The organism is Nitrospirota bacterium, assembly GCA_040757595.1.
GTDB lineage: Bacteria > Nitrospirota > Nitrospiria > Nitrospirales > Nitrospiraceae > JBFLWP01.
The window spans coordinates 56,668-114,017 of record JBFLWP010000011.1; the positions used below are offsets into that span (position 1 = coordinate 56,668).

Here is a 57,350-nt window from a genome sequence, read left to right on the forward strand (position 1 = left end):
GGCCGCCGCCGTGCGAGAGACGATCCGGGTCCTAGCCCCGGGCGGGCTCCTGATTCACACGAGCTGCTTTTTGAATCCCGTCCACCGGTATCCGGTGGACCTGTGGCGGTTCACGCCGGAAGCTCTGGCTGCGCTCCTGGGAGAGCATGGGGTGCTCGAATGCGGAGGGTGGGGCAACCGGTCGGCCCTCCTGCTCATGTTCATGGGGGTGGGGTGCCACCTGGTCCCGGAACACCCGGATCATCCGTTGCACCGGATCGCCGTGCACAACGATCCGGCATACCCGATCGTCACCTGGATCGTGGGGCGGAAGTGAGCGACGACGCCCCGTCCCGCCATCGCGTCATCACCGGCGGTCTCTGGGTCGGGGCCGGTTTCGTCGGGCAGCAGGGGATTGCGGTCCTCCGCACGCTCGTCTTGGCTCGCCTCCTGACCCCGGAGGAGTTCGGCCTGGTCGGGGTGGTGACGCTGGCGGTGTTCGCGGGGATGATGGCCTCGGAATTCGGGGTCGAAAGCGCCGTCATCCAGCGGGCGGACCTGTCGTCGCGCTTCGTGCAGACGGCTTGGACCCTGCTGGCGGCGCGCGGGATCGGGTTGTTTCTGCTCTTGCAAGCGGCGGCCCCGTGGGTGGCGGAGGCCTTCGGACGGCCCGATGCGGAAGGTCTGCTGCGGCTCGGAGCGGTCAGCGCGCTGCTCGTCAACTGGCCGGCCGTGCCGGCGGCCCTCCTGCTCCGGGAGATGCGGTTCCGGGAGCGGGCGGTGTGGGAGGCGACCCGCGATCTTGTCGGGACCATCGCGGCCGTCGCCCTGTCCCTCTGGCGCGGAGACGCCTGGGCCCTCCTGATCGGGCTCCTCCTGGGCCAGGCGGTGGGCCTGGTCCAGATGCGATTCCTCCATGGATTCCGGCCCAGCTGGACCTGGGATCGGGAGGCGGTGGCCTTCTACTGGACGTTCGGGCGGCACCTGTACGTGGGCGGGCTCCTCACCTACGTCGTGACCAAGGGCGACGACATCACGGTGGGGAAGCTGCGGGGGATCGAAGCGCTCGGCCAGTACCAGGTCGTGTTCGGCATCGCCGAGGTGCTCACGCGCGGGCTGGCCGATGTGGTGAGCAAGGTGGTCTTCCCCGCCTACGCCCGACTCCGGTCGGAGGGACGGCAGCTCGTGGGCGCGTTCGAGGAGGTCTGGGGCGCGATTCTGCTCCTGTTGCTGCCGATCGTCGCCCTGTCGGCCCTGTTTTACGAGTCGTTGGTCAAGATCCTGCTGGGAGCCCCGTGGCTCGCCGCGGCCCTGCCGTTCGCGCTGCTCGTCGCCGCAGAAGCGTTGCGGGCCCTGGCGTCGGTGCTCGGCGTGCTCATCCTGGCCGGGGGCAGAGTGCACTACCTGTCCAGGATCAAGGTCATCGAGACGGTCTGTTTCTGCCTCACGATCGTGCCCCTGACCGGACAGTGGGGGATGACCGGTGCGGCCCTGTGTCTGATCCTCGTCTACGGCGTGAGCTTGCTGGCCCACGGCTACGGAGCGCAACTGGTCGAGCCGGTGCTGGCTCGGGCGGGGCAGCGGTCCTGGGAGCCCTGTCTGGCCGCGGTCGTCTGGGGGGCGCTCATCTGGTGGCTGTCTGTTCGGATGGGAGTCGGAACGCCGACGGGTCTGGCCCTTTGGACCGGGGGCTGGGCAGGGTACCTCTGGCTGCGTCACAAGCCCTTGCTTATAATGTTGTGGAGCGCCGTCAAGAAACGTCCGCAGCCGGTCTGACGGCGGAGACGCATGCGCATCGCCTATCTGGCCCTGGTCGAGATTGATGTCGCCAACGCCTGCCTGGTGCACACCCGCGAGGTCGCCGAGCAGTTGGCGGCCCTGGGCCATGAGGTGACGTTGATCCTGCCCCAGCCCCTGCGGCCTCAAACCTGGGCCGGGGTTCGGCACGTGTGGATCAAGCGGTGGGGGTTCGATCGGCTGCGGCAACTGGCCTTTTCCCTGGCGAGCGCCTGGCGTCTCCTGCTGCTGCACCGGCGTCACCCGTTCGACCTTCTGTATCTGCGTGAGATGACCTACAGCCCGCTGCTCCCCGCGTTCGTTCGATGGCTCCGGGTGCCGCTGTTCGTCGAGGTCAATGGCTGGCTGTTGGACGATCTCCGCCTCACCGGCGCCTCGGCGCGCGAGTTGGGCGCGGTCGAGCGGAGCCAGCGCACCCTGTTCCGGGCGGCGACCGGGGTCCTGGTGAGTACGGCCGGCAACGCGGAGAAGATCCGGACCCTCTACGGAGTCCCGGCGCAGCGTGTGACCGTGCAGGAATTGGGGACGAACCCGGAGCATTTTTCGTCTGGCGAGAAGCGGGCCGCTCGGGAGAAGCTCGGCCTGCCCGCGGAGGTGCCGGTCCTCCTGTTCGCTGGCAGCTTCCATCCCCACCATGACCTCGGAACCGTCCTGGAGGCCTTCGCCGGCCTGGCCGCAGCCGACCCTCGGCCGGTGCTGGTGCTCGTCGGTTACGGTTCCACGTGGAAGTGGTTGCGGGATCGGTGCCGGTCGCCGGGACTGGCTGGCCGGGTCGTCATGCCGGGCCCCGTGCCCTACGAGCAGATTCCACGGTATTTTCAGGCCGCGGACATCGGTCTCCTGCCGCTCACGCGGGAGAACATCCGTCAACGCAACGGGTGCGTCACCCTCAAGCTCTGGGACTACATGGCTGCGGGATTGCCGGTCGTGGCGACGGACCTGCCCGGCACGGCCAGCTACGACCTCCTCAAGGAGAAAGTCCTCGTCGTTCCTCCAGAGGACCCGCAAGCCATGGAACAGGCCTTGCGGCGACTCGTCTCGCAGGAGGAGTTGCGGGACAGGCTGGGACGTGAAGGCCGGGACTATGTGCGGGCGCACCGGAGCTGGCGGCAGGCCGCAGAGGAGACCGTCGGTTTCATCAAGAAGCGGCTGGCGGAGGAATCGGCGGAGGACCGAAGGGAGGCGGCCCGGCCATGTGCGGGATAGCCGGCATCGTGGCTTCGGGACGACCGGCCGCCTCGTTGCGCGATCAGGTGGAGCGTATGGGTCGGGCCCTCTCCCATCGGGGGCCGGACGACCAGGGGTGGTATGCGGCGGACGGCGTGGCCTTGGGCCATACCAGGCTGGCCATCATTGACCTGCAGCCGACAGGCCGACAGCCGATGGTGAACGAGGATGCGACCCTGCACCTCGTCGTCAACGGGGAGATCTACAATTACCGTCAGCTCCGAGCCGACCTCCAAGCCCGCGGCCATCGGTTCCGCAGCAGCTCGGATTCCGAAGTCATCCTGCACCTGTACGAAGAAGAGGGGCTGGACTGCCTCACGAAGCTGGAAGGGATGTTTGCGTTCGCCCTCTGGGACGGGCCGCGCCGACGGCTCCTGCTGGCGCGGGACCGCTTCGGCATCAAGCCTCTGTACGTGGCCATGCGGGGCGAGACGGTTGCCTTCGCGTCCGAGCTCACGGCGCTGCTGCAGAGCGGGGCGGTGGCGCCGGAGATTGATCCTCACGCGCTGTACGCCTACATGGCTTTCTCCTATGTGCCCGGGCCCTCCACGGTCTTGAAGGGGGCCGAGAAGCTCCGGTCCGCGGAACTGCTGCTCTGGGAGCAGGGACGGAGCGAGCGGAGGGTCTACTGGACCCCGCGCCTCCTGGATCGGCCTCGGACCAGGACCGGCGCCCGGGAGATGCTCGCAGGTCTGCTGGACCGGGCTGTCCAGGATCACCTGGTGGCGGACGTGCCGGTCGCCTCGTTCCTCTCCGGGGGCGTGGACTCCTCCACCGTGGTGGCCTTGGCGCAGCGTCACGGCGAGATGCAGACCTTCTGCGTGTCGTTTCCGGGAACCGGCGTGGACGAAGCGCCGATCGCCAGGCGGGTCGCCAACCATCTGGGGACGAAGCATCAGGAGGTCTCGATCCGGCTGGACCCGCTCGACCTGCTGGCCGAGGCCGTGGAGAAGATGGATGAGCCCTTCGCCGACTCCTCGGCGCTCCCGACCTTTGCGGTCTGCCAAGCGGCGCGGCAGGTCTCCAAAGTCGTGCTGTCGGGGGACGGGGGAGACGAGGTCTTCGGCGGGTACACGGGCCGGTACCGCGTGGCGGCGTTGCAGGCGGCGCTGCCGGGGCCGGGCGTCCTGGCAGGCTGGCTGAGGCTGCTCCCTCCCTGGCGGTGGGGGCGCCGGCGCTCCCTGCCGGAGATGCTGGATCTGGCCGCCTTACCGGACGAGGAACGGTACGTGCGGGAGCGGGAGATCACCTCGGCTGCGGACCGTCTTGCGCTCGTCGGGGCCGGACAGGGGACGGAAGGGGAGGGCAGATTGAGGGACGTGCCACAGGCGGCCATCAGGCAGGCCCGCACCTGGCATCCGGTCCACCGGGCTCTCTGGTTGGATCTGGCCACTTCCTTGGCGGACGACATGTTGACGAAGGTGGACCGGATGAGCATGGCTCACGGATTGGAAGTGCGGGTACCGCTGCTGGACCATCGGGTCGTCGAGTTCGCCCTCTCGCTCCCCGCCTCGTGGCTGGTGAGCCCCTGGCCGGTGGAGGGCAAGAGGCTGTTGCGGGAGGTCGCGGGTCCGTTGCTGCCACCCGGCGTCCTGGGCCGGCCCAAACAGGGATTCGTCGTGCCGCTCAATCGCTGGCTGCGCGAAGGCCTGCTGGCGCGGTTCGATACCGATTGCCTGGGCGCCGGGGCGGAGCTGTCTCGCTGGATGGACCGGCGGGCGGTCGCGGCCCTACGGAACCGACCCCTGGCGGAAAAGCCGCGGCAAGACCTCTATGCGCTGCTGGTTCTGGAGTGGTGGTTGCGGAGACTCAAGAGCGTGACGCGTGAGGCGTGACGTGTGAGGCGTGGGAACAGAAGAGGTGGTGCGTTACGGGTCACGGGGCACGCGTCACGGGGTTTTGATGCGGATCGGAATTGACGCCTCCATCGTGCTGCACGGGGAGCGGGCCGGACAGCGGCATACGCGCAACCTGCTCGATGCCTTGCTTCGCCTGCATCCGCAGGACGACTGGGTGCTCCTGTACTTCGACCGCCGGGGGACGACTCCGGGGCGCCTATCCTTTCCGCCGACCCGCTCCTGCGCCGAGCGGGTCAGCCGGCTTCCCATGCGGCTGCTGTTGACCCCCTGGCGCACGCTGGGCTACCCTTCCGTCGAACATTGGCTGGGCCGGATCGACGTGCTCTATGCGCCGGATCTGTACTTTCCGCCGGCCAGGCGGGCGCCGGTCTTGTGCACGATCCGCGGCGTGGCCTATCTGGCCATTCCGCACCTGTGTGAACCGGAGAAGGTCCGCATACTGGTCCGATCGTTCACCTATGCCCGCCGTCGCGCGCAGCATTTCCTGGCTGTCTCCGAGAGCACGCGCCGAGACCTGCTGCGGTACACGGATTTGCCGCCGGAGCGCATCCACGTGGTTACTCACGGAGTCGACCCGGCGTTCCGTCCCATGGATCGGGCCGGCTGCCGGACGTTCGTCGAGCAACGGTTCGGACTCTCGCGGCCGTTTGCGCTCTACGTGGGGGTGATCGGCCGCCACAAGAACGTCATGGGCCTGCTCGAGGCCATGACGGCCGCCGCCGCGAAGGTTCCGGGTCTGGACCTGGCCTTGGCCGGTCCGTTTGAGCCGGAGATCGATCGGGCCCGGTCGTTCGTGGCCCGCTCTGGCCTGGAGGGCCGGGTGCACTTCCTCGGATCGGTGGGGCAGGAGGACGAGGCCTTGGTCCGGTTGTACAATGCGGCTCTCGCCCTCGTGCACCCGACGTTCTATGAGGGCTGGAGCGCCACCCCGTTGGAGGCCATGGCCTGCGGGACTCCCGTGGTGGCGTCGGACATTCCGTCGGTCAGAGAGGTGGTGGGGGGGGCAGGAGCGTTGGTGCCGCCGCACGATGTCGAGGCCTGGGCGGACCGACTGGTGCGCATCGCCGAGGACGAGACCTGGAGGGCCGGGCTGACCGAAAAGGGCCTGAGTCACGTCCGTCAGCATACGTGGGAACGGGCCGCGCGGCGGCTGCGGCAGGTGCTGGCCTTCGTGCAGGACACGGAAACATGACCGGGGCTCCGTTCGACCGTTACAGCGAGACATTTTTCGAAGAGTTGCACCGCGGGGTGGACTTCGACCTGACCGCCAAGGGGTACGAGGAGTATTATTACGATTGTCTGCCGGAGGACCGTGAGGCTCCAGTCTTGGACGTCGGGTGTGGTGCGGGACATTTCCTGAAATTCCTTGAGACGAAGGGGTACAGGCGGGCCGAAGGACTCGACCTCTCGCCCCAGCAGGTTGAGGAAGCGCGTCGGCACGTGGCCTGCCCGGTGCATGTGGGGGAGGCGGCCAAGTTTCTCGCCGAGCGTCCCGGCCATTACGCGGCCATCACGATCAACGATGTGCTCGAGCACGTCCCCAAGGACCGGGCGGTCCCGTTCCTGGCCACGCTCCGGAACGGGCTGCGTCCCGGCGGCGTCCTCGTCGTCAACGTGCCCAGCGCCGCGGGCTTGACGACCGCCTACGTCCGCTACAACGACTTCACGCACGAGTTGGTCTTCACGGAGCTGAGCCTGCAACAGGTCCTGCTGATGGCCGGCTTCCGATCGGTGCGGTTTGTCCCCGAGCGGTGGCCGCTCAAGTTCACGCCGCGCCACCTCGCCTATCGGCTCGTCCGCTGGGTCTGGTACCGGCTGCTCAAGCTGATCTATTTCGTCGAAATGCCCGGTGGGAGGCTCCCTTCCCACTGGCAGGTCCGTCTGGTCGCCGTGGCCGCCCCGTGAGGAGAGAAAAGCCGGTGCAATGATGGGGGAACGGCTCCACTTCCGGGACGTCTTCGACGCGGAGCCCTCCTCCGTGATCGGCGTCAAGGGACGGGTGACGGGACAGGAGTGCCAGGTCCCCTCGTTCGTCAGCGGGCAGCATTACGCAACCAACTTCGGCAAACAGTGGGCGCGCTTCCGGGACATTCAGCTCGATTCGGTCAACGGGACGACGGTTTCGAAACAGTACCTCGAAGAGTTGATCGGGTTTCCCGTCGAGCGGCTGGCCGGGAAGACCGTGCTGGAGATCGGGGCCGGGGCCGGTCGGTTTACCGAATATTTCGTCAGACATGCCAGACTCGTCGTGGCCATTGACCTCTCGGAGGCCATCTTTGTGAACGTCGCGCTCGGGGCCGAGAACCTGATCCCGGCCCAGGCGAACCTGCTGACGATGCCCCCGCTCAAAATCAAGTTTGACCTGGTCTATTGCCGGGGCGTGCTCCAGCATACGCCGGACCCTCCCCAATCGATCGCGCTGCTGCACCGGTGGGTGGCGCCTGACGGCCTGGTGGCGTTCGACATCTATGCCCCGGGCACCCTGGGCCGGTTCGATGCCAAATACCTGCTCCGTCCCGTCATCCAGCGGGTCTTCACATATGAATCGTTCCTTCGATTTCTGGAACGGTACGCGGAACCCATCCTGCGGCTTCGCTGGAAGCTCAAGCCGTTTCTGCCGGGGAAGACCAAGCAGTTGCTGGATTTCGTCCTCCCGGTTTACGACTATCGCGGCTTTCATCCCTTGTCGGACGATCAGGTGATCGAGTGGGGGAAGCTGGACACGCTGGACGCCTTTTTCGCCCGCTACGACAATCCGATGACGTTCGAGCAGGTGCTCGAAGTCCTGAGGCGGCTGGGCTGCCGGGTGCTGTCGGCCGATCGGAAGATGAACTTCTTTCGGACCGCGGCGCCATCCGCCGGGTAGACCGCGGCGTGCGAATCGGCATTGACGTCTACCAGACGTGCTATCAATACGGGGGGATTGCCCGCTATGTCCGGGCCCTGGTCACGGCGATGGCCGCGGTGTCGCCGGCCGATGAGTTCGTGCTGACGAGCAATTCCTTTCGCGCTCTCGAGGTCCGGTGGCGGCTGGCCGTGCCGAATGCGCGACACGTGAACATCCGGGTCCCGCGCCGGCTGATGCAGGCTTGCTGGGACCGTCTCGGATGGCCGCCGATCGAAGCCTTCACCGGCCCGCTCGATGTCTTTCACGGCACCCATTTCGTCCTCCCCCCGGCCCGCGCGGCCCATGCCGTGCTCACCGTTCACGACCTGAATTTCCTCCGGAATCCGCAGTACTTTCTGGACCGACCGCTGAACGTGTGGGGGCACCAGAGGGAATTGCCGGTCGCCCTGTCTCGGGCCGAGGCGGTCATCGCCGTGTCCGACCATACGAGGAAGGATCTGATCGAGTTGATGGGAGTCCCGAGTGAGCGGATCCGGGTCATTCCTGAAGGGGTGGAACCGCACTTCTTCGTCTCGGTTGGCGATCCGAGGCTCGAAGCGACGAAGACCCGTCTGGGGCTGGACCGGCCCTATCTCGTGTTCCTGGTCGGGACCCCGGAGCCAAGGAAGAACCTGCTCCGCACCGTCGAGGCCGCCCGCCGGGCCGCCGCGGATCTCCCCTTGGTGATCATCGGCCCGCAAGAGCCGATCCGAACCCTGTTGGAAGGGAATACCAGAGGCGTGATCCTCGTCGGCTCCCTGGCGGATGAGGACCTGCCGCTCGTCCTGCACGGGGCGGAGATCGCCCTCTATCCCAGCCTCGCGGAGGGGTTCGGCCTGCCGGCCGTGGAAGCCATGGCGGCCGGGGTCCCGTTGATCACGTCTGACCGGAGCTCCTTGCCGGAGGTCGTGGGCAAGGCGGCGGTGCTGGTCGACCCCGAGTCGGTGGAGGAGATGGCTCACGCGATCCGGAGCCTGCTGGGCGACACGGAGCGTCGGGCACAGCTCGTCGAGCAGGGGCTGGCCAGGGCGAGGGAGCTTTCCTGGGAGCGGGCGGCGCACCAAGTCCTGTGCTTGTACCGGGAACTGGCCTCGCCCGGTTCGTGTTAGGGATCGTCCATGTGTGGAATCGGCGGCTATGTGGGAAAGGGATCGAGGACGGTGCTGGAGAACATGGTTCGGCTTCTTGCACACCGTGGACCTGACGCCAGCGGGCTGTGGCACGGCGAACACGTGGGGCTGGCGCACACTCGCCTCTCCATTCTGGATCTGTCCTCGGCCGGCAACCAACCGATGGGCGGCGAGCCCCTGGGCCTCCGGGTGGTCTTCAACGGGGAGATCTACAACTTTCGCGAGCTGCGCGAGGAGCTGGAAGCCGAAGGCGCCACGTTCCGAACGAGGACCGATACGGAGGTGTTGCTCCACGGATTCCGCCGTTGGGGTGAAGGACTGGTCGAGCGGTTGCGGGGCATGTTCGCCTTCGCGCTCTGGGACGAACGGGAGCGGGCCTGCCTGTTGGTTCGGGATCGGATCGGGATCAAGCCGCTGTTCTACGCCCAGTTCTCCTCCGCGCTCGTCTTCGCGTCCGAGATCAAGGCTCTCTTTGCACATCCGGATTTGCGGATCGAACTGGATCCCCTCCGGGTGGATGAGTACCTGGCGCTCGGCTATGTGCCGAACCCCCGGACGATCTTCCGGGGGGTGGCCGCTCTCCCGCCGGGGAGTTGGCTCCGTTGGCGGGACGGGGCGGTCGAGACCAGGCGGTACTGGAGCCCCAACCGCACGGATCCGTTGTTGGAGGGTTCTGAAGCGGAACTGGCCGATGAGCTCGATGTCCGACTGAATGACGCGGTCCGGTCCCATCTGGTGGCCGATGTTCCGGTGGGGGCGTTCCTGTCGGGAGGCGTGGATTCGAGTCTGGTCGCCGCCATCGCACAGCGGCACAATGACGAGCCCATCCGGACATTCACGATCGGGTTTGTCGGCGGCGGGGACGAACGGGCCTACGCGCGGGAAGTGGCCGACTGGATCGGCTCTCGGCATCAAGAGCGGCTGGCGAAACCGTCGTTGGAAGAGCAGTTGCCGAAGCTGGTGTGGCATCTGGATCAGCCCCTGTTCGACAACTCGGTCCTGCCCACGTTTCTGGTCTCGCAGACGGCCTGTGAATCGGGAAAGGTGGTCCTGTCCGGTGACGGAGGGGACGAACCGTTCCTGGGCTACGACTGGACCAAGTGGGCGCTGCGCGTTCCCTCCTTCAGCCTGCCAGAGATGCTTCGAGGCTGGGAGTGGGCTTACAGGGCAGGGCCGGTGGGAATGGGGCAGCGGCTCTATTACGACGTGAGTCACGGAGTCCGGGACCGGTATCTGCGTCGAATGACCACTGCGGGCTCCTTCAGGACCTGGTTGTATCGTCCCGAGTTTCTGGCTCGTCTGGGCGGGCGGGTGGAGGAGCCGCTGGCGGCCCGGTTTGACCGGGCTTCGGCCATGGAGCCGGCGGAAACCCTCGTGCAAGCCGACCTGACCGGCTTCCTCCCCGACGACATTCTGTGCAAGGTGGATCGCATGAGCATGGCCTGCGGGCTGGAAGTGCGGGTGCCGCTGCTCGACCATCGCCTCCTGGAGTGGGTCCTGCGCCTGCCGCTCTCGCTCCGGTTCCGTCACGGGCGCGGCAAGTACCTGCTGAGACGTGTCGCGGCCCGCTATTTGCCGGAATCCATTTTGAAACCGCGGAAGCAGGGGTTCACCGTGCCCATCGGACGGTGGCTCCATGGGATGATGGGAGACCTCGCGCGGGACCTGTTCACGGCGAAGGCGTTTGCCGCTCGTGGCCTCATCAGGGCTGATCGGGCCTTGCGCTTGCTCGACATGCACCGGTCGGGAAGGTATGATCTGGGCCACCGGATTTGGAGCCTCGTGGTCCTGGAGATCTGGTGCCGGATCTGGCTGGACGGACAGAACCACAGACAGAGCGTCCGCTCCATGCTCGCGGAGACCGGCTTACGGACATGAGCGACGCGGCCCCTTCCAGGTTCCGCCGGTGGCTGGCGCCTCCGCATCCGACCTGGCAGTCTTCTTCCAGCCGTCGCCGTGTCGAGGACTTCCTGCGGGAAGAGTCCAACCGGGTTCCGAAGGGGCGAAGGGTCAACGTGGGCTCCGCCTCGAAGCGGTTCGCGGTCCGGACGGTCAACCTGGATCTGCTCACGGGGGAGCAGGTGGATGTGCAGGGGGACGTCTTGAGCCTGCCGTTTCAGGATCAGACGGTTGACACGGTCGTCTGCACCGGCGTGCTCGAGCACGTCGCCGACCCCCATCGGGCCGTGGCCGAGTTCTACCGGGTCATGAAACCGGGAGGACGGATCTTCGTGGAGGCCCCGTTCATGCAGACCGTCCACGCCTCGCCGGGCGACTATTCCCGCTGGACGCGCGACGGACTCGGCCGGCTCATGACCGGATTCGAGGTGCAGTCCTGTCACGTGGTGGCCGGGCCGGCTTCGGCGCTCGCCTGGCTCGTGCAGGAGACGCTGGCCATGCTGTTCAGCCTGCGGAACGAGTTGCTGTACAAGCTGGGGCTTCGACTGTTCGGCTGGCTGGCCGTGCCGCTGTCCTGGCTTGACCTGATGCTCGAGCGTCACCCGATGGCCTGGCACGCCGCCTCCGGCTTCGCCGTCGTCGCGGCGAAGCCCGGACCGAAGCCGGGTCGGGAGGAAGCGGTTGCAAGACCTTGAGGCGCGACTGCGGTCAGCCTCCTGGCGTCCGGCACGGGACGCCAATCGGTCGTTCGTCCGCCATGCCCATCCCCATCCCTCTCCGGCCCTGGTCTGGCGGGAGGCCACGGCCGGGGGATCGCTCGACCTGTCCGTCGTCATTCCGACGCTCGATGCGGAACGAGGCGGCTATTTTCTCCAACTCTTGCGCCAGATCTCGGCCCAACGGTCCCGGGCGTACGAGTTGATCGTCGTCCACGGCGACCACCGACAGGGGCGCGCCATCAACGTGGGAGCGGCGCTGGCGCGGGGACGCTGTCTCCTGACCCTGGACGACGACACGTCCCTGCCGTTCCCGGACACCTTCGACAAGCTGCTCTCGGTCATGGACGGTCATCCAGACATCGGAATCGCCGGAGGGAACAACGTCGTGCCGCTGGACGCCGCTCCGTTCGTCCAGCGGGCGATGAGGGAGATTCCGCGACGCTCCTGGGCGCCGGTGTCAGTCATCACCGATTCGGATCTGGCGGAACATCCCTGCATGGTCATGCGCACCGCCGAGTTTCGGCTCGTGGGCGGGGAGAACGAATTGATCCCCCGAGGTCTGGACCCCTACTTGCGCCAGACGTTCCGTGAGGCGGGGAAGCGGGTGGTCGTCGTGCCGGGGGTGACCTATCACCATCTGCCGCCGGAGTCCTGGTGGCGTCTCATGAAGCAATATTTCCGCAACGGCCGGCAAGCCGCGTTCGTCAACCGCTGGTATCCCCAATGGGTGATCGAGACGCCCGGCGAGCACGGGTCGTTCGCCGGGCAGGTCCCGTTTCCGAAGCGGATCCTCCGCTATCTCACGGATCTGAGTCGCGCGGGCGTGGCCGGACGATGGATCTGGTTTTCGTGCCAGGTCTGGTACGCAGCCGGGTTTGCAGCCGGCTGGCTCTTGGACGGATCGAACCGGGAGGCGGTCGGTGGACGGTGATCCCGCCATCCGCTCAGCGGATTCCATGCCTGGCCAATGGGGGAGGGCGATTCCTCTGGTCGGCTTCCTCGCCGCCGTGGCGATCGGCGTTGCGCTGCGCTGGCAGCACGTCCTGAATTATGGGTTTCTGCTCAGCGGGGACGACGGCGTCGTGGCCCTCATGGGTCTCCACATGCTGAAGGGACGGGAGTGCCCACTCGTGTTTTATGGCCAACATTACATGGGCACGCTGGACGCGATGGTCGCCGCGCTCTTTTTCCTGGTGCTCGGGGTGTCCGCCCAGGCCTACAAGCTCACGGTCCTGCTCTATGCGACGGGGACCCTGCTCCTGGTGGGCTGGGCCGTCGCCCGGCTCTGGGGCTGGAGCCGAGCCTGCCTGGCCGTAGGGCTCATGGCCCTGTCTCCGGCGGCGATCCGCTGGCAGATGGATCAGCCGAACTACGGGGTCTTGTTTCTCTTCGGAGCCGGGGTCCTGGCCCTCGCGGTCCGGCTGATCGAAGCGCGGGAGCGGCAACTGGAGCCCTGGCCGACCTTGCTCCTGTCCGGATGGGCGTTCCTGGCCGGCCTGGCCTTCTGGGCCAATTCTCTCGTGCTGAGTGTCGTGTTGCCTTTGCCGGTCCTGCTCTGGCTGCGCGGCGATGCTCCGCCAGGCCGAACGGCCGTCCTGGCTACTTCCTGCTTCGTGCTCGGCACGTTTCCCCTCGTGTGGCACAACGTCGAGTTTCCCTTTGCGACCCTCAGGCAGTTTGCGGGGTTCTTTCTGGACGTCTCCTCTCGGAGCGAGGTGGAGGGGCTCTCCGCGATCGAGGTCCTCCTGCGCGGACTCTGGCACAAGGTTGACCCAATGACGGTGGGAAAGAACCTGATCGTTGCGGTCGGTGGATTCAGCCTCAGGGAATATGAGACCCTAGCCTTGCTAAGTTATCCGGCCGGGTTGGCGTTGCTGATGCTGGTTGGGGCTCCAATCGTGGTATGGGTTCGAGAGGCCAGGAGTCTGGGCTGGCGGAGATGGCTCGCGACCGGCGACGGCTTTCTGTTGAGCTGGCTGTGGCTCGCGACCGGTCTCATCCTGCTGTTGGGAAGTACGAGGACTCGATACATGGCTTTGCTGGTCCTCGTCCTGCCGCTCCTGATCGCCGGGAAGTGGAAGGGGATGCCTTGGAGCCGTCCCCTGCGGGTCACGGTCCTGGCCGGGTTGATCCTCTATCTTGTGGTTGCGTCAGTCGTCCTGACCTTCGTCAAGCCGATCACTGCCGTCAATCCGGTTCCCGGACTGGCGCGCTTTCTGGAGTCGCAGGGGCTCACGCGCGGCTATGCGGGGTACGAACTGGCCTACCCCCTGGCGGTGCAGACCAACGAGGCGGTGCTGGTGTCCCCGCTCGCCGGTCCCCTGGTGGATGACCGGTACGTTCCATACTTGCGGGCGGTGGAGTCTGCCCCGTCGCCGTTTTACATCTATCCGGAAGGGAACCGGCTCGCGCAACGGCTCGCCGACTACCTGCACGGCCAGGGGATCAGCTTTAAGACGACGGTCGTGGAGAGGCATCTGGTGTTCTGGGACCTTGCCCGACAGGTCCGTCCCGGCGAATTTCTTCCGGAGCCCTATCTGGGCGCTTATCAACGGGCGCACGGGTGAGGCGGATGAACAGTGAACGGGGATGGGTGATCGCAATGTTCAGGAGGCAACGGACGCAATGACGCGCGAGACGGCGACGGGACAGAGCGAGGCCCCGACCCTTTCCGTGGTCATCCCGGTCTTCAATGAGCGGGCCACCATTGCGGAGATCCTCCGTCGGGTTCAACTCGTGAAAATAGACAAGGAACTCGTCGTGGTGGACGACGGATCCACCGACGGCACCAGGGAATTCCTGCAGGAGCTGGTCAAGGCGAAGACGCTCGATCCGCCGGCGGTGACGCTGGGCGACGGGAGCCGGTTGCCCGTCGGCAACGTGACGGTGCTGTTCCAGCCGACGAACCGGGGGAAAGGGGCAGCCGTGCGCCGCGGCTTCCAGGAGGCGCGGGGGGCCGTCGTGCTCGTGCAGGACGCGGATCTGGAATATGACCCGCAGAACTATGCCGTTCTGCTGGAGCCGATCGAGAAGGGCGTCGCGGACGTCGTGTACGGGTCGCGCTTCCTGGGCGGACCGCATCGGGTGCTGTTCTACTGGCACTACCTGGCCAACACGATCCTGACGACCCTTTCGAACATGATGACGAACGTGAACCTCTCGGACGTCTGGACCTGCTACAAGGTCTTCCGGCGGGAGGTGGTGGCCAAGCTGGACCTCAAGGAGAACCGGTTCGGCTTCGAGCAGGAGGTCACGGCGAAGGTGGCCAAGATGGGCTGCCGGATCTACGAAGTGCCGATCTCCTACTATGGCCGGACCTACGCCGAAGGGAAGAAGATCACCTGGAAGGACGGGGTCCGGGGCCTCTGGTGTATCCTGCGATACACGGTGTTTGACTAGACCGGGAGAGTGTTGAGTATTGAGTTTTTAGTTTGGAGTTGAACCCCAGCACTCAAAACTATTCAGGATATGTGCGGCATCTGCGGCATCGTCGGCGACGGGACCGACGCCGAATTGGACCGGATGATGGGCCGGATCGTCCACCGGGGGCCGGATGAGAGCGGCCGGCACCGGGAGCCGGGGATCAGGATCGGCGTGCAGCGCCTGCGCGTGATCGATCCGAAGGGCGGGCACCAGCCGATCGCGAACGAGACGGGAACGGTCTGGGTCGTCCTGAACGGGGAGATCTACAACTACCGGGAGCTGCGGGAGGAGCTGACCCAGAAGGGCCACCGGTTCACGACCAACTGCGACACGGAGGTGCTGGTTCACCTCTACGAGCAGGAGGGGGAAGAGGGAGTCCAGCGTCTGCGCGGCATGTTCGCCTATGCCCTCTGGGATCGCGAGCGACAGACGCTCCTGCTCGTACGCGACCGGCTGGGCATCAAACCGCTCTACTATGCGGCGAGACCGGGCGGGACCGCCGGTCTGCCGGGGCTGGCCTTCGCGTCCGAGTTGCCGGCCCTGCTGGAGGCGCAACCCTCCGTCTCCGTGGACCACGAGGCGATCGCCCAGTACCTCATGCTGCTCTACGTGCCGGGGCCGGGCACCGTCTATCGAAACATCCGGCAACTGCAGCCAGGGGAAATGCTCAAGGTTGCCGACGGGCGAATCGAGGCCAGGCGGTATTTTCTTCCGGAATTCTCATGGCGCGAGGCGCGAGGCGCGGGGTTGCAGGGAGACGCGGGGGCGCGGGGACGCGGGGACGGCTCCATCGCCGCGTCGCTCCCTCGCCTGACGGACTCCTTTCTGGATCTGCTGCGGGAAACGGTGCGGGCGCATCTGGTCAGCGACGTCCCGCTGGGCCTCTTCCTCTCCGGAGGGCTGGATTCCGGTTCGATCCTGGCGATGATGCGATCGGTCACGAACGGGCCGATCCGGAGTTTCTCGATCGGCTATGGGGCGGAGGCGGACCGGTCCTACAACGAGCTCGCTGCGGCCCGCCTGATGGCGGACCACTTCGGGACCGAGCATACGGAGGAGCGGCTGTCACCCGATGCCGTGACGCTCCTGCCGAAGATCGTGGCGGCGATGGGAGAGCCTTTCGCCGACGCGTCGGCGATTCCCACCTATCTGGTCTCGGAAGTGGCCCGCCGTTCCGTCACGGTTGCCCTCTCGGGCATCGGCGGGGACGAAGCGTTCGGCGGGTATCCCCGTTATCTGGGCGTGCGAGCGGCGACTCGCTATGCGCGGGTGCCTCAAACCGTGAGGGCCTGGATCAGCAAGAGGCTGGCGCCCGGATTGCCAGAGGGAGAGGCCAGCCGTGATCAGATCGGCCGCCTCAAGCGATTTCTCCGGGACGGCCATCTCCCGGTGAGCGAGCAGTATTGCCGATGGATCACGTTCCTCCCGGCGGAATGGGGAGGCGACGCCTTTGCGACGGATTTGGCCGCGGTGGCGAGGATCGCCGGATGGAACGAGGACTACCGGCTCCGCTTCGAGCATTGGCCGTCCGCAGAGCCAGCGGACAAGGCGATGGGGTTGGACATACAGACCTACCTCCCGGATGACCTGCTCAGGATGGGGGACCGGCTCAGCATGGCCCACTCGCTTGAGCTGCGGGTTCCCTTTTGCGATCACCTGCTGCTCTCGTTCGCTTTCAGCCTCCCGCCCGAACTCCGGTTCGTCGGCTGGAAACTGAAAGGCTTCATGCGCAGGGCCCTGAGTCGGACCCTGCCGAAACCGATCGTGCAGGGAGCCAAGTATGGGTTTCAGGTGCCGTTGGCCCGATGGCTCCGGGAGGACCTCCGGGAAATGGTCCACGACCTGCTGTCCGATGAGGGGGTGAGACGGCGGGGCTACGTCCGGCCCGACTACGTCCGTTGGCTGATCCGGGAGCACGAGGCCGGCCGCCGGAACTTTGCCGACCAGCTCTTTGCTTTGCTGGTGCTGGAACTGTGGCACCGAGGGCGTGAAGGGTGACGGGTGACAGCAAGCGTGGTCCGTGGTCGGCGGTCCGTGAGAGGGCTCACCGACCCCTGACCACAGACCCCTGGCCGTCACGGGTTCTATGAACATCCTGATGCTGGCAGAAGTCTCCGCCGCGACGGTGATCGGAGGAGCCGAGCGGGTGCTGCGGGAACAGATGCTGGGCTTGCAGGGACGCGGCCACTGGGTGGGCTCGGTGGTCCGTATGCCGGGAGGAGACTCGCGTCCGCAGATGGCGGTAGGGGCGGCGGTCGAGCACCGGTACACCGTCTCCCGCCGGAACGAGCCGGCGTTCGTCCTCTCCTCGGTGGTCCGGTCCGTCCGGGCTTTCGACCGGGCCAGGCGGGACCTCGCGCCTGACGTCGCCGTCATCCATCAGTCGGTGGCAGGGCTGGGGGCGTTGTTGCGACGCAGAGCTTCGATCGGCTCGTGGGTCTACGTCTGCCACTCCCTCGCGCACGAGGAATATGTCTCCCGCACGTCGAAGGAACTGCCGGCGATCGGGCCGGTGCGGCGGGCCTTGAACCGGGCTGCCTGTCTCTGGATCGAACGGGCCGTGATACGGCGGTGTGCAAGGATCGTCGTCCTGAGCGAGTTCATGAAGCGCCGCGTCACGGCCGTTCACGGGGTGCCGGAATCGCGCATCCGGGTCGTGCCTGGCGGGGCCGATCCGGAGCGGTTCCGTCCCCCCGACGATCCAACCGCCGTGCGGCGACGGCTCAAGCTGCCGGACGACAAGGTCATCCTGTTCGTCGTTCGCAACCTGGTGCCGCGGATGGGTCTGGACAACCTCCTCCAGGCGATGGCGAAGCTGGGCGACGAAGCCGGGGACCTGCTGCTGCTCATCGGGGGAGAGGGGGGCCTGCGCCGGACATTGGAGCGGCTGATCGGCGAACTCCGGCTGGCCAGGCACGTACGGCTGCTGGGATTCGTCGAGGAGGAGGAGTTGCCCCTCTACTATCAGGCGGCCGATCTCGTGCTCATGCCCACCCAGGAACTTGAGGGGTTCGGTCTTGTCACCGTCGAAGCCCTGGCCTGTGGCACGCCGGTCGTCGGGACGCCGGTGGGGGCCATTCCCGAGGTCCTCGCCCGTCTGGACCAGCGGCTGATCGCGGAGGGGAACGACGGGCCCTCCCTTGCCCAGGCGATCAGGCGGACCCTCTGCCGGTTCCGGGACGAGCCGGGCGAGCAGGAGCGGCTGTCCCGCGCCGCACGCCAACTCGTTCTGAACCACTATACATGGGAACGGCATAACGAGCAGTTGGAGACGGTGCTGACCGAGGCGATCAAGGATCGAGAGGGATGACAGACAAGGTGGTCCACGTCATCACCAGGCTGGATCGGGGCGGCTCCGCCCAGAATGCCCTCTTGACCGTCTTGGGCCACGACCGGTCGCGTTTCGTGCCGATGGTCGTCGCCGGGATGCCCGGCCGGTGGGACGATCAGGGAGGAGACGAGGCGACGGAGGAGAACCGCCGCCGCCTGGAACGAGCCGGCGTCCGCTGTCTCGTGTTGCCTACGCTGACCAGAGAGATCAATCCGCGCAAAGATTTCACTGCCTTGCTGCGACTCGTCGCCCTGTTCCGTGCGGAGCGGCCCGCCATCGTCCATACCCATACCTCAAAGGCCGGAGTTCTGGGGCGGCTGGCCGCCAGGCTGGCGAGAGTGCCGGCGGTCGTCCATACCCCGCACGGTCATGTCTTTTACGGCCATTTCGGTCCGGTGCCCTCCTGGGCCTTTTTGCAGATCGAGCGGGTGCTGGCTAGAACCACGACCTGGTTGATTGCGCTGACGGAAGCCGAACGGGAAGAGCATCTTGCGCTGAAGGTCGGCCGACCGGACCGGTTTGCGGTCATTCCCAGCGGGATCGATTTGGAGCGGTTTCGCCAGGTAGCCGGCGTAGCCGGACGGCGTCCGCCCGGTTTCGATTGTCCGCCCGACGCGATCGTCGTGGGATCCGTGGGGTGGCTCACGCCGGTCAAGGGGCATCGCGTCCTGATTGAAGCCTTGGCGCGGTTGAAGCCGGCTCATCCCACGTTGTGTCTGGTGATTGTGGGCAGCGGGATCCTGCGAGCGGAGCTGTCGGCTCTGGCGGCTCGGCTCGGCCTCAGGGAGTCGGTCCGCTTCCTGGGGGAGCGGGGCGACGTGCCGGACTGTCTGGCCGGCATGGATATTTTCGTGCTCCCGTCGCTGAACGAGGGGATGGGACGGGCCTTGATCGAAGCCATGGCGGCCAGGCGACCGGTCGTGGCCTCGCGGGTCGGGGGAGTGCCGGCTGTCGTGGAGAGCCGGCGCACGGGCTTGCTCGTGCCGCCGAACGATCCGGAGGCTCTGGCAGCAGCGATCGGGGAACTGCTCCGTCGTCCGGACTGGGCGAAGGAGCTGGCGACGGCCGGCTGCGAGTCAGTCGGCGAACGGTTCGGGACCGGCGCGATGGTGCGCGCGGTCGAGGCGGTCTATGAAAAGGCCTTGGAAGACGTGAGACGTGAGACGTAAGGCATGAGGAAGGACATGCTCGGCGTTGCCCGGTGCCTGCTTGCTGCAGCGGTTGGATGGGCTTGTCCCGTCGTCGCTGTGGCGGAGTTGGCTGAGTCAACGGCCCCACATCACCCATCACCCATCACCGATCACGGGTACCATCCGCTCGTCGCCGCGTTTCACGTCCACAGTACGGCGAGCACCGGAGACCTGACGCTGGACCAGTTGGCCGAGCAGGCAGAGCGGTTGGGGCTCGACGCCATTGTCCTGACCGACAACTTCGTGCTGCGCTACGAATACGGCCTCTTCCCATTCCGGGGCAACGTCCGCCGGACCTTCACCCTGCCGTCCGTGCTCGAGTACGGGGTGGATCGGTTCCTGGCCGACGTCGCCGCCGCCCAGGCCCGCCACCCCCGGGTGTTGTTGGTGCCGGGGGTCGAAGTGGTCCCCCATTACTTCTGGACCGGCTCGCTGCTGGACCGGAACCTGACCATGCACAACTCCCAGAAAAACATCCTGGCCGTGGGGCTCGCCAGTCGGGAAGACTATGACGCCCTGCCGGTCAACGGGAATCCCGGATCCTACCGCTACGATTGGCGGACGGTCGTGAGTCTTTCGCCCGGCCTCCTGTTCATCCCCGCCGCCTGGTTCTGGTTCCGGCGCACCTCCCGCACGACGAGGATCGGCGTCACCGCCTATCGCGTAGAGAGACGGTATCGGGCCCCTGCGCTGGGGCTGGCCGTCGTTGCCGGGCTGTTGCTGCTGAATGCCTGGCCGCTCGGTCGGCCGGTGTTCAGCGCCTACGACGATCGGCTCGATTACCGTCCCTACCAGGCCTTCATCGACGAGGTGGCCAGACGGGGCGGCGCCACGATCTGGTCCATGCCGGAGGCGCGCGATTTCAACGTCCACTCCTATGGTCCTCTGGGGGAGGTGACGGTCAAGACCGATCCCTATCCCGAAGCCCTGGTACGCACGACCGGCTATACGGGATTCGGCGGCGTGTACCAGGATACCAGGACGGTCATGCAGCCGGGCGGGCTCTGGGATCTGGCCCTCACCCAGTATCTCAGCGGACAGCGGACCGTGCCCCCCTTCGCCGTCGGGGAGATCGCCTTTCACGGGATCAACCGGGACACGAGGGAGCTGGACCAAGTCGTGACCGTCTTCTGGGTTCGGGACCGGAGCGCCGCCGCGCTGGTGGAGGCGCTGAAAACCGGACGGCTCTACGCTGTCGGCCAATATCAGAAGGGACGCGGACTGCGACTTGATCAGTTCCGGGTGGAATGCGAAGGCGGGGCCAGGTGGGCGGAGTCGGGAGAATACCTCGATCCGGGGACGGCCGGGGATCTGGGGGTCCGTCTCTCCGTGTCGGCGACCGATCAGGGGGCCCATCCGATCGCGGTGACGCTGGTCCGGTCCGGTGAGGAGATCGGACGGTTCACCGGCACCACGCCGGTGTCCTGGCTGCTCGGAGACCCGGCCGTGCCGGTCGGGCGGAACGCCTATTACCGGATTCTCGTTGAAGGGGAGGAAATGGAGTTGCTCAGCAATCCCGTCTTTGTCGGGCCAATTCACAGTGATCGGTCATGAGTGATGGGTGATGGGTGGTGGGAAACTGCCGTCGGAGTTGGTGAGCGAGTTCCTGGTTACTCATCACCCATCACCTATCACCCGGCACGGGGGTTCTGATGCGCGTCGCCATCCACCAACCGCAGTTCCTCCCCTGGCTCGGCTACCTCGACAAGATTGATCGGGCCGATCTGTTTGTGATACTGGACAACGTGCAGTTCAAGAGAAACGAGTGGCAGAACCGCAACCGGATCAGGACGGCTCAGGGATGGCAGTGGCTGACCGTGCCGGTGCTGCATCACTTTGGCCAGCGGATCAACGAGGTCCTGGTCAATGGCCAGACGGACTGGAAGGCCAAGCATCTCCGAGCCATCGAGATGCACTATGCCGCCGCGCCCCACCGGGCCCGGTTCCTGGAGGGGCTCCGGCGGATCTACCGGGAGCCGTGGGACCGTCTGGCCGGGTTGAACCTTGCCGTGCTGCGGTGGCTGTTGGACGCCTTCGGCATCAAGACCCCGCTGCGCCTGGCCTCGGAGATGGGCGCGCTGCGTGAGGAGGCCACCGATCGCCTGGTCGACATCTGCCGGATCACCGGAGCGACCAGCTATCTGGCCGGGGCCGGCGCCCCGGGATACATGGACGTCGACCGGTTCACGGCATCCGGCGTGGCGCTGGAGTTCCAGACGTTCCGTCATCCGGTCTATCCGCAGTGCTACGAGCCCTTCGTGCCGGGCATGGCGGCGATCGACCTGCTGTTCATGTGTGGAGACGCCGCGCTCCAACGGCTGCGAGACGCGCGTGAAGCGTGAAAGGGGGAGGCGTCAGTCATCAGTCACCAGTTTTCAGTTCGCCGAAAACTGAGAACTGAAAGCTGAGAGCGAAGGTGAAAGCCGGGGAGGTGGGGATGAGCGGACATGACGGGAACCGGCTGCGCGTGCTCGCCCTGGGCGCGCATCCTGACGATGTCGAGGCCGGCTGCGGGGGGACGCTGATCAAATACGCGGTCCAGGGTCATCGGGTCTTCATGATGGTGATGACGAAAGGCGAGCTGGGCGGAGACCCGGCGGTGCGCGCGTACGAGCAGGAGGGCGCGGCCAAGATCATGGGGGTCGAAAAGATCTTCTGGGGCGGGTATGCCGATACCGTGGTCCCGATGGATCGGGAGCTGATTCAAAACATCGAGCGGGTGGTGCTGGAGGTGGAGCCGGACGTGATCTTCGTGAACTTCCACGATGACACGCACCAGGATCACCGGCACCTGGCGACCGGCACGATCTCGGCGACGCGCTACACCAGGAACGTGCTCTTCTACGAAGGGCCGACCACCCAGAACTTTTCCCCGACGGTCTTTGCCGACATTGACTCGGTCCTGGACAGGAAGATCCAGGCGCTCCAGGCCCACCGGTCCCAGGTGGACAAGACGAACATCGAGGGGCTGAGCATCGTGGACGTCATCCGCTCCTCCGCGCACTTCCGGGGCATCCAGGGGCGGGTGAGGAACGCCGAGGGGTTCGTTCCGCTCCGCCTGTTCATCGGCGCCGAGCCATAAAAATGGGCCCGCAGCCGATCATTCCCCACTCCCGTCCGACGCTCGGCGACGAGGCCGTGCAGGCCGTGAGCTCCGTGGTTGCCTCTGGACAGGTGGCGCAGGGGCCGCGCGTGGCGGAGTTCGAGCGGGCCGTGGCCAAGCTGGTCGGAGTGCGGGGCGGGGTGGCGGTCAGCTCGGGCACCGCGGCGCTGGAGCTGGCCCTGCTGGTCCTGGGCATCGGGCCGGGCGACGAGGTGCTGCTCCCAAGCTATGTCTGTGCCGCGCCTTGGCTGGCAACCGTGAGGGTCGGGGCCTCGCCCAAGCTGGTGGACATCGAGCCGACAACCTATGCGATCGATCCGGACGGAGCGAAGCGGGCCCTGTCGGCGCGCGCCAAAGCGATCATCGTGCCGCACCTCTTCGGCTTGCCGGCGGACCTGACCGGGTTGGAGGCCTTGGGAGTTCCGCTGGTCGAGGACTGCGCGCAGACCTTGGCCGCGACCGAGCGGGGGAGACAGGTGGGTACGGTGGGAACCGTGACGGTCTGCTCGTTCTACGCGACCAAGCTCCTCTGTACGGGGGAGGGAGGCATGGTGCTGGCGAACGATGAGCGGCTGCTGGAGCGGGCGAGGGCCCTGCGGGAATATGACGAGAGGCAGACGCTGGACCGGCGTGCCTTCAACCATAAGATGACCGACCTGCAAGCGGCTTTGGGAATCAGCCAGCTCGGCCGGTTCGGGGCGTTCCTCCGGCGGCGGGCGGCCATCGCCGACGCCTACCAGGAGGCCTTCCGTCCTTTCGATCTTCGTTTGCCCGTGGTGCCGGAGGGGCGTACCCACGTCTACTACCGGTACGTGGTGAGGCCGAAGGGAGGGAGCAGGGTGACGGAGGAGCTGCTGGCGCGGATGGAGCGGCGGGGAATCCACTGCCGCCGCCCGGTCTTTCGTCCGATCCACCGGTACCTGGGGCTTGAGGGGTATCCGGCCAGCGAGGAAGCGGATCGGGCCGCCCTGTCCGTGCCGATTTATCCTTCCCTGACCGAGGAGGAAGTGGCGCGGACGATCCAAACCCTCCGCGAGGAGCTGGCATGACCGAAGCCGACCGGTCCGTCCGCTGGCCCCCCGTGGCCGGCTGGGGCGGGTTGCTGGGCGTCATCCTCCTGCTCGTGCCGGTCGTCCGTGAGCTCTTCATCAGCGAGGGCATCCGCTGGCTGTACATCCTCCTGCTTTCCTTTCTCACGACCCTGGCCCTCACCCCGGTGATGATCCGGCTGGGGGTTCGCTTCGGTCTGGTGGACGTTCCCTCGGAGCGGAAGATCCATCCTTCGCCGGTCCCGCGGATCGGCGGCGTCGCAGTCTATCTCGGATTTGCCGGCGCGGTGTTTGTCAACGCGATTCTGCCGACCAATATGCAGGCCATCCTCGTCGCCGGGTCGCTGCTGCTTGTCATCGGGGTGGTGGACGACGCCAGGGAGTTGCCGGCCTGGCTCAAGCTGGCCGTGCAGCTTGTTGCTACAGGCCTGGTCATCTACACGGACATCTATCTGAATCTGTTCCCTCCCACACGGCTGGGCTCGCTGCTCAACGTGTTGTTCACGGTCCTCTGGCTGGTGGGCATCACGAACGCGTTCAACTTCTTCGACGGCATGGACGGCTTGGCCACCGGCCTGGCCATACTGATGGCCTTCTTCATGGGCCTCGTCGCCCATGAGACGGAGCAGCCGGGTCTGGCCTGGCTGGCCGCGGCCATCGTCGGGGCTGGGCTCGGCTTCTTCCCGTATAATTACCGCGCGAGGGGACCGGCGCTGGTGTTCCTGGGGGACGGGGGGGCCACGTTCCTGGGTTTCACCCTGGCCTGTCTGGCGGTCAAGGGCAATTGGGCGGACAATAATCCGATCGTGTCGTTCAGCAACCCCTTGCTTATCTTCGGCGTGCTGATTTACGACATGATCCACATCACGGTGGAGCGGATGGTGACCGGCAAGGTGCGTACGGTCAAAGAGTGGATCGACTATGTGGGAAAGGATCACCTGCACCACCGGATTGAGCGGATCTTGGGCAACCGGCGTGCCACCGTGGCGATGATCTTCGCTTTGGCCATCTGCCTGGGCCTGGCTGCCATCGTCCTCCGCCACGCCGATACGCGGGATGCCATCCTGCTGCTGGCCCAGGCGACCTTGCTTCTTCTGGTGATCACGATTCTGGAACAGCGCGGCCGGCGTTAAACGGCGTGATGCGGGGCGCGTGACGCGCCACTCGCTCATCTCATGAGGTGCGGGTGCGCCACCGCTGGCGTTACGCTTCACGTTTCACGAACGACGAGGGACGTTTTTTATGGTGCCGACGGTTGAATGGAAGGACGGGGCGGTCCGGCTGCTGGACCAGAGCCAGCTCCCCGGCACGGTCGAGTTCCTGGACTGCCGGGATTATCAGGCCGTGGCCCGGGCGATCAGGGAATTGAAGGTGCGGGGGGCTCCGGCCATCGGCGTAACCGCGTCCATGGGCGTGGCGCTCGGCGCACAGTCTGTCAAAACGGATAGTTACGATCAATTTTCTCGTGAAGTCCTTGAGATTTGCGCTCACCTGGCGGCCACGCGGCCGACCGCCGTCAACCTGTTCTGGGCGATCGAGCGGATGAAGCGGGTACTGGCCGATTCCAAGGGGCGGCTGGTCTCGGAGATCAAGCACCGGTTGGTCGAGGAGTCCCAGCACATCCTGGAGGAAGACATCGCCATGTGCAAGGCTATGGGGCGTCACGGGGCGTCCCTGGTCAAGGACGGCCAGACGATCCTGACCCATTGCAACGCCGGCGCACTGGCCACGGCCGGCTACGGGACGGCCCTCGGGGTCGTGCGGGCCGCGTGGGAGCAGGGAAAGAGGATCAAGGTCCTGGCCGACGAGACCCGTCCGGTCCTGCAGGGGGCCAGGCTGACGGCCTGGGAGTTGATGCAGGACGGGATTCCGGTCACGCTGATCACCGACAACATGGCCGGGGCCTTGATGCGGCAGGGGCTCGTGCACCTGTGCGTCGTGGGCGCCGACCGGATCGCGGCCAACGGCGACGTGGCCAACAAGATCGGCACCTATTCGGTCGCGGTGCTGGCCAAGGCTCACGGGATTCCGTTCTACGTCGCGGCGCCCCATTCGACGATTGACCTGGCGACCCCGTCCGGACAGCAGATCCCGATCGAGCAGCGCAACCCGGACGAGGTAACCACCCTGTTCGGCAGCCGGCCGGTCGCGCCGGCCGGGGTCGCCGTCCTGAACCCGGCCTTCGACGTGACTCCTGCGGACCACGTCACGGCCATCGTCACCGAGCGTGGCATCTTCAAACCGAGCGAGCTGGCCGAGGGATTCCGGGCGTAGTGCCCCTGGCCGTCTCCTTGAACTGCCGGGCGGCATCCTCTAGAATGCCGCCTCGGTCCAGCCGGATCGGTCAACCTCGAAAGGAGCGCGCGGAGCAACGATGGCGGAACGAACCCTTGCGATCATCAAGCCGGATGCGGTCAAGAAGAACGTGATCGGCGACATCATCAACCGATACGAACGGGCCAGCCTCAAGCCGGTCGCCGTGCGCATGATGCGGCTCTCCAAGCCGGAGGCGGAGGGCTTTTACGCCGTGCACCGGCAGCGGCCCTTCTTCGGCAGCCTGACCAGCTTCATGTCTTCCGGTCCGGTCGTCGTCCTGGTTCTGGAGGGGGAGGAGGCGATCAAGCGGCATCGGGATCTCATGGGGGCCACCGATCCTGCCAAGGCGGAGCCGGGCACGATCCGGGCGGCGCACGGCACAAACATCGAGTACAACGCGGTGCACGGGTCGGATTCCCCCGAGACCGCCCGGTTCGAGATCGGCTACTTCTTTTCCGAAATGGAGTTGGGAGCGTCCTGATCCAAAGGATGGGCGCCGACGGTCGGCGCGCAGTCGTCGTGGCCGAGGGGGCTGACCGTCACCGGCTGAGCGCGATGATGCTGTTCTTCTCGATTCGCTCCGCCGCCCATCGTCGCCCACGCGATGGGAAGCGAGGCCGAGCCTGTCGCACGGCCGGCCTGTTCCTGGCGGTCCTCCTCTTCCTGACCGGCTGCACGACCGCCAGACCCTCCGCTCCGCCCAAGATCCCTCAGGTCCAGGACCCGGCTCGCGCGGTCCAGAGCAGGCTGCTGCAGGAGGCGCAGGCCCACCATGAGCAGGGCCGTTACGACGCGGCGACCCGGTCGTTGCAGCGGCTCATCAAATCCTATCCCGGCTCTCCTCTGATCCCCCAGGCCCATTGGTGGCTCGCCCGCTCGTACGAGCAGGCGGGCGCGCTCGCGGACGCCTTGTCCGAATATCGCCTCGTGAGTCAGACGACTCAGGAGGCCGAGCTGGTCCGTCACGCGAAGGAGCGGATCGCCGAGCTGGAGCTGGTGCTCCCAGGCCAGCCAGCCGGCCAGCTCCTGCCGGGACCGGCGAACGGTCAGGTCGCGGTCCTGGTCCCCTCGGGGCTCGTGCCCTCGGAACCGCAGCTCGACGACTGGGTCAAGGGGCTCGCTGAAGCGGGCGTCACGGCTCTGGTTGTAGAGACGGAAGATCTCGGACGGGGAAACGGAGGAGTGACCTTCCGTACCGACTGGGCGCCGGTGGCCCACGATGTGGTCGGCCAGGTGGTGCCGGCGGCCCATCGGCACGGGCTTGCCGTCTGGGCCTCGATGGCCTTGCGCCGGATAGGCCGGGTGGGGGATCGGGCCGCCCGATCCGATTGGGCCGACCGGATCTACGATCCGGCGAGCGGTAGGCTCCTCCCTTCCGAGCTGCTCGACCTCTTCCATCCGGCGTATCAGGAATATCTCACGGCGCTGTTGGCGGATCTCACCGCCGCCGGGATCGACGGAGTGCTGTTCACGGCCTGGGCGCCGGGAGCGGCCGAAGGGCTGAGCCAGTTTGCGCGCAAAGGTTTCGAGCGGGATTTCGGAATCGCGCTGGATGAAGGATCGCTCCGTCTCCTGATGTCGGGCGGTCCCGGCGGAAGGCGGCAGGAAGTCCTGCCCGACTACTGGCGGTGGACCGGCTGGAAGGCCCGGGCCACGCTCCAGGTGGTGGAGCGTCTGATGCGGGCCGTCCGCACCCGCACGCCGGCCGTCCGGTTTGCCGTTCAGGTTCATCCGGAAACGGTGACGGATCCAGTCGCGGCGCTCGTGGACTACGGCGAAGATCTTCTGGAGGCCAAACGGCTACGGTTTGATGCGTATCTGGTCGGGCCGGCCAGTCCCGGTTCCGGCGCGGCTGAGCCGCCGCCGGGAGACCTGGTGCAACGGACGGTGGCCCTGATCGGGGAGGCGCAACGGATCTGGGTCGTCGGGACGCTTCCCGAGTCCGAACCGGATCGAGTGGGCGACCGGATCAGGCAGCTCGCGGGCAGCGCCCCGTCAGCCAATGGAACCGGACGTTTGTACGTGCTGTCCGCCCGGACCGTTCCTTGACAAACCCCCCCTGCTGCACTACGATCCCGAAACATTTTTTGGAGCAGTCAGCCGTCGGCAAAGCCCTTTGATCGTGGCTCTTGCTCCTGGCTGAAAGCTAATTGCTGAAGGCTGAAAGCTTGCTGAAGAGAGGAGATCATGGAGCCGACCAATCTGCGGTATCATGAAGAACATGAATGGATTCGCGTGGAGGGCGGGCAGGCGACGCTGGGGATCAGCAACTTCGCCCAGGACGCCCTCGGAGACATCGTCTTCATTGATTTGCCGAAGCCCGGTGCGACCGTGACGGCCGGGCAGCAGATCGGCGAAGTGGAGTCCACCAAGACGACCTCCAGCATCTATACGCCGGTCAGCGGCACGGTGGTCAAGATCAACCAGGACCTGAAGGACCATCCGGAAGTCGTCAACAGCGATCCGTACGGCAAGGGCTGGATGGCGGTGATCGAGCTGATCGATCCCTCGCAGGTGGACAAGCTCATGACGTCCGCCCAGTACGAAGCCTTTCTCGCCTCGCAGAAGAAAGCGTGACCGATCGGAAGCACATCGCCATCGTCGGGGCGGGGCCGGGCGGCTACGTCGCCGCGATCCGGGCCGCGCAGCTCGGGGCCCGGGTGACCGTGGTGGAGAACCAGGCGCTGGGCGGAGTCTGTCTCAACTGGGGCTGCATTCCCAGCAAGGCGCTGCTGGCGGTGGTCGAGCTGGGAGACAAGGCCAAGAAGGCGGCGGAGATGGGGCTCAACCTCGGCGGGCAGGTCGGCTATGACCTCGCCCGGATGGTGGCCCGGAAGAACCGGGTGGTGGAAGGGCTGGTCAAGGGCATCGCGACGCTCTTCAAGACTTGGGGGGTCGAGCATCGGGAAGGGACCGGCGAGCTGCTCGACGAGCGGACGGTGCGCGTGACGGGACGCGACGGGGCCGAGAGCCACATCCAGGCGGACGCGGTGATCGTCGCGACCGGCTCCTCCTGGCCGAACCTGCCGCTCTTTCCCATCGACGGGCAACGGATCATCACGAGCAAGGAGGCGCTCGATCAGACGACGATTCCCGAGAGCCTGCTCATCATCGGAGCCGGCGTCGAAGGCTGCGAGTTCGCCGCGCTGTACAGCGGGCTGGGCGCGAAGGTCACGATGGTGGAGCTCCTGCCCCGGATCCTTCCCTTGGAGGACGAGGAGATCGCGGCCCTCATGGACCGCGAGCTCAAGAAGCGGGGCGTCGTCGTGCAGACCGGCACGACCGTGGAGAAGGTGGAGCGTCGGGACGCGGGGATCGCGGCGGTCCTGAAGGACGGAACGGCCGTGCAGGCGGAGAAGCTCCTCGTGTCGGTGGGCCGAGGATTCAACTCCAAGGGGATCGGGCTCGAAAGGGTGGGCGTCCAGCTCGGAACGCGCGGCGAGATTCTCGTCAACGACCGGTTGGAGACCAACGTGCCGGGCATCTATGCCATCGGCGACGTGGTCGGGAAGGCCATGCTTGCCCACGTGGCGTCCGCGCAGGGGAAGGTGGCGGTCGCGAACATCCTGGGGCGGCGGCGCGAGATCGCCTACCAGGTGGTGCCGGCCGGCATCTTCACGCTGCCGGAGATCGGCCGCGTCGGACTGACCGAGCAGCAGGCCCGCGAGCGGGCCGGGAAGCTCGGCCTCAAGCCGGAGACGGACTTGAAGATCGGCCGGTTCCGCTACCAGGGGCTGGGCAAGGCGCAGGGGACCGGGGACACCACCGGCCTGTTCAAGATCGTCACGGACGGCCGAACGGGCGAGATTCTCGGCGTGCACATCGTGGGCGGCCACGCCGCTGACTTGGTCCACGAGGCCGCGCTGGCCATGCAGCTCGGCGCCAAGGCGGAGGCGGTGGCGGAGATGATCCATGCCCATCCCACGCTGGCCGAGGGAATGATGGAAGCGGCCGAGGACGTGAACGGCCTGGCCATCCACCTGGCGCGCAAGCGCCTGTAAGCCGTCGGCCGTCGGCTCTCGGTCCCGATCGCTGAGAGCAGGCTGTGGTCCGGTCCCTCCTGATCAAGCTCGGAATCCTAGCGGTGGCCGCGGTGCTCGTGGTCTGGATCGGCTGGCCGCAGCAGCAGGACGATCCGGTCCCGCCGCCGGTGCCTCCCTCGGCTGCCCAGCCGGGCGGGGAGGTTCAGGCTTTGGCTCGGCAAGAGGCGTCACCGCGGCCTTCCGCGCTGCTTGACCTCAACCGGGCGACGGCGGAGGACTTGCAGCGGCTGCCCGGGATCGGGGCGGTCCTGGCCCGTCGTGTCGTGGAGTGGCGCACGGCCCACGGGCCGTTTCGTGCCGTCGAGGAGTTGAACAGCGTGAAGGGCATCGGGTCCAAAAAGCTGGAGCGGATCAGGCCGCTCGTAACGGTCGGCCCACAGGCACCGGGTCTCAAAGGTTCCCGTCGGGCGAGCCGGGAGGGAGCGTGAGCGAGCTTGCGAAACAGATGGAGCTGATCCTCCGCGGTTCGGTGGAGGTGATCCAGCCGAGCGAGCTGGAGGCCAAGCTGGCCCGGTCGCTCAAGGAGAAGCGTCCGCTACGCATCAAGGCCGGGTTCGATCCGACGGCGCCGGACCTCCACCTGGGGCACACGGTGCTCATCCACAAGCTCAAGCACTTCCAGGACCTCGGGCACGAGGTCCTCTTCCTGATCGGCGATTTCACCGGCATGATCGGCGATCCGACCGGCGTGTCCGAAACGCGCGTGGCACTGACCAAGGAGAAGGTCCTCGAGAACGCCAAGACCTACGAGCGGCAGATCTTCAAGATCCTCGATCGCCAGAAGACGAAGGTCGTGTTCAACAGCCAGTGGATGGGGGCCATGAAAGCCGAGGACTTGATCCAGCTCGCCGCCCATTACAAGGTGGCGCGGATGCTGGAGCGGGAGGACTTCCACAAGCGCTATCACGAGCAAAAGCCGATCAGCATTCATGAGTTCCTGTATCCCCTCGTCCAGGGCTACGATTCGGTCGTCCTCAAGGCCGACGTGGAATTGGGCGGCACCGACCAGAAGTTCAACCTCCTGGTCGGCCGGGATTTGCAGCGGGACTTCGGGCAGGAACCTCAGGTGGTGCTCACGATGCCCTTGCTCGAAGGGACGGACGGGGTCCGGAAGATGAGCAAGAGCTTCGGGAACTACATCGCGCTGGAGGATCGGCCGGCGGACATGTTCGGCAAGCTCATGTCCATCAGCGACCGGCTCATGCTCCGATACTACGAGTTGTTGACGACCGACGATCTCGCCAAGGTCAAGAGCGCCCATCCCATGGAGGCCAAGCAGAGGCTCGCCGAGCAGATCGTGACCCGCTACCACGGGGCGGAGGCGGCCAAGCAGGCCAGGAGCGAGTTCGTTCACAAGTTCAGCGAGAAGGAATTCCCGGACGAGCCGGACGTCAGGGTGACGTTACGTGTAGACGATATGCGAGAGAAGGACCTCAGAGAAGGCAGCAGCATTCGACTCATAGAGCTCATAGCGAAAACCAAACAGGTCTCAAGTAAGAGTGAAGCTCGACGACTAATCGTCCAAGGCGGGGTCGAGGTTGATGGCAAGAAAGAAATCGATCCGGACAAGCTCGTCACTTTTATGCTGGGGCAACAGCGTCGTCTCAAGATCGGCCGTCGGAAATTCGCCACGGTGGAGTATCAGGCGTAAGGACGAGAACGTCGGCGTTCTCTGCCCTTGACTTGGTGGGGTTGCCGGCGTAGGATTCGCTTCGACTCTTCCCCCACATCAGATATCGAGAGCGGGTGTAGCGCAGTGGTAGCGCAGCGGCTTCCCAAGCCGTCGGTCGCGGGTTCAAATCCCGTCACCCGCTCCATACCAAACTTCGTTTGAGCCGCCCGCTTCGATCAAATGCGGGCGGAGAGGCACTTTGCCTCCAGTGGATTTGGCTCGCTCGGCGTGAGCGTCCCCGTAAAAGTTCACAGGACCCGGAGGCGCGGTTCGCTTCCAGGTCCTTTTTCTTTTGTCGGGGCTTGCAGGGAGAACCGAAAGGGGAGAGGGGTTAAACGGCCTTCTTCACCAAACCGGAGCGGAGGCAGCGGGTGCAGACCCGGATGTGCTTGTGGGCTCCGTTCACCAGCGCCCGGACCCGTTGCAGGTTCGGGCTGAAGACCCGCTTGGTCTTGTTGTTGGCGTGACTGACGTTATGGCCGCTCTGGTGCCGCTTGCCGCAGAGGTCGCATGAGAATGCCACGGTCGAAACTCCTTGTTGGTCCTGCCTGAACCGGTCCTCGTTGTCTCCAAACGGGGCCCATGCTACCATACGCCCGCCTTGCCTGACAAGCCTCCTCCCATCGGCCAGACGAGCATGGAGCGGCTTCGGTCCATCGTGCAGCTTCTCTCCCGTCCCATCGAGTTCGCCAGCCGCGACGCCTATGCCCACCTCGCTCAGGTGAAGAATCTGGGTCCCTTCGTGTCCCGCCAGGTCGTCCAGGCTCTGGCGGCGCGTGTCTATCCGCCGGCGGTGGAGACGGATCTGCTCGCCCTGCGCCAGCTCTTTGCCGACTATGACCGGATCGCCGACGCCGACGAGCGGAAACGGCGCCTGGCCGGAGCCCGCGCCATTCTCAACCGGCTCGTGGCGGCGGGGCCGGGACGCGAGACTGTCGGTCGAGGCAGCGCCGCGCCCGCTCGCCCCGTCGCCGCGCCGGATTTGTGGAACCTCCCGATCCGCTACGCCAGGGGCGTGGGCCCCAAGCGGGCCCTCCTGCTCGAACGGCTGGGAGTGCGGACGGTCGAGGATGCCCTCTGGTTCCTGCCCTGGCGGTACGAGGACCGGTCGGTCGTCACGCCCATGGACAAGCTTGCGCCGGGGACCAGGGCGACGGTCTGCGGGATCGTGCGCAGCAGCACCGTGAAGCGGACTGCCCGGCGCGGCATGACGGTCCTCGAGGCGGTTGTCGAGGACGCGGCCGGGGGGCTGACGGTCGTGTTCTTCAACCAGCCCTATTTGGACAAGGCGCTGAAGCCCGGCGTGCGGGTCATGTTGAGCGGGCCCGTGTCCGCCGGCCGGAGGGGATGGACGGACCTCCGGATGGAGGTGCCCCAGTATGAAGTGCTGGACGAAGAGGACGAGACGCCGCTGCACGTCGGGCGGATCGTTCCGATCTATCACGAAACCAGGGGGCTGACGTCACGACAGCTCCGGACGGTGCTCAAGGGCCTGCTGGACCAGTACTTGGGCGGAGTCGGAGAGTTGCTGCCCGATCACGTTCGGGCGAAGCTCGGGCTGCCTCCGATCGGCACGGCTTTGCCCGACGCGCACTTTCCTCCGACCGGCTCCGATCCGGTTGCGCTCGACCGGGGGACGACGCCGGCGCACCGCCGGCTGGCCTTCGAGGAGTTCTTCGTGCTGGAGCTGGCCCTGGCCGTCCGGCACCGGTCGGTCAAGGAAGAGGTCAAGGGGATCCGGTTCGACATCCAAACGCCCCTGGTCCGGCGGTTGCGGGATCTGCTGCCGTTCCGGTTGACCGGGGCGCAGGAGCGGGTGCTGGGCGAGATCCAGCGCGACATGGCCTCGCCGCGGCCGATGAACCGCTTGATCCAGGGCGACGTCGGCTGCGGGAAGACGATCGTCGCGCTCGCTGCGATGGTCACGGCCTGCGGGTCCGGCTATCAAGCGGCGTTGATGGTGCCGACCGAGATCCTGGCGGAGCAACATTTCCTGAATCTGCGGACCCTGCTCCAAGCCCTGGGGCTGGAGATCGCGCTGCTGAAGAGCGGAGGCGCTCCCAAGGCTCGGGCGGCGACGTTGCGGCGGATCGAGACCGGAGAGGCGTCCGTCGTGATCGGCACCCATGCGCTGATCCAGAAGGGCGTGCGGTTCGCCAAGCTCGGGCTCGCGGTGGTGGACGAGCAACACAAGTTCGGGGTGCTGCAGCGAAAGACGTTGCTGGAGAAGGGCTACCATCCGGACGTGCTGGTGATGACCGCCACCCCGATCCCTCGCACCCTGGCCATGACGATCTACGGCGACCTGGACGTCTCGGTCATTGACGCGCTCCCGCCCGGGCGGAAACCCGTGCGGACCTGGCTGTTCGCAGACGGGCAGAAGCGCCGGGCCTATCAGCTCCTGCAGGACGAGGTTCGGGCCGGACGGCAGGGCTATGTCGTGTATCCGCTCGTGGAGGAGTCGGAGAAGGTGGACCTGCAGGCGGCGATGCAGGCGGCCGAGCGGCTGCAGGCCAGGGAGTTCCGTTCGGCCCGGGTGGGGCTGTTGCACGGCCGGATGAAGGCGGAGGAGAAGGATCGGACGATGGCGGCCTTCAAGGCCGGAGAGATCCAGGTTCTGGTCGCCACGACCGTGGTGGAGGTGGGAGTGGACGTGGCCAACGCCACCGTCATGCTGATCGAGCATGCGGAACGGTTCGGGCTCGCCCAACTACACCAGTTGCGCGGGCGGGTGGGCCGGGGCCCGCTCCAGTCGTACTGTCTGCTGGTGAAGTCCGGCCGAGGGAGAGACGTGCCCGCTCAGGCCGGGAAGAGCGTGGGGCGGCGGGCTTCCGCCGACCCCGCCGCGTCTCCGGCGCGCCGCCGCCTCGAGGCGCTGGTGCAGTCGAGCGACGGCTTCGTGATCGCGGAGGAGGACTTGCGCATCAGGGGGCCGGGAGAATTCTTCGGGGTCCGGCAGTGGGGCGCCCCGGAGTTCCGGGCCGCCAACCTGATCCGGGACGGGGTGCTGCTCGAGCAGGCGAGGCGGGAAGCCTTCGCGCTGCTGGCCGCCGATCCGGGCTTGAGCCAGCCGTCCCATCGGGCGTTGCGGGAGACGATGCTCCGCCGGTGGAAGGACAAGCTGGCCCTGGGCTCGGTGAGTTGATGCGCGGGTCCTGTCGCCGACCACCCCGGCTGTCCTCGCGCCACCCATCCCCCCGTGGGATCGAGTTGCCATGCGGTGTCCCGTGGGCTGAGTTGTGCCTAGCCACTTCTATGCGTCCACAAGCTACTCGCCCCTTCCGCTGCGGGCAGCCGGGGTCCCTGGTCGGTGCCACCCGCTTGTTTTATCCGAGTCGCAGGGCTTAGAGAGGAAAGGAGTGGGAACATGGGAGTGCTGCAGCGGATCAGACACGACCTGAAGACGGGCTGGGCCACCTTGCGCTATGGCACGGCCCGGGCTGCCAGCCGCGCGCTGGAGGAGGCGGAACTGTTGCGGCTGCGGCTTGAGGTCCGGAAGCTGGACGATCGGATGAAGGAGCTTTGCCGGGAGATCGGGGAACGGGCGGTCGAGCTGCATGAACGGGGCGAGCCGACTGGGCAGGTCCTGGCGGACTTCGAGATCGTCCGGGCCGCGGAGCGGGTCCATGCGTTGAAAGGCGAGCGGGCCAAGTTGCTCGCGGAGATGCAGGAGACGAGACTCTCCGGCTGACCGGTGCCGATGCGGGAATCTCCAAAATCCATGGTGCTGGCCGGCGTGGACATCGGCACCCTGACGTGCCGGTTGCTGATTGCCCGGGTGGGGGCCGAGGGCCGGCTGTCCGAGCTCCATGCGCAGCGGCAGGTGCTTCGGCTGGGCGAAGGGCTGGCGCGCGGGGGCCGGCTGAAGCCCGCAGCCATGGCGCGCGTGATCGCGACGCTGGCCAGGTGGCGTAGGATCATCGAGACCTACCAGGTGGACGGGGAGGCGGTCGTGGCGACCAGCGCGGTGCGGGAAGCGACCAACCGGGAGGAATTCCTGGCGAAGGCCAAGCAGGAAGCCGGGTTTTCGGTGGAGGTGATCAGTGGGGAGGAAGAGGCCCGGCGGACCATGCTCGGCATCCGGTCCGGGCTCCCCAAAGGCGTCTCGGCGATCCTGGGCCTCGACATCGGCGGTGGCAGCACGGAGTTCATCCTGGACCGGCCGAACCGGCCTCCGGTGATCCGATCCATCGAGATCGGGGTGGTCCGCCTCACCGAACAGGCTCTGCTGCACGATCCGCCGACGGCGGAGGAGATCGCCAGGGCGAGCGAGGCGGTCGTCGTTGCGGCGGATTCCGTGCGGCCGGTTCTGGGAGATTTGCACGGCACGACCTTCGTCGGGGCCGCCGGCACCATCACGACGCTGGCCGCCATGGCTCTGGGACTGTCGGCCTACGAAGGGGCCAGGATTCACAACTACCGGCTGGAGCTGGAGACGGTGCGTCGGCTGGAGCGCGAGTTGCTCAGCCGATCCAAGGCGCAGCGCCGCGGAACGCCGGGGTTGGAGGCAGGCCGGGAGGACGTGATCGCAGCCGGGACTCTCATCCTGCGCGGGGTGATGGAGCGGTTGGGCTATGAGGCCTGCCTGGTCAGCGACCTGGGGTTGCGCGAGGGGATCGTGCTGGATCTGGCAGTACGACTCCGGGAGCGTGATCAGTGATGAGTGATCGGTGATGGGGAGAGCGCAGTCTCGCCTGTCACCCATCACCCTTCACGCTTCACCGGCTGTCACCGTCCCTGCGAGTACCAGCGGAATCCTTTGGACACCTGGTAGGTGGGGCGGAGAGCCGCACCCGGCTTTTCCAGGAGCAGGACCTTGAAGTCCCAGAGGCCGAACCAGGCTGGATCAATGATCTCGTGATAGTGGCAGCCGAGCAGCTTCGGCAGCAGGTCTCCCAACGTCTGCTTCAGCTCTCCCTCCGTGTAGGCGCGGATCGCGAACGGCTTGCCTTGCGCCGCACAGAAGCGCTGGATCGTGTAGGCGGCGCCGGTGCAGAGGACCTTCGTGTCCGGCCGGATCACGAGGAACTGGGGCAGCGCCGAGTACCGGTCTTGAAAGCCCAGCCAGCGGGCGGCGTGACGCAGGTGCTGGTACTGGACTTCATACTCCGTGTGTCCCGGCAGCTTGACCGGAGCGGGCCACCCCTTCTCGATCCCGAATTCGACCAGGATCGCCCGGCCGCCCGGCTTCAGGACCCGCCACAGCTCGCTCAGAAACCGAATGGGACCCAGGTTGAAGATGAAGGTCTCCGGCAGGTCGTCGCCCAGCGGGAGCCGTATCCGACGGATCCAATCGAGGGCTTCCTGGTGCAGCGCCGTCTCCCCCTTGCCCGCTTCGACCTCGCGGCGGGTCAGTTGCACGGGCGTCATGTCCGCCAGATTTTCGTTGTCAACGATCAGGTCCACGCTGGCCGTGCGCAGGGGCAGCCACTCCGCGTGGGCCTGGGTGCCGCAGGCGTGCCAGCCGGCCTCCCGCGCCAGGCCCAATTGGGAGCGCAGGAACGGGCCGGTGAGGTCCAGGAACAGATAACGCATGCCCAGCTTTTCCGCCGGGAAGAGCTCCGCGGCCATCTCGCGGGCCAGGTACCCGAGACCACCCCCCACCTCCACGACGAGGCGCGGTTTCGGGTTCCACCAGCCGAGTCGGCGCAGGTGCTTCGCCAGCAGCCGACCGTAGGTCAACCCCTGCAGGGCCTCGCAGGGCTCCCGAAACAGATGGGAGACGGTGGTTTCGATCTGGTCGAAGTGCCCTTCCTGGGTCTCGATGTCGTGCAGGTGAAACTCTGACAGGTGCTCCGCCCCCTCGAAGCCCTGGCGGCCGGACCAGCCCTCGCGGATCTGTTGCAGGAGCAGGTCCCACTTGGCCTGGCTCCGGTGCGCGTTCGGCGGTTCCGATCCGTAATAACAGAGGGAGTAGCGGGGCAGCGGCCAGCGCTCCAGGTGCCAGCGCCCGGTCTCTCCGTCCGGTCCGCAGACCCACTTGCCGAACTTGTCCAGGAGCCAGCCCACCGTCGCCTTGCCGTCCATGGCCGTGAGCAACTCCATGCCCATGCGGTTCAGGCGCACCAGCGGCAGGTGATCGTCCAGCGGCGCGAGCCACCATTCGTCCGGCTCGTGCTGGTAGACCACCATGTCCGGCGTCCTCCAGACCCGCAGGCCCAGCACGTCGCCGGCGAGGTCCAGAGGTTCCTGCGGGGCGGAGGCCGGGTGACTCGGTGCGCGCTCGGTCATCAGACGAAGGGTACACGAAGGAGTTCGGCCGAGGCAAGCAGGCGGGGACCGGTCAAGTCTGCGCGGGAATCGTCATCGGCTCTACGACGATCAGGACGCCGCGCATGATCGGATGGAGCGAACAGTGATAGGGGTACCGGCCGGGAGGGAGACCGGGAAGCGTGAAGCTCCCGTTCGGTGCGACCGATCCGGAGTCGAAGGCGCAGCCGGTTGGCGCTCCGTCCGGATCGTCGATCGAGCAGCCGTCGTGGGTGACCGTATGGTGGGACGCGGTCGGGTTGTCCCAGCGGACCGCCGCGCCGGTGGTGACGGTGGCCGAGGCGGGCATGTAGTAGGGTGATCCGCTGTCGATGATGATCTGGAAGGTCGGGGCCGCCGCAGTCCCCGGTCCCGCCGCCGACCACAGGAGGCCGGCCGCCAGCGCCGGGAGCACCGTAGGAATTCTGCGTTGAAAGCCCTTGGGGGACATCCGGGCCATGGATCGCACCATTCGCTAAGAGCCGCGAACCACCCGAAGGGTTCGCCGTATTGATGTTCATTATACCAAACACCGGGCGGCTTGCGGACTTCCCATCCGGTTCCTGGCAAAGCCCTTTGGGCTCTTGCTATACTCGGCGTCCTGGGCCGGCTGTAGACACTTGGAGGGCAAGATCATGGTCTCTCGGATCCTGCTGGCGAGCTGGTTTCTGAGTTGGCTGTTGCCTGGCTCGTCGGCTCTTGCCTTTCGGATCACGGCGCCGGTCGCGGACTCGACGCTCGCGTCGGGGCAGGAGATTCCCGTTCGCGTCGAGTTGGGCATGGAGATCGGGATCAGCCGGGTGCGGTACTACTGGTACCGGCAGGGCGAGGAGCCGCTCGTGGCCCAACTGGCCCGACCGGCCCTGGAGGCGACGGCCTCCGTGTCGCCTCCTTACGGCGGGACGCTCCGAGTGCCGGCCGAGGCTTTCGGCGTGCTGCGGCTCCTAGCGGTGGGGGAGGTCACCCGCGGCCGGCTGGCGGGCAAGGAAGAGTTCGACGAGGTTCTGGTCCGGGTTGCGCCGCAGGCGGCCCTGACGGGGGTCGAGTTCGAGGTGGAGAAGCCCTGGCGGCTGGAGACCTTGGGAAAGATCCTGGAGGTGCCGGTCGTGGGACAGTTCGCTGATGGGGTGACCCGTCGCATCGGCGGAGCGTCGTCCGGCAGCGTCTACCGGAGCTCGGACGAAGCCGTCGTCGCCGTCGATTCGGACGGCCTGATCCGGGTCGCGGGCAACGGGCGGGCGATCGTGACGGTCGCCAACGGGGGCAAGGAAGGGACGATCTCGGTCGTGGTCAAAGCCGACGGGGAGGACAATCGGGCGCCGATTGCGAGGGCCGGGCCGGATCTGACCGTCAAAGGGGGGACCACCGTCGTGTTGAACGCCCTTCGAAGCTCGGATCCGGATGGCGACCCGCTGCAGTACGAGTGGACGCAGATTCGGGGCAACAAGGTGTCGCTCCTGGACCCGGGCAGTGCCAAGGCCACCTTCGTTGCCCCCGTCGTGTCGGCGCGTCGGCTCTTGCAGTTCCGGCTGCGCGTCACCGATATGAAAGGACCGGACACGGTGAAGGGGGCCGACGGCCTGCCCGCCTACGTCAACGTCTGGGTCGAACCGTAGCCCCCGCCCTCTCCGTTTCCTCCGGCGAGACCGTCAGGGGCCGCAGAGGCGGCCCCTGACGGAGCACGTCGCGGCGATCACGCTACCTGTTCGGTTGCGGCGTATAGCGCAGGTACGGCTTCACCGCTTTGAACCCCTTGGGAAACAGATTCTTGGCGTCGGCGTCGGACACGGCCGGGGTGATGATGCAGTCCTCGCCGTCCTTCCAGTTGGCAGGCGTGGCGACCTTGTAGTTGGCCGTCAACTGGAGGGAGTCGATGACCCGCAGCAGCTCGTCGAAGTTGCGGCCCGTGGAAGCCGGGTAGGTGAGCGTGAGCTTGATCTTTTTGTCGGGGCCGATGACGAACACGGACCGGACCGTCATGTTGTCCAGGGCGTTCGGGTGGATCATGTCATAGAGCGTCGCGACCTTCCGCTCCGGATCCGCAATCAGCGGGTAGTTCACGGTGCAACGCTGGGTTTCGTTGATGTCGTTGATCCAGCCCTTGTGAGCGTCCATGGGATCCACGCTGATCGCGATGACCTTGACGTTGCGCTTCTTGAACTCGGGCATGATCTTGGCTACGGTCCCGAGCTCGGTGGTGCAGACCGGCGTGAAGTCCTTGGGATGCGAGAAGAGGATGCCCCACCCGTTACCCAGCCATTCGTGGAAGTTGATCCTGCCCTCTGTCGTATCCGCCGTGAAATTCGGCGCTTCGTCTCCCAGACGCAAAGCCATGGCACACTCCTTTCGTTGAAGAAGGTTGAGATATGGATGGTGGTCTTGGGCATGGTGTACGATACCGCCAACCGGGGCGGAAGTTCAACGGCGAGATGCCGTCGGACGGCCTGCCGGACGTGACAGGAGGGCGGTTGCACGGAGGGGGGGATTCGTGCTAGATGGGTTCCCCTAGAGTCGTAGTCGGCGCAGTGAGTCGGTCAGAGGAGGAGGCGATGGCGACCAAGCGGAAAAAGGCGAAAAAACCCCGCTCCAAGCCCCGTGTGAAAGCGGCCAAGGCCGCTAAGAAGAAGCGGAAGGTTGCCGCCAAGCGTCCGGCGCGCAGGAAGGCGACGGTCAAGCGGCGCAAGGCCGCGGTCGGCAAGAAGGCCGCTCAAAAGGCCAAGAAGGGGAAGGCTCCGGCAAAGGCGAAGGCCAGAGTCAAGGCGAAGCCCAAAGCCAAGGCCCCGATCGTGCCGGCGGCGCCTCCCAGCGGCGGGCCGGAGGTTTCAAGGCCGGCCATGGAGGAATCCAAGTCTCTGCATGACGAGCTGGCCGAGGACATCGCCTTGCCGGAAGACTTGGAGGAGGACATCCCCGGGGAGGACATGAATCTCGATGATGACGAAGAGGCCGAGCCGGACTACCTCGACCGGCCCGACGACGTGGCCGGGGACAATGACGAGTATCACGGTTCTTGACGCGTGCAGCGCACGACGCCCGTCGCCGACTGATCCTCCTCACCGCTCTGACGACGCTGCCGCCTCCACGGTGCTTGCCCGCGCCCTGGGCGTGGGGTTGTCCGAGGCTGGCGCCGTCGTTTCTCCATCGTGAGCCATTTCCTGTTCGTGGCGGGAGCTCTGAGGGAGCGAAGCTCCCAGGCCAGTGCCGAGCTGCAGCTGTCCCACGGACTCTGGGGGCTGCGCACCGCGCTGATCCGCGACAACCTGAAGACGTACCGCACGGAGCAGTCCTGCGGGCTCGTCTATGTGCTCAAGCTGGGCATCTGCGCCGGTTTCACCATCGTGTCCGACCTCTTGCCGCCGGAGGCCCTGGATGCGTTCGTGCGGGAGGAATTGCGGGCCGAGACGCAGTACGGATTCGTGCGGGTGAGCGTGACGCACACCTGGGCGTCGACCCCGGAGCAGAGCCTCGCCCTCCTGAACCGGATTTTGGAGGTGCCCGATCAGGCGGAGCTGACTCGGCGGCTCACCCTGGGGATGCACCGGCTGACCCAGGACCAGCACCGTGCCCTCGTGCAGGCCTTGGGCTGAGGGGTCGTCAGAATCGCCGGCCGGTCATGACCTCGTAGGCTTCCTCGACCGTTCCCACTTCCCTGATCGTGACGTTGAGCTCCAGCGCCAAGCTCGACAGGCCCCACTGGGGCTCGTAGAACTGTCCGCGGGGAATGAGGATGGTGCGGTACCCTTCGCGGGCCGCCGCGCGCACCTTGTCCGGAATGGCGCCGACGACCCCGATCCGCCCGTCCGACTCGAGCGTGCCGGTCACGGCCACTCCGCGCCGGATCGGGTCGCCCTTCAAGACGGCGATGAATCCGACCGCCATGGCGGCGCCCGCGCTCGGCCCGTCGCTGCTCGTCGGTACGTAGGAGAGACCGTAGATGGTCAGCGTCCCGGTGTGGCGGACGGCGGGCGTCCGGTCCACGGCGTATGTGAAGGCGGCTTGCATGGCGCGCAGGTAGGCGCCGAAGAATTGCACCCGGTTGTTCCCCCATTGGAGATGGATCGGATCCGGGGAGGCCTTCTGGTCCCACTGGAGCAGCATGACTTCGAAGACGCCCCGGTTGTTGGAGGAGATCGCGCCGAGCACGGGGACCTCGACGACCGACTCCGCTCCGGCGGGGCTCGCAACGGACAGCAGGACCAGGAGAATCGAGCCACAGGCCAGGGCCGAGGGGAGCCGCCGTTTGTTGAGCCGGTCCGTCATGGGCATCGGTGCTGCAGAGGCAGTCTAGGAAGATTCCGGAAGGATGTAAAGTCGGGCGTAGGGGCGTGGCGATGACCTTGCCGGAGCCGACCGTTCCGAGTAGAGTGCCGGTATGACGCGGAGCGCTCGGTCCGGCCTGCTGCCGCTCGTCGTCGTACTGCTGTGCAGCGCTCCGCCGTCTCCGCCGGCGCAGGCCGCCTGCACGATTGATCGGACGCCCTCGGACCCGGCGGCTCCGTTCACGCGACATCTGGGGCCGGACTGCAGCGAGCAGGAGCGACAGGCGCAGGCCGTGTCCTCCGCCGATCTTCTCGCGGCGCTGAAGGCGGGGCGAGGCCTCGACCTGACCGGCGTGGTCGTCGCCGGGAACCTGATGCTGGATCAACTGCCTGTGATCCCCGTGAGCCGGGTGGACGGACTGTCGCCCGGCCTTCAGCGGGCCGTCCGGGATCGGGGACTGAAGGAGCTGCGCGTGATCGCCGGACCGGTTTCGATCCGGCGCTCTGTCGTTCGGGGCGCGATCCAAACGAACCTCCAGGACGGTCTCCTGCTGTTCAAGGGGCCGGTCACGATGGCCGGGACGACGTTCGAGCAACCGGTGGACCTCTCGCACTCGGGTTTTCTGGGACCGGTTGACGGATCGGAGGCGGTCTTCCTTCGCCAGAGCTTCTTCCTCAATTCGGTGTTCGCGCAGCCGGTCCGGTTCGAAAAGACGGCTTTCGGGGTCCATGCTCGCTTTCACCGGGCGGTGTTTGAGGAGCCGGTCACCTTTCATCGGGCGGGATTCAACGGACTGGCGGAATTTCTGGAGGTGACGTTCGAGAAGGACGCCCGTTTCTCGCAGACCCACTTCAAGATGGGCACAGGGTTCTCGGGCAGCCAGTTTCGCGGCGCCCTGGATTTTTCCGAAGCCCTCTTCGAACGGGAGGCTTTTTTTCTCTTCACGCGGTTCGAGAAAGACGCCTACTTCCGCCGCGCGACCTTCCGGGCCACCGCGGACTTTTCCGACGCGCGGTTCAACGGGGTGGACGACTTCTCCAAGACCTTCTTCAACGACCAGCCCCGCTTTACGAGGACGAAGGCCAACCGGGAGGGGGCCCCGCCGCTCGGGCTCCAAAACCCTCGGATCTTCTACGGAGTCACGGCGGCGCTGGGGATTTTTACCCTGTTCTTCGTCTGGGCTCTCCGGAAAAGGTCCTAGGCCGAGACCACTATATATAGAATTTTCCTTGCCTTTCTCTACATAAGGTAGTATAAGCGATCAATCGTCTGACCGATACGGCCGGAGGGCCTCGTGGAACAGCTTGAAATTCCGTATCAAGTCCGTCTGCAGCAGTTCGAGGGACCGCTGGACCTGCTGCTGCACCTGATCAAGAAGAACGAGATCAATATTTATGACATCCCGATCGCGTTGATTACGCAGCAGTATCTGGACTACCTCAGCCTGATGAAGTCCCTGAACCTGGCCGTGGCCGGGGAATTCCTGGTGATGGCGGCCACGTTGGTGCAGATCAAATCCCGGATGCTTCTCCCGGCCGATGAGACGGAGACCGACGAGGAAGAGGGACCGGACCCGCGCGAGGAGCTGGTCAGACGGCTGCTGGCCTACAAGCAGTTCAAGGAGGCGGCCAGCCAGCTCGAGCACCAGGAACGGCTCTGGCGGGACGTCTTCGCCCGGGAGCCGCTCCCCGTGGCCGAGGTCAGGTCCGAGGAGGCGCTGATCGAGGAGGTCTCGCTGTTCGACTTGGTGGATGCGCTCCAGTCGGTGCTCCTGCGGGCCCCCGATCCGCGCTTGCTCGAGATCGTTTCGGAGAACCTCACGGTCAAGGACCGGATGAATGCAATCCTGGAGACCCTGGAGAGCAAGGAGTCGGTCACGTTCCCGTCGCTCTTCGAGGGACAGTGCCACCGGCTGCTCATCATCGTGACGTTCCTGGCCCTGCTGGAGCTGACGCGGCTCAGGCTGGTGCGGGTGTTTCAAGCGGAGACCTTCGGTCCGATTCTCGTCTCCCGCGCCTTCATGCTGATGACCGACGAGGACGCGGGGGAGCTGTAAGGAGCCAGGCTTGGAGGAGGCTATGAAGACTACGTCAACGGTGCGTGCCGAGGGAGAAGCAGCGAAGGCGCCGTCGCCATTGGCCTTGTTTGAAGGCGGGCCGGAGACGCAGGAGCCGACCGCTTCGACGGCCGTTTCGTCTGGCGAGGGCGAGCCGGAGGCCCGGCCGGCGGTGGAAGAACGCGAGATGTGCGCGATCCTTGAGGCGCTCTTGTTCGTCTCTCAGGGACCGCTCACGGTCGAACGGATGGCCTCGGTGCTCGAGGGGGTTCCCAAGGCCGAGCTCAGGCAGGCGCTGAAGCGGATGCAGGAGGAGTATGAAGCGGCCGGCCGCAGCCTGCAGCTTGTGGAGATCGCCGGCGGGTTCCAACTGGTGACGCGCCCCGACTATGCGCCGTGGATCAAGCGGCTGGAAAAGGCAAAAGCGGCTCCCAAGCTCTCCCGGTCGGCGATGGAATCGCTGGCGATCATCGCCTACAAGCAGCCGATCGTCCGGTCGGAGATCGAGCATATCCGCGGCGTCGAGACCTCCGGCGTCATTCGGACCCTCCTGGAGCGCAAACTCGTCCGGATCGTCGGCCGGAAGGACGTGCCTGGGCGGCCGATCATGTACGGGACGACCAAGTATTTCCTGCAACATTTCGGGCTCCGGGACCTTTCGGAACTCCCGCCCCTGCGCGAGTTCAAGGAGCTGGGCGAAGCCGAGCAGGCGGAGCTGCCGGTCGGGGAGGACCCCCTGACGATCGGCGCGGATCGCGACGCCGCCGAACCGGAGCCCGAGTCCGTCCACCACGCCTGATCCCCCGGCTGTCCACCTGCCGGTCTCTTTCCGCAACCCTTGTCCTTTCTTCGACTGAATGCCTAGAATGGGCCATGGATCTGCTGCTCCCTGAGAAGAAGCGGGCGGTGGCCGCGGACCTGCGTCGGCGGCTGGGGCCGGACAAGGTCCGAGACGACGGGCCGACCTTGACCGCCTACGCGGTGGACGCGAGCATCTACAAGCTGGTTCCCCAGGCCGTCGTCCTGGCCGAAGGGGAGGCGGACATCGAATCGGTGCTCGACTATGCGGGACGGGCCGGTGTGCCGGTGACCCCGCGGGCCGCGGGGACCAACCTGACCGGCTCGGCGATCGGCTCCGGCGTCATCCTGGACGTGTCCCGCATGAGCCGTATCCTGGAAGTGAACTGGGAAGAGAAGTGGGCGCGCGTGCAGCCGGGCCTCGTGTTCGCCGAGCTGAACCGGCGCTTGGCCCGCCAGGGGCTTCTCTTCGGGCCGGATCCCTCCAGCGGGGACATGTGCAAACTGGGCGGGATGGTCGCGAACAATTCCTCCGGGCCCCACACGCTACGGTACGGGTCCGTCAAGGACAACGTGCTCGGGCTGCGGGTCTGCCTCCATTCCGGCTGGCTGGAGGCCAGGCCGTACCGGCTCGACGATCCGGTCCTGGGGGAGTTGCTGATGCGCCACCCGGCGATCGGAACCGTGCTGGAGCTCGTGAAGACCCATGCCGACCTGATCGCGCGCAGGCGGCCGACCGTCAGCAAGAACAGCAGCGGGTACAACCTGTTCGGCCTCCTCGACGGTCTCGGACAGGGGCTCTGGGATCTCCCCAAACTTTTCGTCGGGAGCGAGGGGACGCTCGGCGTGGTCAGCGAAGCCACCCTCCGGCTGGTGGACCGTCCGACGGCAACCGCCACCGCGCTGCTCCACTTCCGCGACCTGGAAGCGGTGGGCGACGCCGTGCCCGGGCTCCTGGCCCTGGCGCCGAGCGCGCTGGAGGTGCTGGACCGGAACACGCTGGACCTGATCGGCCGGGAACGGCACGGGATCCCGGCCGATGCGGCGGCCACGTTGCTGGTGGAGCTCGACGAGGACGGGGCGGGCGGTGCCATCGGGGAGCGCGTCGCCCGCCTGACGTCGGATTGCAAACGCTACCGTCTGTCGGCCGATCCGGTCCTGGCCCACGAGCCGGAGCGGCGCGAACAGCTCTGGAAGGCGCGCAAGGCGCTCTATCCGACCTTGTACCGGTTCGACGCGCGGAAGAAGCCGATCAACTACGTGGACGACGTGGTCGTCCGGGCCGAGCGGATCGGCGAGTTGATCCGCTACCTGGAGGAGGTCTTTCAAGCCAGACGGGTGCCGGTGGCGGTCTTCGGCCACATCGGGAACGGGAACGCCCACATCGTGCCGTTGCTGGACGTGAACGACCGCGGGGACTTCGCGCGGATGGTGGAATCCTATCGGGAGATCCACGAGACGGTTTTGAGCCGGTTCAACGGCTCGATTTGCGGCGAGCACGGGGACGGGCGCGTGCGCGCGGAACTCGTCCGCCGCATGTTCGGGGAGGAGCTCTACGAGCTGTTCGTGCAGGTCAAGCGGAGCCTGGACCCACAGGGCGTGCTGAACCCCGGCGTGAAGCTCAGCCAGACCTCCTTCACCGAGCACCTCGACTTCGCGCGCCTCTCCAAGCCCTGCGCCACCTGTGCCAAGTGCAACTCCGTTTGCCCCGTGTACGACGTCTTCCAGTCCGAAGACATGAGTTCGCGGGGCTGGTTCGAGATCGTCACCGCCAAGGACTACAGCTACCTCGACTCCAGGCGGGTCGTGGAGGCCTGCCTGAACTGCAAGTCATGCCGCACGATCTGTCCTGCCGGGGTGGACGTGTCGGACCTGATCCTCAAGCGCCGGGCGGAGCATCCCAACCGGCTGGCCGGGCTGATCTTCGCCCTGCACGCCCGTCCCCGGCTGTTCGAGCCCCTGCTCAAGCTGGCCGCTGCGACCCAAGGGATCTGGGACCGTCCGTGGGCGCGTGCGTGGCTGGAGCGGCTCACCCGGCCGCTCCTGCGGCGCCTGGCCGAAACCGCCCGGCTGCCCGGGGACATGATCCTGCCGCGTCTGGCGGTCAAACATCTGCGGGATCGCTATCCGGAGCTGGCCGACGGCAAGGGCGCGGACGGAGCGGGGCGGGTGGCCTATTTTCACGGTTGCGCCGCGAACTATTTCGACGACGGGGTGGGGGACGCGGTCATCGCCGTGCTCCGCCGGCACGGGATCGAGCCGGCTTTGCCGCCGCAACGGTGCTCGGGCACGCCCGTCCAGACTTATGGGTACGAAGCCCTCGCGCGGGACCATGCCCGGTTCAACCTGGCGTCCCTCCGCGGCTACGACACGGTCGTGACCGGCTGCGCCTCCTGCACGCTCATGCTGAAGGACTATGTCCGGCTGTTTGACTCGGGCCCGGAGCGGGAAGCGGCCGAGTCGTTGGCCCGCCGGGTCCAACACATCAGCGAATTTGTCGCCGGGCTGGGCGCCGGCCCGGTCGCAAGGCCGGAGGGGGTTGCGAAGAGGAGACGGATTACCTACCATTCGTCCTGCCACCTGCGGGCCGCCGGCGTGACGAAGCAGCCCCGCCAGGTGCTGGCGGCCTTGCCCGGCGTGGAGTTCGTCGAGATGCAGGATGCGGACCGGTGCGCGGGCGGGGCCGGGACCTACCTGGTCAAGGATTACGACACGGCGCAGCGGATCTTCGAGCGGAAGCGGCGGGCGATTCTGGAGAGCGGGGCCGAGGTGGTGGCGACGAGCTGTCCGGCCTGCATGATCCAACTCACCAACGGACTGAGAGGAGCGGTTCCGGTCAAGCACGTGGCGGAGTTGCTGCACGAGGCCTATCAGGCGGCGGACGAGGGGCACGGACGTCCGGCTTCAGACTCATGACGATCCGGAGGGCGGACTGGCTGTTTGTCCTGGCGGTCGTGGCCGTCGTGCTCTTCGTCTCGCTGCTGCCCTCGCCGCGCGAGAACAACCCGCCGGTTCCGGACACGCCCGAACATCGCGGGGTGGGGGAGAAGCTCTGTTCCCAGTGCCATGCCCCTGGGCAGAGCCGGCCGCTGCCTAGCTGGCATCCCAAGCGGCAGGACTGCTTCCGGTGTCATAAGCAGGGCTAGGGGCAAGAGGCGCGAGGCCAGAGGTGATTGCAAGACACGAGGAATCCTCCCCTTCGCCTCGTGCCCCGCGCCCCGCGCCGTTTTGGGAGGAAGATAAATGGTGACGGTGGTGCTGTTCGGTCAGACGTTGCGGCAGACGGTGGAAGAACCGGAAGTGCAGTGTGAAGTGTCCGGGCCGACGACGGTCCGCGGCCTGCTGGAGGCGCACCAGGACAAGCTGGGCAGCCTGCTCTCGCTCATGAACCGGGGCGAGCTGATGGTGACGGTGAACCGGAAGATCGGGACCCTGGATTCATCGGTCAAGGACGGGGATACGGTGAGGCTGACGCACCAGTTCAATCCGACCTTCGACGGAGCCAGGTGGCACAATCCGTGACGGGAAAAGCTGTCAGCCGGTCGAGTTGATCAAGCGGTCGGCGGCGTGGATTCCGCAACGACGCCCATCGCCCGGTACTTCTGCTGTCGCCTCGCCAGCAGAGCCTCGACCGACAACTCCTCGATCTGATGCAGGTGGGTGGAGAGGGCCTTGGCAACCCGGTCGGCCATGGTTTGCGGATCGCGGTGCGCGCCGCCGACCGGCTCCGGAAGCACCTCGTCAACGACCCCGAGCCGGAGCAGGTCGGGCGCCGTCATCTTCAGCGCCGCGGCCGCGTCCGGGGCCTTGGCCGGGTCGTCCCAGAGGATCGCCGCGCAGCCCTCCGGCGAAATGACGGAATAGACGGAGTGCTCCAGCATGAGCACCCGGTCCGCCACGCCCAGGGCCAGCGCGCCTCCGCTGCCCCCCTCGCCCGTGACGACCGAGACGATCGGCACCGTGAGCCGGGACATGACGAGCAGGTTCCGGGCGATGGCTTCGGCCTGCCCCCGCTCCTCGGCGCCGATGCCGGGGTAGGCGCCCGGCGTGTCGATGAAGGTCAGGATCGGCCGCCCGAATTTCTCCGCCAGCCGCATCAGCCGGAGCGCCTTGCGATAGCCTTCCGGGTTCGGCATCCCGAAGTTGCGCTGCATCCGCTCCTTGAGCGTTTTGCCCTTCTGGTGGCCGAGCACCAGGACCGACCGGCCGTTGAACCGGGCGAACCCGCCGACGATCGCCCGGTCGTCGGCGAAGCCGCGGTCTCCGTGCAGCTCGACGAAATCGCGGCAGAACGCGCCGACGTAGTCGAGGATCGAGGGGCGTTGCGCGTGCCGCGCGATCTGGGTCCGCTGCCAGGCGGTGAGGTTGCCGTAGATCTCGGCCTCCACCTGGGCCAGGCGGGTCTTGAGCTTCCGGATCTCCTCCTGCGCGGACGCGCGCGAAGATCCGGCGCCGGTCAGCTTTTCGATCCGCTCTTCGATCTCCCGGATCGGCTTTTCGAATTCCAGATAGTCGCGCATCTTTTTCTCAGCAAGCAGCGATAGGCTATCAGCTATTCGCTCTCTGCGCTCCTTATAGCAGCGCCACCGTGCCCTTGCCCAGCGCCTCTTCCACCTCGGCCACGAACCCGTCGCTGGGGAGCACCTTCAGATCCGGGAGCGGCGTCGTGTCCGCTTCCAGGTCCGGTGCGAGGCAGAGGGTAAGGTAGATCGGGGCCGGACCCGGATGCCGCCGCAGGATCTGCTGGAGCTGGTCCAGACGGGACGCCGCTTCGGTCGCCTCGCCGATCCGCACGTTCACCTTGCTGACCGACCGGGCCAGCAGGTCCGTGAGGGATTCCAAGCGGAGGCCCTTGAGCCGCGTGCCCTTCTCCGCCCGGTCCACGGTCCCCGTCACCTGCACGACGCTCTCGGGCGCGAGCAGGGCGCCGGCGGTCCGGTAGAGGTCCGGGAACACGATCACCTCCACGAGCCCGTGCGGGTCCTCCACCTGGACGTAGGCCATCCGGTCGCCCTTCTTGGTGGTCATGACCTTGATCGTGGACACGATGCCGCAGAGCTTCACTTCCTTGCCGTCGCCGACCTCGGAGAGGTGCGCGGAGTTCGTGGTCGAGAGCCTTTCGATCGCGGCGGCGAAGCGGGCCAGCGGGTGGGCGGTGATGTAGAAGCCGGTGAGCTCCCGCTCGTGCTTGAGCCGCTGGGTCTGGTCCCACTCGGGGAGATCGGGCAGGGGCGGGTCGATAGTTTCCGCGGCGGCCGCTCCGCCGCCCACCGGGTCCCCGAAGATGCTGGTCTGCCCGTGGGCGCGCTCGCGCTGGACGGCGGCGGCCTCCTCCATGACCCGGTCCAGGACCGCCGCGAGCTGCGCGCGCCGCGCGCCGGAGGAGTCGAACGCGCCGACCTTGATCAGCCCTTCGAGCACGCGCTTGTTGACCTTGTGCAGGTCTATGCGCCGGCAGAAGTCGGAGAAGGATCGGAACCGGCCCCCCTCGTTCCGGGTCGCGATGATGGACTCCACCGCCCCCTCGCCCACGTTCTTGATCGCCGCCAGGCCGAACCGGATGCCCTCGTCCACGACCGTGAAGACCGTGTAACTCTCGTTCACGTCCGGCGGGAGCACGCGGATGCCGAGGTCCCGGCACTCCGTGAAGTAGCCGACCATCTTGTCGGCGTTCCCCATTTCGCTCGTGAGCAGGGCGGCCATGAACTCGGTCGGGTGGTGGGCCTTCAAATAGGCGGTCTGGTACGTGACGAGCGCGTAGGCTGCCGAGTGCGACTTGTTGAAGCCGTAGCCGGCGAAGTAGGCCATCAGGTCGAACAGCTTCTCGGCCTTCTTCTCCGAGAGGTGGTTCTTCTTGGCCCCCTGGATGAAGAGCGCCTTCTGCTTCTCCATCTCCTCCGGCTTCTTCTTCCCCATGGCGCGGCGGAGCAGGTCGGCTTGCCCGAGCGAGAAGCCGGCCAGGCGGTTGGCGATGGCCATGACCTGCTCTTGGTACACGATCACGCCGTAGGTCTCCTTCAGGATCGGCTCCAGCGCCGGCGGGTCGTAGGTGATCTGGGACGGGTCCCGCTTGCGCTTGATGAAGTCCTCCACCATGCCGCTCTCCAACGGGCCGGGCCGGTAGAGGGCCAGGATCGCGATCAGGTCCTCGAAGCACTCCGGCTTGATCCGCACCAGCAGGTTGCGCATGCCGGGGCTTTCCAACTGGAAGATGCCGGTCGTCCGGCCGGAGGCCAGCAGGGCGTAGGTGGCCGGATCGTCCAGCGGGAGCTTCGCGCTGTCCAGCGGCGAAGGCTGCCGCTCGTTGACCAGCCGGACCGCGTGGCTGATCATCGTCAGAGTCTTCAGGCCCAGGAAGTCGAACTTGACGAGCCCGATCTTCTCGACGTCGCCCATCGAGTACTGGGTGACGATTTCGTCGTTGGCCCCCTTGTAGAGCGGCACGTGGTCGGTGAGCGGGGCGTCGGAGATCACGACCCCGGCCGCGTGGGTGGAGGCGTGCCGCGCCAGCCCTTCCAGAGCCTTGGCGGTCTGCATCAGCTCGGCCACCTTGGGATCGGTTTCGGTCAGCTCCCGCAGGCGCGGCTCCTGGAGCAATGCGTCGTCCAGCGTGATGTTGAGCTGGTTGGGCACGAGCTTGGCGACCCGGTCCACGTCCGCGTAGGGGATCTCCATGACGCGCCCCACGTCGCGGATGGCCGCCTTGGCCCCGAGGGTCCCGAACGTGATGATCTGGCAGACGTGGTCCGCCCCGTACTTCTCGATCACGTAGTTGATGACCTCGCCGCGCCGGTCCATGCAGAAGTCCATGTCGATGTCCGGCATCGTGACCCGCTCGGGGTTCAGGAACCGCTCGAACAGGAGGTGATAGCCGAGCGGGTCGATGTCCGTGATCCGGAGCGCGTAGGCGACCAGGCTGCCGGCCGCCGAGCCCCGGCCAGGCCCGACCGGGATGCCGCGGGAGCGGGCGAAGTTGATGATGTCCCAGACGATCAGGAAGTAGCCGGCGTAGCCCATCGTGATGATCACGGTCAGCTCTTCCTTGAGGCGCGCCGCGTAGGCCTCGGGCGGGATCGAGCCGGGCCACTCCTTCAGCCGCTCGGCCAGGCCCCTGGTGGCCAGCTTCTCCAGGTAGCTCTCGCGGGTCTCGCCCTCGGGGACCCGGTACTGGGGGAGGTAGCTCTTGTTGAAGGCTAGGTTGAGGTCGCACTGCTCCGCGATCTTGCAGGTGTTCCGCACCGCCTCCGGCAGCTCCGCGAACTCGGCCACGATCTCCTCGGTGGACTTCACGTAGAGCTGGTCGGTGTCGAAGCGGAGGCGGCCCGGATCGTTGAGCGTCTTGCCGGTCTGGAGGCAGAGCATGATGTCGTGCGGGCGGGCGTCCTCCTTCTTCAGATAGTGGCAGTCGTTGGTCCCGGCGAGGGGGATGCCCAGCTTCTTGTGGATCTCGACCAGGCCTCGGTTGGCGATCTGCTGGTGCTCCAGCCCGTTGGCCTGTACTTCCAGATAGTAGTGGTCCGTGCCGAAGATCTCCCGGTATTCCCCCGCGGCCTTGATGGCCCCGTCCAGATCCTTCTGCCCGATCAGGTAGGGGACCTCTCCGCTGAGGCAGCCGGAGAGGGCGATGAGCCCCTCATGATGTTGCTGGAGCAGCTCCTTGTCCATCCGCGGCTTGTAGTAGAAGCCCTCCAGATAGGCCTTGCTGACCAGCTTGATGAGGTTCTGGTAGCCGGCCAGGTTCGTGGCCAGGAGAATCAGGTGATAGTAGTCGTTGTGGGCGAGATGGCTCTCCTTGCTCTGCCGGTTCCCCGGCGCCAGGTAGGCCTCGCAGCCGATGATCGGCTTGACCCCGCCAGCCTTGGCCTTCTGGTAGAACTCCACCGCTCCGAACATGTTGCCGTGGTCGGTGATGGCCACCGCCGGTTGGCCGAAGGCCTTGACCTGCTTGACGAGCGGGTCGATCTGGTTCGCCCCGTCGAGCAGGCTGTACTGGGTATGGAGGTGGAGGTGGACGAATTGGGCAGGCACGGGGGGAACCTCGACGGGGGAATTGTAATCGGAGGGGGGAAAGAAGTCAATGAAAGAGGTCCCGGCTGACGAACGGCGCCCGCGTCGGGTACCCGTTGCTCTTGATTGCAACGGGTGAACGGACGTGATGCGTCGGCCAGGCTGGTTTTCTCAGCCTTGCCGTTGGCCGCTCGCCTCATCGGATTTAGAAGAACGGCTCGCGGCACTCACATGCTCTCAACGTGCAGGTTCCCGCCGTGCCGCACGCCTCAGCGGGCATCCGTTCCATCCGGGTCAGCGCCTTGCTTTTCCTGGGGAAGCGGCCTAGACTTCGCTCATTAAGCGGTGGACCAACTTGCGGAGGCCGAGCGGCTGTTGGAGCGAAAATTTAGGATTGAGCCGTTCCCCCATGGTCTCAACGTGTCCGCTCCCGGATCGGACTTGCGCGTCCAGATTCAGACTGATCCCCGGTATCTTTCGTTCGTGGGTCGGGCGACGGTCAAGAATGTGTTGGGTCTGAGTCTGCCCGTGGCAAGTCCGGAAGACGTGCTGCAAGGCAAGCTGTGGGCGGTGGTGGACTCCGAGCGACAGCCGAGCAAGCGGCAGAAGGATCAGGCCGACATCGCGCGGCTGCTGGAAGCCTACCCTGAGTTGCGAAAACGGGTTCCCTCTGAGGTACTGGCTCGGCTGGTATGACCTGTGTTTGCTTTTCTCTCGACGAGTGTAGATTCCCACGCCCTACCGGGCGTGGCACTCTCAGAATTCAAGCTGCGCTTGTCCGGCGGCAAACCCGCCGGACCTTGCTCACACCCCCGTCCTTCCAGACGGGGACCTCTCGCTGGATTAGACTTCACCCATCCTTTCTCGCATTTGTCCATCCTTCCGTACGACAGGTGCCAAATATGACTCGCCGCACACTCCGCAAAGCGCTTGCCCTGGTATTGCAGACCAGTCTGGTGGTAATGCTCTCTGGTTGTGTGATGCCTCCTGAACGTCGAGACCCGTTTGTCACGTTAGCTAAGGCTGACACTTCCTATAGAAATCTGACGCTTGGGCTGGTTTTCTCGGACAACACGAAAAACGCCATCCAGTATGCGCACAAGTTGTATTCTGGAGGCTTGAAAAACTGGGTTGCCCCCATCGCCGAGAATACATTCCAAGACATCGCCGCTGTTTTCCAGAGGAATTTCAAGACGGCTATCAAGATCGAAAGGGCCGAGGATGCAAGAACCGTCGGCGCTGACTTGGTAGCTATCCTTGACATTTACGCGAAATTTCCGAATTCAAACTTTGAGGGCGCAACAATTGATGTGAACACCATGTTTTTGAAATCTGACAATGAGCAAATCGATTTGATTCGTGTCAAAGGGGTTGCCTCTCTTTCTCTTGACATGGGCATGGCCATTCAAAACGCTACGGATGAAGTGGTCAACAAATTGGAATCCGCCCTGCGTGGATCGGTAAAGTTGGCTGAATTAAACACGGCCAAGGCCGAATTTATGATCGCTGAGCGGCCAGCTACTCCGCCTGGTCCGGCGATCCCGGACAGCGATGTCGATCATGTGCGCGCAGTAAAGGTGTCCGCAAAAAAGTCCGCATATGCCGTAGTGGTCGGCATCGAGCAGTATCGGGAGAAGCTTCCGAAGGCGGACTTTGCGGATCGGGATGCAACCCTCATGGGCGAGTATCTGACCAGGGTTCTGGGGTATCCGGAAGAAAACGTGATCGTGCGTGTTAACGCCAAGGCCGCCAAGACGGATTTGGAAAAATACTTCGAAGGGTGGTTGCCGAACAACGTGGAGAACGACAGCTCGGTCTTCATCTATTATTCCGGGCATGGCGCGCCGAACCCAAAGACCGGCGAGGCGTACCTCGTGCCCTACGACGGCGATCCGACCTTTGTGGAGAAGACCGGTTATCCGCTCAAACGGCTTTATGCGGCGCTCGACAAGTTGCCCGCCAAGGACGTGACGGTCGTGCTGGATTCCTGTTTCTCCGGAGCAGGCGGACGGTCGGTCCTTGCACAAGGGGCCAAGCCGATGGTGCTCTCCGTGGAGAATGCCATCGTGGCCGGCGGAAAGACCGTGGTCTTGTCCGCCAGCGCCGGGGATCAGATTTCCAGTGCCTACTCGGAGAAGGGCCACGGGCTCCTGACCTATTTTTTCCTCAAGGGTCTGCAGGGGGAGGGCGATCTCAACAAGGACGGCACCATCGACCTAGCCGAGCTCTACGAGTACGTGAAGCCGCGGGTCCAGAAGGTCGCCCGCAAGCAGTTCAACAACGAGCAGACGCCGCAATTGCTGGCGAGTCCCGATCTTCTCCGCAAGGGCGTCGGCCGTCTGGTCGAGCGCGCGCAATAGTTGCTCCGCTCCCTCTCAGGCCCCTGATCTCGCCTTGAAACTTCCGGAAGGCATCTGCTATTCTGGCACGCAGTTTTTCTCGCTGATGGCTGACGGCTGTTGGCTATTAGCTTCTTCGAAGGAGCAGTCATGGCTGCGATCAAGCGGGCGTTGATCAGCGTGTCGGACAAGACCGGCGTCGTCGAGATGGCCAAGGGGCTGGCGGCTCTGGGTGCCGAGATCCTCTCGACCGGGGGCACGGCGAAGGCGCTGCGGGACGCGGGCGTAGCCGTCACCGACGTGGCCGCCTATACCGGCTCGCCGGAAATCCTGGATGGCCGCGTGAAGACGCTCCATCCCAAGATCCACGGAGGCCTGCTGGGGCGCCGCAAGGACCCCAAGCACGCGGCCGAGATGCAGCAGCAGGGGATCGGACCGATCGACGTCGTGGTGGTGAACCTCTATCCCTTCGAAGCCGCGATCGCCAAGCCGGACTGTACCTTCGACCATGCCATCGAGAACATCGACATCGGCGGGCCCTCGATGCTCCGCTCCGCCGCCAAGAACCATGAGGACGTGCTCGTCGTCGTAGACCCGGCGGACTATACGAAGGTGCTGGACGCCCTGAAGGCCGGGTCGGTCACGCCGGCGCTGCGGCGGGAGCTGGCGGCCAAAGTCTTCCAGCACACGGCCCGGTATGACAGCCTGATCGCCGGCTATCTGGAGAAGCAGGCCGCGGGCGAGTCGGCCAAGTTTCCCGCGATCCTCTCGCTCCAGTACGAACGGGTGGAGATGCTGCGCTACGGGGAAAACCCGCACCAGCAGGGGGCCTTCTACCGGGAGCTGGGCGCGAAGGAGCCTTCCGTCGCACGGGCCAAGGTGCTGCACGGCAAGGCGATGTCCTACAACAATTATTTGGACGCCAACTCCGCGCTCGAGCTGGCCAAGGAGTTCGACGGGACGGCGGCCGTGATCGTCAAGCACAACAATCCTTGCGGGGTGGCTCTGGGAGCCAGTCCGGTCGAAGCCTACGTGAAGGCCCGTGAGACCGATCCAGTGTCGGCTTTCGGCGGCGTCATCGCCTTCAACCAGCCGGTGGACCTAGCCGCGGCCAAGGAGATCACCTCGACCTTCGTGGAGGTGGTCGTGGCGCCCGGTTATGCGGAGGACGCGCTGGCCGAGCTCAAGCGCAAGAAGGACCTGCGGCTGTTGGACATCGGGCCCCTGACGCTGACCGTCCGCGACGGGCTGGATCTCAAGAAGCTGGTCGGAGGGCTCATCGTGCAGGACCGGGACTTTGGGACCCTGGGCGACCTGCACGCGCTCAAGGTGCCGACCAAGCGCCAGCCGACGGAGGAAGAGTATGCGGTCTGCGCCTTCGCCTGGAAGGTCTGCAAGCACGTGAAGTCCAACGCGATCGTCTATGCCCGGCCCGGCCAGACGGTCGGGATCGGCGCCGGGCAGATGAGCCGGGTGGATTCGGTCAAGCTGGCCGGGATGAAGGCGGTGCTGCCGGTGAAAGGCTGCGTGATGGCCTCGGACGCCTTCTTCCCGTTCCGGGACGGGGTGGACGCGGCGGCGCAGGCGGGGATCACGGCCGTGATCCAACCGGGCGGCTCGATCCGGGACCAGGAGGTGATCGCGGCAGCGGACGAGCATGGGCTGGCGATGATCTTGACCGGCATGCGGCATTTCCGCCATTAAACGGCCGTGACACGTGAAGCGTGATGCGTGATCAGGTCGGGCCCTTCTCCGGAAGCTTCTTCTCTGCATATTCCGACCACTCATCGCTGATCCTCCTCTCGCCACCCATTACCCATCACCCATCACCCAAGGCCTACCTGTGAAAGTGCTGGTGATCGGCAGCGGGGGACGCGAGCACGCCCTCGCGTGGAAGATCGCGCAGAGCCCGCGCGTCTCCCGGGTCTATTGCGCCCCGGGCAACGCCGGCATCGAGCAGACGGCCCGCTGCGTCCCCATCGCCGCCGAGGACATCGCCGGGCTGAAGACCTTCGCG

Annotated in this window: 51 protein-coding genes and 1 tRNA gene (2 of these 52 only partly in view); 45 read left to right on the plus strand and 7 right to left on the minus strand. The window is 66.1% G+C overall.

Translation table 11 applies throughout. From position 1 onward, the window contains the following. The 29 genes from AB1411_11260 to AB1411_11400 all read left to right on the plus strand — a co-directional run. Nucleotides 1-316 carry the final stretch of a class I SAM-dependent methyltransferase gene (locus AB1411_11260; protein ID MEW6544177.1) on the plus strand. 341 nt of this gene lie to the left of the window's left edge, so the window shows 316 of its 657 coding nt (coding positions 342-657); the start codon falls outside the window, past its left edge; it ends in the stop codon at nt 314-316. Then, entirely contained in the window at nt 313-1,755 is a 1,443-nt protein-coding gene (locus tag AB1411_11265) for an oligosaccharide flippase family protein (GenBank protein ID MEW6544178.1), read from the plus strand. Before AB1411_11260 ends, AB1411_11265 begins: the two co-directional genes overlap by 4 nt. 12 nt (nt 1,756-1,767) lie before the next feature. Next, nucleotides 1,768-2,982: a glycosyltransferase family 4 protein gene (locus AB1411_11270; GenBank protein MEW6544179.1), complete on the plus strand. Its 1,215-nt coding sequence runs from the start codon at nt 1,768-1,770 to the stop codon at nt 2,980-2,982. Continuing rightward, entirely contained in the window at nt 2,970-4,838 is a 1,869-nt protein-coding gene (gene asnB, locus AB1411_11275) for an asparagine synthase (glutamine-hydrolyzing) (GenBank protein ID MEW6544180.1), read from the plus strand. Before AB1411_11270 ends, asnB (AB1411_11275) begins: the two co-directional genes overlap by 13 nt. A 67-nt stretch (nt 4,839-4,905) precedes the next feature. Continuing rightward, complete coding sequence (locus AB1411_11280) at nt 4,906-6,054, plus strand: glycosyltransferase family 1 protein (GenBank protein MEW6544181.1); 1,149 nt, start codon at nt 4,906-4,908, stop codon at nt 6,052-6,054. Next, complete coding sequence (locus tag AB1411_11285) at nt 6,051-6,767, plus strand: class I SAM-dependent methyltransferase (GenBank protein ID MEW6544182.1); 717 nt, start codon at nt 6,051-6,053, stop codon at nt 6,765-6,767. The genes AB1411_11280 and AB1411_11285 overlap by 4 nt, the downstream gene beginning before the upstream one ends. 22 nt (nt 6,768-6,789) lie before the next feature. Next, nucleotides 6,790-7,728, plus strand: a complete 939-nt coding sequence (locus AB1411_11290) for a methyltransferase domain-containing protein (protein MEW6544183.1) — start codon at nt 6,790-6,792, stop codon at nt 7,726-7,728. A gap of 8 nt (nt 7,729-7,736) precedes the next feature. Continuing rightward, the gene (locus AB1411_11295; GenBank protein ID MEW6544184.1) at nt 7,737-8,858 is read left to right on the plus strand and encodes a glycosyltransferase family 1 protein; all 1,122 of its coding nucleotides are present in this window, start codon (nt 7,737-7,739) and stop codon (nt 8,856-8,858) included. Nucleotides 8,859-8,867: 9 nt separating this feature from the next. After that, nucleotides 8,868-10,757, plus strand: coding sequence for an asparagine synthase (glutamine-hydrolyzing) (asnB, locus tag AB1411_11300; protein ID MEW6544185.1), 1,890 nt, complete (start codon nt 8,868-8,870; stop codon nt 10,755-10,757). After that, nucleotides 10,754-11,473, plus strand: coding sequence for a methyltransferase domain-containing protein (locus tag AB1411_11305; GenBank protein MEW6544186.1), 720 nt, complete (start codon nt 10,754-10,756; stop codon nt 11,471-11,473). The genes asnB (AB1411_11300) and AB1411_11305 overlap by 4 nt, the downstream gene beginning before the upstream one ends. Then, on the plus strand, nt 11,460-12,428 hold the full coding sequence (locus tag AB1411_11310; GenBank protein MEW6544187.1) for a hypothetical protein: 969 nt from the start codon (nt 11,460-11,462) through the stop codon (nt 12,426-12,428). Before AB1411_11305 ends, AB1411_11310 begins: the two co-directional genes overlap by 14 nt. A 25-nt stretch (nt 12,429-12,453) precedes the next feature. After that, a complete protein-coding gene (locus tag AB1411_11315) occupies nt 12,454-14,064 on the plus strand; it encodes a hypothetical protein (protein MEW6544188.1) in 1,611 nt (536 codons plus the stop codon). Nucleotides 14,065-14,122: 58 nt separating this feature from the next. After that, entirely contained in the window at nt 14,123-14,896 is a 774-nt protein-coding gene (locus AB1411_11320) for a glycosyltransferase family 2 protein (protein ID MEW6544189.1), read from the plus strand. Nucleotides 14,897-14,965: 69 nt separating this feature from the next. After that, nucleotides 14,966-16,918 (plus strand): asparagine synthase (glutamine-hydrolyzing), encoded by a 1,953-nt coding sequence (gene asnB, locus AB1411_11325; GenBank protein ID MEW6544190.1) that lies wholly within the window; start codon nt 14,966-14,968, stop codon nt 16,916-16,918. A gap of 88 nt (nt 16,919-17,006) precedes the next feature. After that, the gene (locus tag AB1411_11330; GenBank protein ID MEW6544191.1) at nt 17,007-18,230 is read left to right on the plus strand and encodes a glycosyltransferase family 4 protein; all 1,224 of its coding nucleotides are present in this window, start codon (nt 17,007-17,009) and stop codon (nt 18,228-18,230) included. Further along, the gene (locus AB1411_11335) at nt 18,227-19,420 is read left to right on the plus strand and encodes a glycosyltransferase family 4 protein (protein MEW6544192.1); all 1,194 of its coding nucleotides are present in this window, start codon (nt 18,227-18,229) and stop codon (nt 19,418-19,420) included. The genes AB1411_11330 and AB1411_11335 overlap by 4 nt, the downstream gene beginning before the upstream one ends. 15 nt (nt 19,421-19,435) lie before the next feature. Beyond that, nucleotides 19,436-20,995, plus strand: coding sequence for a hypothetical protein (locus AB1411_11340; protein MEW6544193.1), 1,560 nt, complete (start codon nt 19,436-19,438; stop codon nt 20,993-20,995). A 98-nt stretch (nt 20,996-21,093) separates the two neighbouring features. Then, nucleotides 21,094-21,783, plus strand: a complete 690-nt coding sequence (locus AB1411_11345; protein ID MEW6544194.1) for a WbqC family protein — start codon at nt 21,094-21,096, stop codon at nt 21,781-21,783. Nucleotides 21,784-21,878: 95 nt separating this feature from the next. Beyond that, entirely contained in the window at nt 21,879-22,523 is a 645-nt protein-coding gene (locus tag AB1411_11350; GenBank protein MEW6544195.1) for a PIG-L deacetylase family protein, read from the plus strand. A gap of 2 nt (nt 22,524-22,525) precedes the next feature. Then, nucleotides 22,526-23,593 (plus strand): DegT/DnrJ/EryC1/StrS family aminotransferase, encoded by a 1,068-nt coding sequence (locus tag AB1411_11355; GenBank protein MEW6544196.1) that lies wholly within the window; start codon nt 22,526-22,528, stop codon nt 23,591-23,593. Further along, on the plus strand, nt 23,590-24,726 hold the full coding sequence (locus AB1411_11360; GenBank protein ID MEW6544197.1) for an MraY family glycosyltransferase: 1,137 nt from the start codon (nt 23,590-23,592) through the stop codon (nt 24,724-24,726). Before AB1411_11355 ends, AB1411_11360 begins: the two co-directional genes overlap by 4 nt. A 109-nt stretch (nt 24,727-24,835) precedes the next feature. Beyond that, nucleotides 24,836-25,867, plus strand: a complete 1,032-nt coding sequence (gene mtnA, locus AB1411_11365; protein ID MEW6544198.1) for an S-methyl-5-thioribose-1-phosphate isomerase — start codon at nt 24,836-24,838, stop codon at nt 25,865-25,867. A gap of 100 nt (nt 25,868-25,967) precedes the next feature. Next, nucleotides 25,968-26,390, plus strand: coding sequence for a nucleoside-diphosphate kinase (ndk, locus tag AB1411_11370; GenBank protein ID MEW6544199.1), 423 nt, complete (start codon nt 25,968-25,970; stop codon nt 26,388-26,390). An 8-nt stretch (nt 26,391-26,398) separates the two neighbouring features. Beyond that, nucleotides 26,399-27,958 carry a tetratricopeptide repeat protein gene (locus AB1411_11375; protein ID MEW6544200.1) on the plus strand — a complete coding sequence of 520 codons (1,560 nt, stop codon included), beginning with the start codon at nt 26,399-26,401 and terminating at the stop codon, nt 27,956-27,958. A gap of 138 nt (nt 27,959-28,096) precedes the next feature. After that, nucleotides 28,097-28,486: a glycine cleavage system protein GcvH gene (gene gcvH / locus AB1411_11380; protein MEW6544201.1), complete on the plus strand. Its 390-nt coding sequence runs from the start codon at nt 28,097-28,099 to the stop codon at nt 28,484-28,486. Then, nucleotides 28,483-29,910, plus strand: coding sequence for a dihydrolipoyl dehydrogenase (lpdA, locus tag AB1411_11385; GenBank protein ID MEW6544202.1), 1,428 nt, complete (start codon nt 28,483-28,485; stop codon nt 29,908-29,910). The genes gcvH and lpdA overlap by 4 nt, the downstream gene beginning before the upstream one ends. Before the next feature lie 44 nt (nt 29,911-29,954). Then, nucleotides 29,955-30,380, plus strand: coding sequence for a helix-hairpin-helix domain-containing protein (locus AB1411_11390; protein MEW6544203.1), 426 nt, complete (start codon nt 29,955-29,957; stop codon nt 30,378-30,380). Continuing rightward, the gene (tyrS, locus tag AB1411_11395) at nt 30,377-31,603 is read left to right on the plus strand and encodes a tyrosine--tRNA ligase (GenBank protein ID MEW6544204.1); all 1,227 of its coding nucleotides are present in this window, start codon (nt 30,377-30,379) and stop codon (nt 31,601-31,603) included. The genes AB1411_11390 and tyrS overlap by 4 nt, the downstream gene beginning before the upstream one ends. A 91-nt stretch (nt 31,604-31,694) precedes the next feature. After that, a tRNA-Gly gene (locus tag AB1411_11400) sits at nt 31,695-31,769 on the plus strand. A gap of 186 nt (nt 31,770-31,955) precedes the next feature. Here the strand turns inward: AB1411_11400 and rpmB are convergent. Next, the gene (rpmB, locus tag AB1411_11405) at nt 31,956-32,147 is read right to left on the minus strand and encodes a 50S ribosomal protein L28 (protein MEW6544205.1); all 192 of its coding nucleotides are present in this window, start codon (nt 32,145-32,147) and stop codon (nt 31,956-31,958) included. A gap of 114 nt (nt 32,148-32,261) precedes the next feature. Between rpmB and recG the strand changes: the two genes are divergently transcribed. The 3 genes from recG (at nt 32,262) to AB1411_11420 (ending at nt 36,284) form a co-directional block, all read left to right on the plus strand. Beyond that, nucleotides 32,262-34,769: an ATP-dependent DNA helicase RecG gene (gene recG / locus AB1411_11410; GenBank protein MEW6544206.1), complete on the plus strand. Its 2,508-nt coding sequence runs from the start codon at nt 32,262-32,264 to the stop codon at nt 34,767-34,769. Between the two features lie 222 nt (nt 34,770-34,991). Further along, the gene (locus tag AB1411_11415) at nt 34,992-35,315 is read left to right on the plus strand and encodes a hypothetical protein (protein MEW6544207.1); all 324 of its coding nucleotides are present in this window, start codon (nt 34,992-34,994) and stop codon (nt 35,313-35,315) included. Nucleotides 35,316-35,324: 9 nt separating this feature from the next. Then, entirely contained in the window at nt 35,325-36,284 is a 960-nt protein-coding gene (locus tag AB1411_11420; protein ID MEW6544208.1) for a Ppx/GppA phosphatase family protein, read from the plus strand. 68 nt (nt 36,285-36,352) lie between these two features. Here AB1411_11420 and AB1411_11425 read toward each other — a convergent pair whose 3' ends face one another. Both AB1411_11425 and AB1411_11430 read right to left on the minus strand, forming a co-directional pair. Continuing rightward, the gene (locus AB1411_11425) at nt 36,353-37,855 is read right to left on the minus strand and encodes a hypothetical protein (protein MEW6544209.1); all 1,503 of its coding nucleotides are present in this window, start codon (nt 37,853-37,855) and stop codon (nt 36,353-36,355) included. 52 nt (nt 37,856-37,907) lie between these two features. Beyond that, a complete protein-coding gene (locus AB1411_11430) occupies nt 37,908-38,333 on the minus strand; it encodes a hypothetical protein (GenBank protein MEW6544210.1) in 426 nt (141 codons plus the stop codon). Nucleotides 38,334-38,508: 175 nt separating this feature from the next. Here AB1411_11430 and AB1411_11435 point away from each other — a divergent pair, with 175 nt between their 5' ends. Continuing rightward, complete coding sequence (locus tag AB1411_11435) at nt 38,509-39,489, plus strand: PKD domain-containing protein (GenBank protein ID MEW6544211.1); 981 nt, start codon at nt 38,509-38,511, stop codon at nt 39,487-39,489. A gap of 82 nt (nt 39,490-39,571) precedes the next feature. On the opposite strand, the gene AB1411_11440 is transcribed toward AB1411_11435, so the two are convergent. Further along, entirely contained in the window at nt 39,572-40,207 is a 636-nt protein-coding gene (locus AB1411_11440) for a peroxiredoxin (GenBank protein MEW6544212.1), read from the minus strand. 215 nt (nt 40,208-40,422) lie between these two features. Between AB1411_11440 and AB1411_11445 the strand changes: the two genes are divergently transcribed. Both AB1411_11445 and AB1411_11450 read left to right on the plus strand, forming a co-directional pair. Continuing rightward, nucleotides 40,423-40,887 (plus strand): hypothetical protein, encoded by a 465-nt coding sequence (locus AB1411_11445; protein ID MEW6544213.1) that lies wholly within the window; start codon nt 40,423-40,425, stop codon nt 40,885-40,887. 129 nt (nt 40,888-41,016) lie between these two features. Beyond that, on the plus strand, nt 41,017-41,460 hold the full coding sequence (locus tag AB1411_11450; protein MEW6544214.1) for a hypothetical protein: 444 nt from the start codon (nt 41,017-41,019) through the stop codon (nt 41,458-41,460). A 7-nt stretch (nt 41,461-41,467) separates the two neighbouring features. Here the strand turns inward: AB1411_11450 and AB1411_11455 are convergent, their stop codons facing one another. Beyond that, nucleotides 41,468-42,133, minus strand: coding sequence for a S16 family serine protease (locus AB1411_11455; protein ID MEW6544215.1), 666 nt, complete (start codon nt 42,131-42,133; stop codon nt 41,468-41,470). A gap of 112 nt (nt 42,134-42,245) precedes the next feature. Here AB1411_11455 and AB1411_11460 point away from each other — a divergent pair, with 112 nt between their 5' ends. The 6 genes from AB1411_11460 (at nt 42,246) to AB1411_11485 (ending at nt 48,509) form a co-directional block, all read left to right on the plus strand. Further along, complete coding sequence (locus AB1411_11460) at nt 42,246-43,334, plus strand: pentapeptide repeat-containing protein (protein ID MEW6544216.1); 1,089 nt, start codon at nt 42,246-42,248, stop codon at nt 43,332-43,334. Between the two features lie 93 nt (nt 43,335-43,427). Further along, entirely contained in the window at nt 43,428-44,189 is a 762-nt protein-coding gene (locus AB1411_11465; GenBank protein MEW6544217.1) for a segregation/condensation protein A, read from the plus strand. 22 nt (nt 44,190-44,211) lie between these two features. After that, the gene (gene scpB / locus AB1411_11470; GenBank protein ID MEW6544218.1) at nt 44,212-44,988 is read left to right on the plus strand and encodes an SMC-Scp complex subunit ScpB; all 777 of its coding nucleotides are present in this window, start codon (nt 44,212-44,214) and stop codon (nt 44,986-44,988) included. A gap of 74 nt (nt 44,989-45,062) precedes the next feature. Continuing rightward, entirely contained in the window at nt 45,063-47,903 is a 2,841-nt protein-coding gene (locus AB1411_11475) for an FAD-binding and (Fe-S)-binding domain-containing protein (GenBank protein MEW6544219.1), read from the plus strand. After that, nucleotides 47,900-48,133 carry a hypothetical protein gene (locus AB1411_11480; protein MEW6544220.1) on the plus strand — a complete coding sequence of 78 codons (234 nt, stop codon included), beginning with the start codon at nt 47,900-47,902 and terminating at the stop codon, nt 48,131-48,133. The genes AB1411_11475 and AB1411_11480 overlap by 4 nt, the downstream gene beginning before the upstream one ends. A gap of 97 nt (nt 48,134-48,230) precedes the next feature. After that, complete coding sequence (locus AB1411_11485) at nt 48,231-48,509, plus strand: MoaD/ThiS family protein (protein MEW6544221.1); 279 nt, start codon at nt 48,231-48,233, stop codon at nt 48,507-48,509. 29 nt (nt 48,510-48,538) lie between these two features. Here the strand turns inward: AB1411_11485 and AB1411_11490 are convergent, their stop codons facing one another. Beyond that, nucleotides 48,539-49,507 (minus strand): acetyl-CoA carboxylase carboxyltransferase subunit alpha, encoded by a 969-nt coding sequence (locus tag AB1411_11490; GenBank protein ID MEW6544222.1) that lies wholly within the window; start codon nt 49,505-49,507, stop codon nt 48,539-48,541. A 52-nt stretch (nt 49,508-49,559) separates the two neighbouring features. Then, nucleotides 49,560-53,015: a DNA polymerase III subunit alpha gene (dnaE, locus tag AB1411_11495; protein ID MEW6544223.1), complete on the minus strand. Its 3,456-nt coding sequence runs from the start codon at nt 53,013-53,015 to the stop codon at nt 49,560-49,562. Between the two features lie 324 nt (nt 53,016-53,339). Here dnaE and AB1411_11500 point away from each other — a divergent pair, with 324 nt between their 5' ends. From AB1411_11500 to purD, 4 genes are all read left to right on the plus strand, one after another. Then, entirely contained in the window at nt 53,340-53,690 is a 351-nt protein-coding gene (locus AB1411_11500) for a nucleotidyl transferase AbiEii/AbiGii toxin family protein (GenBank protein ID MEW6544224.1), read from the plus strand. A 206-nt stretch (nt 53,691-53,896) separates the two neighbouring features. Continuing rightward, a complete protein-coding gene (locus AB1411_11505) occupies nt 53,897-55,354 on the plus strand; it encodes a caspase family protein (protein ID MEW6544225.1) in 1,458 nt (485 codons plus the stop codon). 129 nt (nt 55,355-55,483) lie between these two features. Beyond that, nucleotides 55,484-57,037 carry a bifunctional phosphoribosylaminoimidazolecarboxamide formyltransferase/IMP cyclohydrolase gene (gene purH, locus AB1411_11510; protein ID MEW6544226.1) on the plus strand — a complete coding sequence of 518 codons (1,554 nt, stop codon included), beginning with the start codon at nt 55,484-55,486 and terminating at the stop codon, nt 57,035-57,037. A gap of 139 nt (nt 57,038-57,176) precedes the next feature. Continuing rightward, a protein-coding gene (purD, locus tag AB1411_11515) for a phosphoribosylamine--glycine ligase (protein MEW6544227.1) crosses the window boundary here: on the plus strand, nt 57,177-57,350 show its 5' portion. It continues 1,104 nt past the right edge of the window; 174 of the gene's 1,278 nt are visible here — the first part of the coding sequence; its start codon is at nt 57,177-57,179; its stop codon lies beyond the right edge, outside the window.

What these genes read in the sequence shown, in the direction of transcription:
- AB1411_11270 (MEW6544179.1), top strand. Translation starts at nt 1,768, where the DNA reads ATGCGCATCGCCTATCTGGCCCTGGTCGAGATTGATGTCGCCAACGCC.
- asnB (MEW6544180.1), top strand. Translation starts at nt 2,970, where the DNA reads ATGTGCGGGATAGCCGGCATCGTGGCTTCGGGACGACCGGCCGCCTCG.
- AB1411_11280 (MEW6544181.1), top strand. Translation starts at nt 4,906, where the DNA reads ATGCGGATCGGAATTGACGCCTCCATCGTGCTGCACGGGGAGCGGGCC.
- AB1411_11285 (MEW6544182.1), top strand. Translation starts at nt 6,051, where the DNA reads ATGACCGGGGCTCCGTTCGACCGTTACAGCGAGACATTTTTCGAAGAG.
- AB1411_11290 (MEW6544183.1), top strand. Translation starts at nt 6,790, where the DNA reads ATGGGGGAACGGCTCCACTTCCGGGACGTCTTCGACGCGGAGCCCTCC.
- asnB (MEW6544185.1), top strand. Translation starts at nt 8,868, where the DNA reads ATGTGTGGAATCGGCGGCTATGTGGGAAAGGGATCGAGGACGGTGCTG.
- AB1411_11305 (MEW6544186.1), top strand. Translation starts at nt 10,754, where the DNA reads ATGAGCGACGCGGCCCCTTCCAGGTTCCGCCGGTGGCTGGCGCCTCCG.
- AB1411_11315 (MEW6544188.1), top strand. Translation starts at nt 12,454, where the DNA reads ATGCCTGGCCAATGGGGGAGGGCGATTCCTCTGGTCGGCTTCCTCGCC.
- AB1411_11320 (MEW6544189.1), top strand. Translation starts at nt 14,123, where the DNA reads ATGACGCGCGAGACGGCGACGGGACAGAGCGAGGCCCCGACCCTTTCC.
- asnB (MEW6544190.1), top strand. Translation starts at nt 14,966, where the DNA reads ATGTGCGGCATCTGCGGCATCGTCGGCGACGGGACCGACGCCGAATTG.
- AB1411_11330 (MEW6544191.1), top strand. Translation starts at nt 17,007, where the DNA reads ATGAACATCCTGATGCTGGCAGAAGTCTCCGCCGCGACGGTGATCGGA.
- AB1411_11335 (MEW6544192.1), top strand. Translation starts at nt 18,227, where the DNA reads ATGACAGACAAGGTGGTCCACGTCATCACCAGGCTGGATCGGGGCGGC.
- AB1411_11340 (MEW6544193.1), top strand. Translation starts at nt 19,436, where the DNA reads ATGCTCGGCGTTGCCCGGTGCCTGCTTGCTGCAGCGGTTGGATGGGCT.
- AB1411_11345 (MEW6544194.1), top strand. Translation starts at nt 21,094, where the DNA reads ATGCGCGTCGCCATCCACCAACCGCAGTTCCTCCCCTGGCTCGGCTAC.
- AB1411_11350 (MEW6544195.1), top strand. Translation starts at nt 21,879, where the DNA reads ATGAGCGGACATGACGGGAACCGGCTGCGCGTGCTCGCCCTGGGCGCG.
- AB1411_11355 (MEW6544196.1), top strand. Translation starts at nt 22,526, where the DNA reads ATGGGCCCGCAGCCGATCATTCCCCACTCCCGTCCGACGCTCGGCGAC.
- AB1411_11360 (MEW6544197.1), top strand. Translation starts at nt 23,590, where the DNA reads ATGACCGAAGCCGACCGGTCCGTCCGCTGGCCCCCCGTGGCCGGCTGG.
- mtnA (MEW6544198.1), top strand. Translation starts at nt 24,836, where the DNA reads ATGGTGCCGACGGTTGAATGGAAGGACGGGGCGGTCCGGCTGCTGGAC.
- ndk (MEW6544199.1), top strand. Translation starts at nt 25,968, where the DNA reads ATGGCGGAACGAACCCTTGCGATCATCAAGCCGGATGCGGTCAAGAAG.
- AB1411_11375 (MEW6544200.1), top strand. Translation starts at nt 26,399, where the DNA reads ATGGGCGCCGACGGTCGGCGCGCAGTCGTCGTGGCCGAGGGGGCTGAC.
- gcvH (MEW6544201.1), top strand. Translation starts at nt 28,097, where the DNA reads ATGGAGCCGACCAATCTGCGGTATCATGAAGAACATGAATGGATTCGC.
- recG (MEW6544206.1), top strand. Translation starts at nt 32,262, where the DNA reads ATGGAGCGGCTTCGGTCCATCGTGCAGCTTCTCTCCCGTCCCATCGAG.
- AB1411_11415 (MEW6544207.1), top strand. Translation starts at nt 34,992, where the DNA reads ATGGGAGTGCTGCAGCGGATCAGACACGACCTGAAGACGGGCTGGGCC.
- AB1411_11420 (MEW6544208.1), top strand. Translation starts at nt 35,325, where the DNA reads ATGCGGGAATCTCCAAAATCCATGGTGCTGGCCGGCGTGGACATCGGC.
- AB1411_11425 (MEW6544209.1), bottom strand. Translation starts at nt 37,855, where the DNA reads ATGACCGAGCGCGCACCGAGTCACCCGGCCTCCGCCCCGCAGGAACCT.
- AB1411_11430 (MEW6544210.1), bottom strand. Translation starts at nt 38,333, where the DNA reads ATGGCCCGGATGTCCCCCAAGGGCTTTCAACGCAGAATTCCTACGGTG.
- AB1411_11435 (MEW6544211.1), top strand. Translation starts at nt 38,509, where the DNA reads ATGGTCTCTCGGATCCTGCTGGCGAGCTGGTTTCTGAGTTGGCTGTTG.
- AB1411_11440 (MEW6544212.1), bottom strand. Translation starts at nt 40,207, where the DNA reads ATGGCTTTGCGTCTGGGAGACGAAGCGCCGAATTTCACGGCGGATACG.
- AB1411_11445 (MEW6544213.1), top strand. Translation starts at nt 40,423, where the DNA reads ATGGCGACCAAGCGGAAAAAGGCGAAAAAACCCCGCTCCAAGCCCCGT.
- AB1411_11455 (MEW6544215.1), bottom strand. Translation starts at nt 42,133, where the DNA reads ATGACGGACCGGCTCAACAAACGGCGGCTCCCCTCGGCCCTGGCCTGT.
- AB1411_11460 (MEW6544216.1), top strand. Translation starts at nt 42,246, where the DNA reads ATGACGCGGAGCGCTCGGTCCGGCCTGCTGCCGCTCGTCGTCGTACTG.
- scpB (MEW6544218.1), top strand. Translation starts at nt 44,212, where the DNA reads ATGAAGACTACGTCAACGGTGCGTGCCGAGGGAGAAGCAGCGAAGGCG.
- AB1411_11475 (MEW6544219.1), top strand. Translation starts at nt 45,063, where the DNA reads ATGGATCTGCTGCTCCCTGAGAAGAAGCGGGCGGTGGCCGCGGACCTG.
- AB1411_11480 (MEW6544220.1), top strand. Translation starts at nt 47,900, where the DNA reads ATGACGATCCGGAGGGCGGACTGGCTGTTTGTCCTGGCGGTCGTGGCC.
- AB1411_11485 (MEW6544221.1), top strand. Translation starts at nt 48,231, where the DNA reads ATGGTGACGGTGGTGCTGTTCGGTCAGACGTTGCGGCAGACGGTGGAA.
- AB1411_11490 (MEW6544222.1), bottom strand. Translation starts at nt 49,507, where the DNA reads ATGCGCGACTATCTGGAATTCGAAAAGCCGATCCGGGAGATCGAAGAG.
- AB1411_11505 (MEW6544225.1), top strand. Translation starts at nt 53,897, where the DNA reads ATGACTCGCCGCACACTCCGCAAAGCGCTTGCCCTGGTATTGCAGACC.
- purH (MEW6544226.1), top strand. Translation starts at nt 55,484, where the DNA reads ATGGCTGCGATCAAGCGGGCGTTGATCAGCGTGTCGGACAAGACCGGC.